This is a genomic window from Flavobacterium sp. FG68, from assembly GCF_057808895.1.
In genome coordinates this window covers 1-57,671 of record NZ_JBMDIY010000021.1, presented here as the reverse complement: position 1 = coordinate 57,671, position 57,671 = coordinate 1, and the positions used below count along the sequence as shown (strand labels likewise).

Sequence of the window (57,671 nt, the reverse complement as noted above, 5' to 3'; positions counted from 1 at the left end):
TACAGGCAGGTAAAACAATTTCTCTTCTTGGTGATGATATTGTAAGCCACATCGTAACTAAAAATCGTGGCGGCTATTGCTATCAGGTTAACGGAATCTTTTCTTTATTACTTCAGGAAATTGGTCTTCCACATTATTATATTGCGGTACGTCCATTGGTTAATCCTATTCCAAATGCTAAAACGCATTTAGCAATTATTGCTGAAATTGAAAATGAAGATTATTTGATTGATTTAGGATTTGGAGGTAATAGTATTAGAGAACCTTTAAAACTGAGTCAAATTGGAACTGAAATTCAGCAGGATTTTGACACTTTTACTTTGGTAAAAACAGAAGATGATGACTATTTACTGCAAATAAAAATTGGAAAAGAATGGTCTGATTTATATTCGTTTGATTTAACTCCTCAACGATGGATCGATTTTAAACCTGCCAATCATTACAATTACTCGCATCCTGATTCATTTTTCACACAAAACTTAATTGTGGTTTTACAGAACCCGTTAGGCAAAAAAATACTATTTAAAAATTCGATAAAATCAGTAACAAACGGAGTTACTGAGCTTATTCCTTTTGAAGATGATCAATTGGATAATATTTTAAAAACCGAATTTAATTTGACGGTATAATAACTCTTGTGTAGAAACTCTTACTAAAAATAAAGAAACCGATTGCGTACAGAAAAGTATTACATATTTAACAATTATTGCTCTTAAAATAATCTTAAATCTTCATCTGCTATTCATAAATCATAACTACCTTTGCAGGGCAAAAAAATAATTTTATGAACTTACAACATATTCCACAAATTAAGCATACTGACAGCGGGAATTTCTTTTTATTGGCGGGACCTTGCGCTATTGAAGGAGAGGAAATGGCTCTTAGAATTGCTGAGAAATTAGTTGGTATTACCGACAATCTTAAGATTCCTTATGTTTTTAAAGGATCATTTAAAAAAGCAAACCGTTCCAGAATTGACAGTTTTTCTGGAATTGGGGACGAAAAAGCTTTAAAAATTTTAAGAAAAGTTTCTGAAACTTTTCACATTCCAACAGTTACAGATATTCATACTAACGAAGATGCTGACATGGCAGCACAATACGTTGATGTTTTACAAATTCCGGCATTTTTAGTGCGTCAGACTGATTTAGTTGTGGCAGCTGCAAATACGGGAAAAGTGGTAAACTTGAAAAAAGGGCAATTTATGAGTCCTGAAAGTATGAAACATGCTGTACAAAAAGTATTAGACTGTAATAACGAAAATGTTGTCGTTACAGATCGCGGTACTATGTTTGGTTACCAAGACATGATTGTTGATTTTAGAGGAATTCCTACTATGCAGCAATATGCAACAACGGTATTAGATGTTACGCATTCTTTACAACAGCCAAACCAAACTGCCGGAGTTACGGGCGGAAGACCTGATATGATCGAAACTGTTGCTAAAGCTGGTATTGCAGTTGGTGTTGACGGAATTTTTATCGAAACACATTTTGACCCTGCAAACGCAAAAAGTGATGGCGCTAACATGCTTCATTTAGACTATTTTGAAGGTTTAATGAATAAGCTTGTTGCTATCAGAAAAACAGTTAACTCATTTTAAATTTAATACATTACGTTCATTGAAAACAAATATTTTAGTTTTCTTCTTATTGTGTTTTTCATTAAACACTTTTGCTCAGGAAGAAATACCTGTACAAAAATATACTGCTCACAACAAAGGTAAATTCTTTGTAATGTGGGGTGGTAACAGAGAAAGTTACTCAAAATCTGATGTAACTTTTACTGGAAAAGATTATAAGTTTAGAGTAGAAGATATGTCTGCTCATGATAAACCAAAAGGATGGCATGTTGATTATATCAACCCTGCTAATATGACAATTCCTCAAACGAATTTGAGATTGGGTTATTTCTTTAGTGATCACTATAGTGTTACAATTGGTGTAGATCATATGAAATATGTAATGGCTCAGAATCAAACAGCAAAAGTTAATGGTTATATTAATTTACCTGCGAATGATCCTGCTGCTGCTCTTTACAATGGAGATTACGTTAATAGACCTGTAGATATGTCTTTAAATGGTGCTATTGAAGGTGGTTATGACATGGGGGTTACTAATCCAAATGGACCTGCTTTTTTAATGTACGAGCATACAGATGGTTTGAATTACATTAATACAGAGGTTTCAAGATTTGATGATATTTCGAAATTGTTCAGTCTTCCAAATATTGACAAAGTACAGATTAACTTGACTGAAGGATTAGGAGCCGGTATTTTATATCCTAAAACCAATACTACTCTTTTAGGAAAAGAACGACATGATGATTTTCATGTTTCTGGTTACGGTATTTCTGCAAAAGCGGGTCTAAATATTACTTTCTTCAAACATTTCTACCTTCAGGGAGAACTAAAAGGCGGTTATATCGATATGCACGATATTAAAACTACTGTAAGTAACGATGATAAGGCTTCACAGCACTTTTATTACTTTCAAAGAATTATTGCTGTTGGAGGAATCTTTAGAATCTAATATTTCTTCAAAAATATATTTTAAAAATAGTTATCATTTATTTGGTAACTATTTTTTTTATTGTTTACTTTGCAACTCAAAGTACTTTATTTACTATTTGAAAACATCATGAAAAAACAAAAATATATTTTCCTTATCATCACATTCGCACTAAGTTTTGGCTTGGCGTTATTTGTGGCTATGAAAGTTTTCCCCAATAATCCGTTTTCAAAAACAAAATCTGAAACAAAGACGGAAAGGAAAATTGAATCGAGTAAAATTCAGGAAGGAGATATTATATTTCAAACTTCACAATCTCCTCAATGCGAAGCGGTACGAATTGCAACTAATTCTAAATTTTCTCATTGTGGAATTATTTACAATGTAAACGGAAATTGGTTTGTTTTTGAAGCTGTTCAGCCTGTAAAACTTACGCCGTTTGATGAATGGATTCAGCACGGAAAAGACAATAAATATGTGGTAAAGCGATTAAAAAATGCTGATAAAGTTTTGACTCCGACTGTTCTTGAAAAAATGAAAGAGTACAGCCAGCAGTTTGATGGAAAAGAATATGACGCTTATTTTGAATGGACAGATACTAGAATTTATTGTTCTGAATTGGTTTGGAAGATATATAAAAACGCCGCTGGAATCGAGCTTTCAAAACTAAGAGAATTGAAGAGTTTTAATTTAGAAGACCCAAGAGTTCAAAAAATATTAAAAGAAAGATATGGCAATGAAATTCCGTTAGAGGAAAAAGTGGTTGCCCCTTCTGACCTGGACGATTCAAATTTGCTTAAAACTATAATTGATAATTATTAAAATTCGACAAAAAAGCTAATTTTAAAACCAATTAGCTTTTTTATTTGATTATTCACTTTGAAACTCAAAGAACTTTTAACTAACCAAGTATGAGAGATTATTTAATTGAAAAATTATACGAAACCACTAAAAAGCCTTATCAGAAGTATTTTAAGAAAAATGATCCGTGGGAAATCAATAAAACCGAATTAATGAATTTCCCAAAAGATAGTTTGGGGTATGGTTTAGGAAATTTTCTCTACAAACATCATTTTGATATTCAGGAAAAACTGGAGGATCATGATATTATTCATGTTTTAACCAATACTGGAATTTCTGTTTATGAAGAAATCGGGATGCAGTATTACCTTCTTGGAAATGGAAAAAGAAGCTTGTATTTGTTTATGGTTATTTTAACTGGGACAATATTTTATCCTAAGAAAATAAAATATTTCATGGAGCAATTTAAAAGAGGAAAACAAGCACATTCGTTCTATTATTTGGATTTTTCAAAAATGCTTTTGATACCTATCGAACCTATTCAACAAACATTTAAAATTTAAAACTTATGAAAACAATCAACCATAAAACATTTGAAGAAAAACAATCTACTGAATTAGCAATTGGGTCTTTCATCATCATTACAATACTATTCATACTTTATATTGTTACAAACCAAAGCCCGAACATTCTTGTAATTGCCTGGCCATTTGCATTTTCAGCCATAATTGTAAATGCTATAATGTTCATTCACTTAACAGACCGGTTTATTCATCTTCCTGAACAAAGAAGAGATATTGCGGTTAAAATTTTAATTCTGCTTTCTAATATTCCAATTACGTTTTTTTACTACTTACTAGTAATGAAAAATTAAAATTTAGAATTTCATCTAATAAAAAAGCTGCGAGTATAAACTCGCAGCTTTTAGATATATCGATTTTAAAAATCTTAGTTTGCAGAAGGAAGAATAATTCCTGTTTGGTCAATTAAATAAAGTAACGAAGTCATTGTTGCTGCTCCAAGTTCTAATTCTCTTTTATTGATGGCATCAAATTTATCGTTTGCTGCATGGTGATAATCAAAATAACGCTGAGAATCTGGTTTTAATCCTGCTTTAACAATTGCTTTAGACGTCAAATGATTAATATCAGAACCTGCATGTCCAATTGTAAAACTATGTACTAAATAAGGCTCAAAAAAGTCTTTAAACCCTTGTATTTTTTTCAAATTTGCATCATCAGCTTCAATAGAAAATCCTCTTGGAGAAAATCCGCCTGAATCACTTTCTAATGCAAAAATATGGTTTTCATTGTTTTGTTTTGAAAGCTCTTCGTACTTAGCACCACCTTTTCCACCATTTTCTTCGTTCATAAATAATACTACACGAATTGTATTTTTTGGTTTGTAATTTAAGTTTTTAAGAATACGGATAGCTTCCATACTTTGTACTACTCCTGCTCCATCATCATGAGAACCATCGGCTAAATCCCAAGAATCTAAGTGTCCGCCCACAACCATAATGTTTGATGGGTTTACAGATCCTGTTAATTCTCCAACTACGTTATGAGATAATACATCTGTCAATGTTTCGCAAGATTGTTTGAAATAAAATTTTACAGCTGGATTTACTTTTAAAGTTTTACTTAATAATTCAGCTCCATTTGTACTAATTGCTGCGGTTGGAATATATTGCTCTTTTGGCAAATCACCATAACTCTGCGCTCCTGTATGAGGGAAATCGTCTAAACGTAAATTCATTGAACGAACAATTGTTCCCACAGCTCCTAGTTTAGCAGCTTCTTTTGCACCGGCATATCTTTGGTCTACACACGCACCATATGAAGTAAAAGTTTCGATATTTTCAGGATTCATTGGTCTGTTATAAAAAACAATTTTTCCTTTTACTTTATCAGCACCTAATTCGTTCAATTCTTTAATTCCCTGCACTTCAATTATTTCTGCTGTAAGTCCAGTTTTTGGAGTAGCAACAGATCCGCCTAATGCACAAATTGGCACAGCAGTTTTTACTTTTCCATCTACGATAAAAGCAGTTTCTTTTTCACCGCGAACCCAGTGAGGAACCATAACTTCCTGCAGATAAACTTTATCAAGTCCAAGAGTTTCTAATTGTCTTTTTGTATACTCAACAGCTTCTGCAGCACCTTTTGATCCAGATAAACGGCTTCCGATATCATTTGAAAGATATTCTAACCAAGAATAACATTTAGCTTCGGTTAAAGCTTTTTTATAAAATAATTTAATGTTTTTTTCATCATTTGACTGAGCAAAAGATGCGGTCAATCCATTTAAAACTAATGCAGTTAAAAGAATCGTTTTTTTCATAATTTTAATAACATTTTGGGGTTATGTTGCTTTTTTGGCTTCTCTTACAAAGAAACAAAATTCTGTAGAACTGTCAGAGTTTTTTCGCAGCCTTTTCTCAAAAAAAAACTCTAATTATAAACCTTTTTTGTTCATAATTAGAGTTTTTCTTATTTTCTTTAAAATAATGTTACTTTACTTCGATAATCTTATTTTTTGTACCGATTCCGTTTTCATTAAAAGGCTCAATTGTAAAATAATACTTTGTTCCTTTGTCTAAACCTCTAAAATCGTACGTGTTATCTCCATAAACCATAATACTGTTGTATAATTTATCCGGAGTAATTCCGTAATAAATATTATATCCTACAGCATCATTTTGTTTTTTCCACGAAATCATAGCGTTTCTTGAATCTGCTTTATTTCTGTCTACTTTAAAAGATGAAATTGCTTTTGGTTTTTCTGATAATCCATTTCCAAAAACCCTGAAATCAGAAATGGCAAACAAGCCAGATGCATTGTGAATGTTAACCATTTTGATGTAACGCGCTTTAAACGATTTTGTTAATTCAACATAATCATGTGGAGCATCTTTATCATTTTTAGATTTATCTACAACCAAAGTCCAGTTTTGTGCATCATCAGACATGAATATTTTATACTGATAATAAATATCCATTGCCTTATTATACTGAGTTGCTTTATGATCTGCATAATTGATCTGCAGCGCCTTAATTTCCATTTGACGGCCTAAATCCATTTGAAGCCATTCGTCCGGATTGCCTGTTTTAGCAGACCAATAGGTTTGGATATTTTCATCGGTTAAATTTTCAGGACCATAACAAAATTTCTCGTAGACTTTTTTTCCGCCATTATCCATTCTGTGTGTTTCAACTTCTAAACATTCCTCAGAAGAAGAAACCGTTACAGGCTTTTTATAAGAAAGCAGCATCCATCCAGATGAAGCTCCTTTTGTCTGGTCACGATTACCAGTTGGAAGAACGATTGGAAAATCTCCATAAGACGTTATCGAATACATGACATCATCTTTATCAAAACCAGCCGGAAACATATCGATACGACGCTCAAAACGATCTTTTATAGATATTTTACATGTTCCTGTGTTCCAATAATTTCCGTAATTATCTGCAAAAGTATTTCCGTGTCCCGCACCAATTACAAATCCGCCCGGTTTATACGACATTGGATTGTGTTTTTGATACGTAAATGGTCCTAACGGATTATCTCCAACATGAACTCCGTTTGCATAACCTTTAAATTCGGTTGCCGGAGCGCCATATTGCATATAATATTTTCCATTGTGTTTTGTCATCCATGCTCCTTCAATAAAATTTCCCCAAGGTGCCGGTTCCATGTCATTATTTGGGCCAAAACGTTCCCAGCCGTGAGCTGCAGGATCTAAAATAGCAACTTCTTTGATCTGTCCATACGGGCGCTGAATATCTTCTACTTCTGTTGCTTTGTATAATTGTGCATAATCTGCCTGATTTCCTTTTGGAAGCCATGTATTGTAATCAACTTCAGTACCTACAAGCGGCAGTTTTCCGCTTGAACCATAATACATATATACTTTCTTATCATCATCCTGAAAAATGGTAGGATCCCAAGTTGGCAGCATAGCTTTGTCTACGTGACGTGTCCATCTTCCCGATTTTGGGTCGGCAGTTTTCCAAATTGGATGATCTCTATTCCATGTTGAACCCACATAAAATAAGGTATCGTTTACAACCCACGCCGCAGGTGCACATTGATCATCGTCGCCGGGTTTTCTTTGAAAACTTCCGTAAACGAAATTCCAATCTGACATGTCTTTACTCCAAAAGAAACCTGCCTGATTGGTAGCAAATAAATAGTATTCGCCTTTATAAGTGATAATTACAGGATCAGCACTTGAACGGCGCGATTCAGGAATTCCGTTATGATTGTGAGTCGTAAAATTATAGCCAATATTAATTGGGTTACAATATGTCGTTGCGGGTTTATTTGGGTCAAACCAATCTGTTTTTCCGGGAATATTAGCTTTTTGCGACCAAATACTTGTTGTACAGGCAGCTAAAAGCAATAGGAATATCTTTTTCATTTGTATTCTTTTTAAGTTTATATAGAATTCAATCTCTTAGTAAAATGATGATGAAAATCTATTTTTTTTCTTTTAATCTTTCGCTTAAAAGTTCAGGTTCGTTTGTGGTAATGTAATTGAATTTATTCGCTATAATCCAATCCATATCAGCGGCTTCGTTAACTGTCCAGGCATTTAGAATAATCTTATTTTCTTTTGCTTCCTTAATCCATTCGGGATGTTTTTTAAACACTGAATAATGATAATCGACACCTGAAATATTATCTGCTTTTACTTCTTTTGGAGATTTATTTCCTTCTAAATACTGTAAAACGGTTTTCTGGTCAACTTGTCTAATTTGTTTTAGAATTTCATAGTCGAAACTTATATAGCAGGTGTTTTTATCTGCTTTTAGCTTTTTAATGATTTCAACAGACATTAACGCCGTTTTTTGTCCTCTTTCTTTACTAATTTCCGAAGGTTTTATTTCGCAGACTAAAAGAGTTTGTTTGTTATTCTTTTTTCCTTCTGAAATGTATTCGTGTAATGTTGGGAGTTTTTCTCCATTAGAAAGTTTAAACTTTATTAAGTCAGCATAATTGGTTTGTTCGATAAGCAATTTGTTATAATGCGCATCGTGATTGATTACAAGCGAATCATCTGCAGTTCTCCAAACGTCAAATTCTGAACCGGGTAATTTTAAATCAATGGCATGTCTTAAAGATGCGATCGAATTTTCAGGAAGGTTATTTTTTTTCCATGCGCCGCGATGTGCCACTATTGCATTCTCCTTTACACAGCATGATTGAAAAACAATTATTACTGCTAAAAAAAGTAGTATTCTGAGTGCTTTAATAGTCTTCATTATTTTAAAATTATGTTTTATAAAAATGTTGTTTTATAAAAAAAGCCCTCCGTCAACCAAACGGAGGGCCTTACTAATCAATAAACCAACTATTTAGTTAACTCAAAACTAACTTTCTTGTCGGCAGTTGAATTTCCTCCAACGAAAATATCGAACTGTCCAGGTTCTGCTGCGAATTGCAAATCAGAATTATAAAATTTTAAATCTTCAACAGTAATATCAAAACTTACTGTTTGTTTTTCACCTTTTTTAAGTGCTATTTTTTGGAAACCTTTCAATTCTCTAACTGGTCTTGTTACTGAACCAACTAAATCTCTAATGTATAATTGAACTGTTTCTTTTCCGTTAAAATTTCCTGTATTTGCTACATCAACCGTTACCTTTAGTTTTCCGCTGAAATTCATTTTATCAGAAGAAATTTTAAGGTTTGAATAATCAAAAGTCGTATAGCTTAAACCAAATCCGAATGGGAATAATGGTTCGTTTCTTTCGTCAATATAGTTTGATCTGAATTTTTCGAATTTTCCTTCTGTATTAGAAAGTGGTCTTCCTGTATTTTTGTGTGCGTAGTAAATTGGTAACTGCCCTACACTTCTTGGGAAAGTTGTTGTTAATTTTCCAGAAGGATTTACATCTCCAAATAAAACATCTGCAATTGCGTAACCCGCTTCCGTACCAGCAAACCAAGCATTTAAAATTGCAGGAACAGTTTTTTCTTCATCAGTAATTACTAACGGACGTCCGTCAAATAAAACTACAACAACTGGTTTTCCAGTTTTTAATAATGCATTTAATAAATCTTTTTGTGCTTGTGGAATTTCTAAATTCGTACGGCTGCTTGATTCTCCGCTCATTTCTGCAGATTCTCCAATAGCAGCAATAATTACATCAGATTGCTGAGCAACTTTTACAGCTTCTGCTAATAATTCTTCTTTTGAACGTGCATCACGGTGTAATGTTTTTCCAAACATTGTTGCTTTAGTTTCAAATTCTTCGTCGTAATCTAAATTACTTCCTTTAGCATATAAAACTTTTGTTGATGATCCTGCAACTTCTTTAATTCCTGCCAATAATGAAACGGCATTTTCCATTCTTGTAGCCACACTCCATGTTCCCGGCATGTTTTCTTTAGCATCTGCCAAAGGTCCGATTAAACCAATAGTTCCTGATTTTTTAAGAGGTAATAATTGGTTTTGATTTTTTAATAAAACCAATGATTGTGCAGCAATTTGACGTGCTTCTTTTCTGCTGTCTGTTGTGAAGATCTCCGTTTTAGCTCTTTTTTCGTCGCAATATTTATATGGATCCTGGAATAATCCTAAGTCATATTTTGCTTCTAAAATTAGTCTAACTGCATTGTCAATTGTTTCGATAGAAACTCTTTTTTCGTCTAATGATTTTTTCAAAGTTCCTAAGAAACCTTCTCCAACCATATCCATTTCTACACCAGCGTTTAATGCCAAAGCAGAAACATCCTGAAGATTACCCATTCCGTGTTCGATCATTTCAGGGATTCCTGTAAAATCTGTTACTACGAAACCTTTAAAACCCCATTGTTTTCTTAAAACATCTGTCATTAACCATTTGTTTCCTGTTGCAGGAATTCCGTCAATTTCATTGAAAGACGCCATAACTGAGCCTACTCCAGCGTCAACAGCTGCTTTGTAAGGTGGAAAATAATCGTTAAACATTCTGATATGACTCATGTCAACTGTGTTGTAATCACGACCTGCTTCTGGTGCACCATATAATGCAAAGTGTTTTACACAAGCTAAAATGGAGTTGTTTTTTGAAAGGTCATGCTGTTGGTATCCGTTTACCATTGCTTTTGCAATCTGGCTTCCTAAGTACGGATCTTCTCCTGAACCTTCAGAAACTCTTCCCCAACGCGGGTCGCGAGAGATATCTACCATTGGCGAAAATGTCCAGTTGATTCCGTCTGCACTTGCTTCTTTTGCTGCAATCTGCGCACTTCTTTCAATTAAAGCCATATCCCAAGTACAAGATAATCCTAACGGAATTGGGAATGTTGTTTCGTAACCGTGAATAACGTCCATACCAAAAAGTAATGGAATTTTTAAACGGCTTTGTTCGACAGCAATTTTTTGTACTTCTTTAATTTTTTGTACTGATTTTATATTGAACAAACCGCCCACTTTTCCTTCTGCGATATTTTTTGCAACATTTGAGCTGTTTGCCTGTCCTGTTGTAATATCACCAGATGTTGGTAAATTTAACTGTCCTAATTTCTCTTCTAATGTCATTTTTGACATTAATTCTGCTACAAACTCTGACTTAGGTTTAATTTTCACTGTACTTTTTGTGCTCTTTTTTTGAGCGTAACCCAAAACAGCACATCCTAAAAAAAGTAAGACTAATTTGTTTTTCATTCTATAATATTTATTTGTTCGTATTCGATTTTTTCTGTTTCAACATCCAGTCATAAATTTCGGGATTGTCGTAAACTCGTGTCCAGCTGTCGTGTCCAGCATCATCAAAAATAGTTAACTGAACGTCTTTTGCATTACATTTTTTTAATTCTTTGTAAACGCTTATGGCATAATCTACTTTTACCACATCATCTAATAATCCGTGGAAAATTCTGGTTGGAATATTGGCTATTTCACAAGTTTTCTCTAACTGAATTAAATCTACAAAACCAGCGACAGGTACGTTTGCGGCAAATAGATCCGGATGTGCAAAAGCCAAATTCCACGAAGCCCAGCCTCCTGAGCTCAAACCAGTAACATATATTCGTTCTGAATCAATTTTGTTTTCCTTCTGAATTTTTAAAATCAGTTCGTAAATTGATTCTGTATCCCAATTCTCCTCTTCTTTGCATTGCGGCGCTAAAATATAAGCGTCTAACTGATGCGTTTTTAAATATTTAAAAGGACCATGAATTTTTACTTTTTCAATGTCTGTCCCTTTTTCTCCATCACCTGAAATAAAAACTATTAATGGCTTTTTATCTTTTGTATTGGCTGGTTTATGCAATATGTAGCCTAATTCATTATTCGTTACAATAACTGTTTTTATTTTTCCGGTGGTTTCACTTTGTGCAAAACTTAATGCAGAAATAAACAGCAGTGCTAAACCTAGTTTGTATTTCATAATAGATTATTTCTTAAATACCGTATTTTCCAGATGTAAATCCAAGTTTTTTTAGACCTTGTTTTACTTCTGGTGCATTCATGAATAACTTCCACAATAAACCAGTTCTGTAGTTTTCTATCATTACTACTTCAGGTCCTTGATCAATAGCTAAATAACGTTTTGCAACCCAATTGTTTCCTAAACTTAGAGCGTCATAAAAACCAGCTTCTCCCCAAGTTTCTTTTTTATGATTGTCATATAAGTTTCGGATTACTGCCATTGATTCTTTTGGTGTGTATACTATAGAACTTATTGCTGCAGTTGGTGAAATAACTTCCTGATCATTACTTGGCATGTGGGCATTATAACCAATAGATCCATCAGGATTTCTTGAATAAGATGCTGTTAATCCCCAATAATCTGCTCCGTAACCTTTTACTTTCTTTGGGTTTTCTATTGCGTATTGGTAATTTATTTTGGTTTGATTTACGTTCAAATCCCAATAATTCGCGTATTTATCTTTCAATTGATTTGGATCTAAACCAACATAAGAATAATGTGCCCAAAATAAAGGACCTCCAAATTCTTCTGCTCCATTGTGTTTTAAAACTAACGGAATGTTATATTTTGTTTTAGAAGAAACAATTCCACCGCTTCTCGCCCATCCTTCGTGATATGCTTTTGCATCTATTGTATGCGTTGGAGATGAAGCTGCCATAACGTAGGTAATCAAACATTCATTATATCCTTGTAGTGGAAAATTCATTTCCCAAGCATAACTTGGCGACCAGTGCCAGTATAAAACATTTTTATTGTTTGTATACCACTGCCAGTCAACGCCTTTCCAAAGTACATCGTATTTTTGCGCTACAGCTTTTTCTTTTTCAGAGCCATCTTTAAGATATTCACGAACTGTAATCATCCCTGCAACCAAGAATGAAGTTTCGACTAAATCGCCGCCATTATCCTTGGTTCCAAAAGGTTTTACTTTTCCTGTATTTCCATCGATCCAATGTGACCATGCGCCATGAAAACGATCTGCTTTGCCTAAAAAATCTGCAATTTTGTTAAGTCTTTCTACTCCTTGTTCTTTTGTGATATAACCTTGAGACATTCCTGAAACCAAGGCCATTAATCCAAAACCTGAACCTCCTGTTGTAACGATATTTGAATCGTTTTCAGGATAAACTCCGTCTGGATGAAAACGTTCTCTGGCTAATCCGGAATTTGGTTCTGCATAATCCCAGAAGTATTTAAAAGTTTGTTTTTGAACAGCATCAAGAAGCTGTTCATCTGTTAATGCAACACCAGAAGTATTTTCTTCTGCATTTCCTTTTGATTTCTCAGCATTGGATCCACAACTAAAAAAAGTAAAAGCTAAAAATAAAACTGAAATTCTAATCATTATAAAAATTTAAATATTGAATAAATAATCACTTCCTTCAAAAGTTTGAAGGAAGTGATTTTAAGATTTTAGTAACCGCCTGGGTTTTGAGATGAATATCCTACTGCTTGTTGAAGGAAACTAGATGGGATTGGATATAATTCGTGTTTTCCGACCACAAATGTTTTACCGTCTGCTGCCATAGCTGCCTCTGCCTGACCAGTTCTAATAATATCAAACCATCTGTCGTGTTCAAAAGCAAGTTCTACTCTTCTTTCTTTGTAGATTGCTTTTCTTACATCTGTTTGAGATACTGCAGGAGTATCACCTAAATTAGCTCTGTGTCTTACCTGATTTAATAAAGGGATAGCAGCTGCTGTCTGTCCTAATTCATTTAAAGCTTCGGCTTTCATTAATAAAACCTCAGCATATCTCAAATATCTAAGATTTGTATCTGTAAATTCCTGATTGTAAAAAGCTGATGAATATGCTTTATAATTATATCTAGGATTGCTAACTGTTGAAGCTACTTCTCTTCCATCATACAAAGTTGTTCCTCTAAAGATAATTGTTGCATTTTTTCTAACGTCACCTGGCTCATACGCATTTGCTAAACCTTCTGTTGGGGTATTGAAGCCCCAGCCCCAGCCTCCAGCTCCTCGAGGTGCTTGAGACACTGAATAATTTCCAATTCCAAATCCTGGAGAAGAAGTTCCCCCAATTCCATTAATTTCAAAAATTGATTCTGAACCAAATTCTCCTTCCTTTTTAAACTGTAAAGAATAATCTGAAACTAAAGTATATCCAGTCACTTTATCACAATTATCAACTACTTTCTGCCAGTTTTTTTGATATAAATTTACTTTAGCCAATAATGCATAAGCAGATCCTTTTGAAACTCTTGCAACATCTTTACCAGTATAAGTAGATTTTAATGGTAATGTTTCAATCGCTCTGTTTAGATCACTTTCAATAAAAGCATAAACTTCTGCCGGAGTTTTACGGGTCAACTGCATAATTTTATCGTCTGCATTTCCTGGAATTGGTAAATGATCAACAATAGGCACTCCTCCAAATCCTTTTACCAAAGTAAAATACATAAATGCTCTTAAAAATTTAGATTCACCTTCTAATCTGTTTTTTAAAGAAGGAGTTACTTTATCTAATTTTGGTAAAATTGCAAGTGCTTGATTAGCTCTATTGATACCTGCATAATTATAATCCCAAATACTTTTAAATGAAGGTGTTGAGGCATTATAAGTTAAATTGTCTAAAACATCTTTATCTGTTCCTGTATCTCCAGGATCAGAACCTTTATCTGCATCATCTGAGATAATACTTGTTGCTCCGTTCCATGCAAATGATGACATATCCCAAGATAAAAATATATTGTAAATCCCATCTATCATTGTTGTTGCGTCCTGATCATTATTAATTAACTCTGGATCAGCAGGCTTATTTTCTGTTGGATTTACATCTAAAAAATCATCTGAACATCCAGATAAAAATAGAGATGCAAGCACAAAAAGTGATATATATATCTTTTTCATAATATTAAAATTTTAAATTAGCCCCAATTACAAACGTTCTTAATGCCGGGTATGCATCCAACTCAATTCCTTGAGTTCCTTTAATCACCTCACCGTCTCCTACAACTTCAGGAGAAAAACCTGAGAATTTTTGGCTAATAAACGGATTCATTGCGTTTACGTAAATTCTGCAATAGTTAATAAATCCATCTTCGTTAAGAGGCAGTTTGTATCCTAATGTAATATTATTGATTCTAAAATAATCCGCAGATTCTAAGTAATAAGTTGATGCAACTGGAACTTGGTTAAATGGTGCAGGGTTTGAAGCATTAGTATTTGTTGGAGTCCAATAATCATTAACAAGAGATGCTTCTACATTTTCTCCATAAAAACGCTGCGATTTTTTACCATTGTAAACTTTAGCTCCCGCAGTACCATAACCATCTACAGAGAAATCAATTCTTTTATAGTTTAACCCTAATGTGATTCCGTAATTAGAACTTGGTAAAACTGTACCTACGTATTTTCTATCACGATTTTGGTCTAATGCACCCTGAGCTACTTTGTCTCCGTTTGCATTATAATAAAGCATTTGTCCATTTGCCGGATCTACACCTGCATATTCATAAATGTAGAAACTTCCAAGTGGTCTTCCTACTGATGTATTATCAAGTACTTTTGTCACCTGGCCATTTCCTAATGAACCTCCGTTAGTCGGTGCAATTTGAACATCTTTAAGTCTAGATAGTTCATTCTTATTATGAGAATAATTTCCTCCTATCCAATAACTTAAATTATCATTTATCTTGTCATCCCAACGCAGCGAAACCTCAATACCTTTATTAGATACTTCACCCACATGAGTTGGAGACTCTTTTGTAATTCCTGAAGGTGAATATGGTAAAACATTTAAGATTGCATTAGTTGTATTCTTATCATAAACATCAAAAGTTCCTTTTAATCTATTTTGAAAAAGTTCAATATCAAAACCTAAAGATGTTTCTTCTACAATTTCCCATCCTAAATTTGGGTCAATTTGTGAATTAATAGTAACACCTGTACCTCCGTTATAATCAACTCCAGAAGTAAATGACTGAACGTTCAATGGTACATCCTGATTTCCTAATTTACCCCAAGAACCTCTCAACTTTAATAAATCCAACCCTTTTATGTCAGACAAGAAACTTTCTTTAGTTACAATCCATCCTAAACCAACTGATGGAAATGTCCCCCAACGATTAGCTTCTGAAAATTGTGATGATCCGTCACGTCTTAAAGTACCTGTAAGTAAATATCTATCCATTAATTTGTATTGGAAACGTCCAAAATAAGATGCTAATCTTCTTTCGTTGATAGCTTCATCCTTATATCCTGTTACATTAGCTGCATATGGCACGCCCCCTAATGACCAATAATTAGAATTTGGATCAACATTTTTTCTATCAATAGATAATTTTTCTCTTGTACCAATTACATTGGCTTCAATACCCGCAGTAACTTCAATATCATGAATTTCACCAAATACTTTGTTATAAGTTAAGTAGTTTGATAAATTCCAATTGAAATATTGATCTCTATTTCTTGTCAATGTATTTTTATTCAAAGTGTTTGAATCATAAGCTGATTCAACTCTTGTAGGGTCTGCCGCTAGCCATAAAGCTAAATTATCAACATAATTATACTGTTTGTAAGTATAATATTCTCCATTAAACTGTGATGTAAACTTTAACGATTTAAGAATATCCCAATCTAATTTTAATCCACCCTGCAAAATGACAGTTTGTTGTTGCTCATTATTATAATCTAAAGCAACTACTGGATTTCCAACTGAATTAAATGAATCACCACTTTCAGATATAACTCCGTTATTTTCAAACGGAACACCATATTTTCCACTTGGGAAACGTACAGGCACAAGTGGAGATTGTCTGTAAGCAGAAGTAAAAGCACTTAAAGGCTTAGGTGTATTTTTTATAGAACTTACACTAAAGTTTTGCGTTAATCTAAGTTTTTCTGAAATTTTGAACTCATTATTACTTCTAAATGTAGTACGCCCATAATCAGTTCCATTCAAAATACCTTTTTCTTCGTAATTACCAGCACTTAAAAAATATTTGATATTTTCTGAAGATCCAGAAAGTGAGATATTATTTTGAGAATAAGTACCTGTTCTTGTTATCTCATCAAACCAATTCGTATTATATGGCTGATTTGTAGAAAATCTTCCGCTTGGATATTGAGCAGAAAAAGCGGCATTACTATATTGAATATATTGATCACTATTGGCCATTTTTACCTTCTTTAAAGGTGTTCTGAATCCCGTATAGCTGTCAACATCAACAACAAGTTTTCCTTTACCAGCTTTAGTTGTAATCATAATTACACCATTTGCTCCTCTTGTTCCATAAATTGCAAGGGCAGAAGCATCTTTTAAAATCTCATAAGAGGTAATATCATTTGTATTGATATTGTTGATATTATCAGTAGGCATACCATCAACAACGTATAAAGGATTTCTTCCTCCTAATGCTGTACCTACACCTCTAATAATGACAGAAGGTTTACTTCCTGGAGCATCCGAAGTTGCTACTTGTACCCCCGCAGCTTTACCCTGAATAGCTTGCGAAGCATTAAGAACCTTCATTTTAGTAATTTCCTCAGATTTGATTGAACTTACTGCTGAAGTATTATCAATCTTTTTTCTAGTACCGTATCCAATTACAACAACTTCTTTTAAAGCAGTGTCAGCTGATTCTTTTAAAGTAATTGTCATTGGTGCGGTAGTTGCCGGTACAGAAACTGGATCAAAACCTAACATAGAGACTTTTAAAATGTCTCCAGGTTTAGCATTGATGGTAAAGTTTCCGTCGAAATCTGCATCAGCAGTTGCTCTGGCATCAGATGAAGCGATAACCGCTCCGGGAATTCCCATTCCGCTGCTGTCAACTACTTTCCCTTTAATTGCTTGTGCTTGTCCAGACATATAGGCTGGCAATAATAAGAGCACAAATAAGCTAAAAATAAAATTTTTCATACAGTTTGTATTCGTTTAAGTTAGTAGAGCCAAATTAAGCAATTACAACGTTGTAGTACATCAAATACCACTACAGCATAGCTACATCATTGTGTTAAAACACAAGTGTATCCTAATGATTATCAGCACCATAAATGTTAAATTAATTTCATTAACATAACCTTATGATGTAGTAATGATGTGTTGTAATTATGTAAATTTTGATGTAGAAAAATATAAATTCTGTAAAAAACAAACTCAAATCTTACAGAGTTAATAAAAACTTGGACAGGTTTTCCTCCTGAGTCAGATTTAATTTCTTTCTGAGGCGATATCTGTGCAGTTCTACGCCTCTAAAAGAGATGTTCATCATAGGCGCAATTTCCTTCGAAGAAAGGTTCATTTTAAGGTAAACACACAGTTTTATATCCTTTGGAGTTAAATGAGGATATTTTTTAGAAAGGTTTATAATAAACTCATTATGGATTTGATTTAAATTGGTTTCAAATATTTCCCATTCGTGTTTATTAACTTCATTTATCTTGATGGCTTTTTTAATTTCGCTTTTAAGTTTATTGAAATCTTTTTCAGAATCTAAAATGCTTTGGATATTTTCAATCATTTCGCTTTGCTTAGCAATCGAAAGTGATTTCCCCGCAACCTCAGAAGATTTTGTCTGAAGTTCCAGCTCTAAAATATGTTTTTCGTATTCCTGAATATTTAATTCGTTTTCTTTTTTTAATTCCATTTCCAGAATTTCACGCTGGTGTTTTAATTCTTCGGCCTGTAATTTTAATTTTTGGGTATAACGAAGTTTATTCCATTTATAATAGAAAAACAATACTGCTCCTATTAATAACAGATAAAGAAGAATCATCCAAAAAGAGAAATACCAAGGTTGTGCAACTTTAAAATCAAAACTGGAAACTTTATCATAATTAGCCCCGTCATGTTTAAAAATTACAATGGAATGCGAACCGCTGCTTAAGTTATTTAAAACTATAGCTCCATTTGAAATTGGGATATAATTTTTGCCTTTATTAATTTGATAAAATAAATTGGGTTTGCTTGCACCGTAAATTCCGGAAATAACATTTATTCGGAGTTCTGTATTGTGTTTTATTTTCCCTTCGTTTTTCAGCAGTTCGTTATCATTGTAAGCTTCAACTTTAACGCCTTTGTTTTGTTCATTTTGATATCCTAACTGAAGTGAAATAAATCCGTCATCAAGATTTAGTAAATAATGATTCTGACTTCTAAAAATTCTCAGGTTTTCGTTAATGAGTTTTCCTTTATAATATTTCTCCTGAATAATATTCCAGATAAACTTATTGTCGTGCGAATAGATATGATATAGAATTCCATCCTGAAGAACCATAAAATGATCCTTGTCGATTGCTACAACGTCAGAAATATTTTTGAAATTGGTATTGAATAATTCATTTTCTTCTAATTTATTCGAAATAGAATTAAACGTATACCAAACGTTATTGATTAGAAAAAGTATTTCGTTTCTAAATTCAAAAATCTTAACACCAAAATCATTTTTGATTTTACTTTGCTGCGTAATATTTTCAACCTTTATAGTTTTAAAATTATCATCGAGAAAAACGCGATATAATCCGCGGTAATTATCGGCTGCCCAAATTTCATTTTTTTTATTTTGGGCTACATATTTAATTGGTTTCGAAAGATCATTTATTCTTATATTTTGTGAAAGTTTTGACGCATCATCATAAACTAAAACTCCGCTGTAAGTAGACTGAAAGTAAGTGTCGTTAATAGTACTTTTTGACAAATTCCATCCGCCGCTCACATTATTTATTTTTGCTAAAGCTCCGTTTTCATAACAAAAAGTTCCGTCATTATGGCCTATAACATATTTACTGCCAATTTTAGTAATATTCCAGCCCTGCCCTTGCGTGTTTGGGAGCATTTTAAAATTACCCGAATCAAATTCAAAAATTCCGTGATTTGAAGCTATTAGATAACCTTTATCAATTGTCGCAACTGAATATACAGATCCCAGAATTCCGGAATTATCATAAAAGAATGAAATAGGAGAATTAACCTCAACATGTGCAAGTCCGTTATCAAGACCCAGCCATAAATCTTCTTCTTTATCAAAACCAATACTTAAAACCGAATTATTCATCAGAACATTATTTCGGTCAATATTTTTAAAAGTATTATTGTTGAAATCGTATATAAAAACGCCTTTGTTTCCTGTGCCGATAACTAGCTTATTATTTTTAATAAACTTGGCTACATTAATTCCGTTAGATTTTAAAGTTTCATTTAATGGATTATTCCAGGGTTTCAAACCTCCATTTTCAACAATGAAAATTCCTTTTTTTTGTGTAAAAATATAGGTTTTGTTTTTATCCTTTTCTATCGCGTGAACAACCGTATTTTTTAAAATATTCCAGCCTTTCGGGTTTGCAATTTTGGAACCTTTCATTTTAAAAAGACCTTTATCTACTGAAGCAACATACAGATCTTTGTCAACAACGAAACAGTAAGAAATTAAAAAAGGAAATTTAATTTTTTTAATGTGTTTTCCATCATAAATAAAAACATCATTGAAAGACTGAAAATACAACGAACCATTAAACCTGAAAATTTTCCAGATTTCTTCATTGTCTTTTTCAGCAAATAAGCGAAGATTTTTGGTGATAGAAACGTAACGCATTTTACCATTTTCTCTGTACCAATATCCAAATTCTTTGTATGAACCGGAGTAAATTCGGTCTCCTTCAATTAAAATTGAGCGAATAATTGTCTTATTGGGCAGAGCATATTTTTCCCAAATAACGCCGTCATAACGCAATAAATAATGGTTATTGGCAAAATACATGGCTTTATCTTTACCCTGAGCAACATTCCAGATTTGATTATCGCCCTGATAGTCTGATTTATTATAATTTTCTACGAAAGGAAGAAGTTCTTGTGCTTGAATTTGAAAAGCAGCGAAAAACAAGAAAATTGATTTTAAAAGTATCGATTTCAAGATATTCGGTTTTAAATTCAAAGATACTGACAAATATTGATTTTTTGGATCAAAAAAAGCCTCTCGATTCGAGAAGCTTTCTTTATAACTAAAACTATTTTTTAATTTTCTAATAACTGATAAACCTGATTTGCGATTTCATATTCTTCATCAGTTGGTACAACCAGAACCTTGGTTTTTGAATTTGTTGTGCTAATTTCTCTGATTTCTTTTGAACGAATTTGATTTTTTTCGGGATCAATTTCAATTCCAAAATAATCCATATCGGTACAAATCAATTTACGCATGTATGAAGAGTTTTCACCAATTCCTGCAGTAAAAATAATAGCGTCTAATCCGTTTAAAGCTGCTGTATATGAACCTATAGTTTTTCTGATTCTGTAGGCATTCATTAATAAAGCCAATTGACAGTCTTTATTTCCTTCTTCGGCTTTAGATTCGATATCACGAAGGTCGCTGTAACCTGTTAAACCAAGCATTCCGCTTTGTTTCAGTAAAATAGAATTTACTTCATCTGGTGTGTAACCTAAATTTTTAACCATATAAAAAATAACCGATTGATCAATATCGCCGGCACGCGTTCCCATAACCAAACCATTTGCCGGGGAAAATCCCATGGTTGTATCGATACTTTTTCCATCTTTTACAGCTGTCATACTGCAGCCGTTTCCTAAATGGATTGTAATTATTTTCGACCCCTTTTCTAAATAGCCAATGGCCTTTTCTGAAACATATTTATGGCTTGTTCCATGAAAACCATATACACGAACTTTATGTTCTGTTAAAAGGAAATTTGGAATGGCGTATTTATAAGCTTCAACCGGAATTGTCTGATGGAAAGCAGTATCAAAAACGGCTACTTGTTTTGCTCCTGAAAAAATTTCTTCGGCAACATTTATCCCCACTAAATGAGCAGGATTATGAAGCGGGGCCAGTTCTGAGAGCTCTTTTATTTTCTCTTTAACTTCTTCGGTAATTATGGTTGTATTGGAGAAATAACTTCCGCCATGCACTACTCTGTGACCAACAGCTGTAATTTCTGAAGTTGTTTTTATAACTCCTTTTTCAGGATCAAGAAGCATATCTGCAACCTTTTGCAAACCAATTTTATGGGTTTGAACAGGCAGTATTTCTTCATAAGAATTTGAAGCTGTTTTAAACGTAATATTTGATGTTTCTAAACCAATTCTATCGATCATTCCGGTACAAATTACTTCGTTTTCCGGCATAACCATTAATTGGTATTTTATGGATGAACTTCCTGAGTTTATAATTAGTATTTTCATTTTTTATGTTTTTGCCACAAAGGCGCTAAGTCACTAAGTTTATTTTAATCTCTAAGACATTTTTTTGTTGAGATTAGCACGCGGATGACGCGGATTTACTTCGTAAAGACGCGGATTAAAACGGATTTTTATTCTATCAAAAATAAAATCTGTGTAAATCTGCGTTTTCGCGGTAGCGAATCAGTCTCATCCGCGTTCTATTTTTTAATTTTTAATTCCAAATTTTTAATTGATTATAATCCCTGCGCTTGTATTGCCGTAATCACAACCGTATTGATTATATCATCGACTGTACAGCCTCGGCTTAAATCATTTACAGGCTTATTTAAACCTTGTAACATTGGACCAATTGCCAAAGCTCCTGTTTCTCTTTGTACGGCTTTATAAGTATTATTTCCGGTATTTAAATCAGGAAAAATAAGTACGCTTGCCTGCCCTGCAACTTCAGAATCCGGCATTTTGCTTTTTCCAACCGCGCGGTCAACAGCTGCATCGTATTGAATTGGTCCTTCAATTTTTAAATCAGGACGTTTTTGTTTTACGATTTCGGTTGCCGTTCTCACTTTATCTACTTCATCTCCTTTTCCTGAAGCTCCCGAAGAATAAGAAAGCATGGCGATTTTTGGCTCAATTCCGAAAGCTGAACTTGATTCTGCTGATGAAATGGCGATTTCTGCCAATTGTTCAGCAGTTGGGTTTGGATTAATGGCACAATCTCCAAAAACAGAAACCCTGTCTTCTAAACACATAAAAAATACAGATGAAACTACAGATGAATTTGGTTTTGTTTTGATGAATTGAAGTGCTGGTAAAATAGTATGCTGTGTTGTATGTGCCGCCCCCGAAACCATTCCGTCTGCGTGGCCTTTGTACACCATCATCGTTCCGAAATACGAAACATCTTCCATTAAATCCCTGGCCATTGTAATACTTACGTTTTTAGCTTTTCTAAGCTCATAATACGTATTGGCGTAATCTTCGTAAAGTTCAGATTCTTTAGGATTTATAATATTTACTTTTGAAAAATCAAGGGTGATTCCTAATTCAGTAACTTTATTTTCAATTTGCTTTTTATCTCCAATAATCGAAATATCAACTACATCCATTGCCAAAAGCCTTGAAGCTGCAATAATAATCCTGTCATCATTTCCTTCCGGAAGAACGATGTGCTTGCGATGCTGTCTGGCTCTTTTAACCATATTGTATTGAAACATTTTTGGCGTCATGCCTTCTGCTTCAAAAGTGATTAATCTTTCGGATAAAGCGTCATTATCAACATATTTCTCGAATGTTGTTATTGAGGTTTCAATCTTGTGCGTATTGTTAGCGTAGATTTCAGATTTAATAGATCCTATTTTGTTTGTAATGTGATACGTTCCGCCATCAACAGCAATAATTGGAACAATGGCCGAAAGCCCTTCTATAAGCTTTAAAATACTTTCTTCCGGAACAATATTTCCGGTTAGAATGATTCCTGAAATAGTTGGGTAATTTGCAGATTCATTTGCCTGTAAAGCTCCCAGAATAATATCAGATCGATCTCCTGGCGTAATTACGAGCGCGTTATTATTTAAATGAACCAAATAGTTATGCAATTGCATAGCTCCCACACTAAAATGGCCAATTTCATTATTCAGGTAATTTTCTCCAAATAACACTTTTGCGTTAAGTTCATTTACAATTTCCTGCATGGTAGGATTGTTTAAACTTGAAACCAGCGGAATTGTATTTACTAAAACATTTGGAGGAAGGCTTTTTTGCAGGCTTTTGGTAACTAATTCAATATTTTCGGGCTGTACTTTATTGGCAAAAACAGATAAAACTTCAACCTCTTTTACTTTAAAAGAATCGTAAACCAGATACAAACTATCAACCAGTTCTTCTAAAGTTTTACCAATTCCTGAACCAATAATTATGGTTGGAATTCCGAGGTTTTTTGCAATTAAAACATTCAAATCTAATTCAATAGAAGTTCCTTCACCGGTAAAACTCGTTCCTTCAACCAAAACAAAATCAAATCGTTCTTCCAGTTTTTTATATTTCTCGATAATCAAATCCAGAACCTCTCCTATTTTACCTTTATTTTTCTTTTTAATCAGTTTGCTTTTTGTGATAGCATACGCATCTTCAAAATGAATATCAAGGTTAAAATAAGACAAAACTGTTTCGATATGATTATCTACTTCACCATCCACAAAATCTTCGATTATAGGCCTGAAATAACCTACTTTAGCCGTTTTACCAATCAAAATACTCATTAAGCCAAGTGTAATTATCGACTTTCCGCTGTTTTGATCGCTTGTGGCTATATATATCGCTTTACTCATAATTATTTATATTATTCTAAATATTAAATCCACACAAAATCATTTTTTTCTAAATTGAAATAAACATTAAAACCAACGTCTTTTCTTGAAATAAATGATTAATCCCAACACTAACAAAAACATAATGCCCATTACTACAAAATAGCCGTTTTCTGTTTTCAGTTCCGGCATATTTTCGAAATTCATTCCATAAACTCCAACTATAAAAGTCAGCGGAATAAATATGGCTGAGATTATAGTTAAAGTTTTCATGATTTCATTCATTTTCCGGCTTTGTTCCGAAAAATAAAAATTAGAGGCACTTTCGAGCGCGCTCATATCTGATTCTATTTGTTCCAAAAGTTCTAAACTTTTTTGATGAAGTCTGATAAAGAAATTAAACGTTTCTTTCTGAATCAGACCGTTATTTTCATCGTCATCTTTAATTGTTTTTAGATAATACAAAGAATCCCGAAGCGGAACTATTGAACGTTTTAGAAAATTAAAATTATCTCTGTGGTTCTCAATTTTTTCTAAAATTACAGGATCAGCTCCTTTTTTAGTCAAATTGATTAATTCTTCGATCTTCTCTTCTTCATCTTCAATTGTAATGTAGAAGTTTTCCATAACGGCATCTAAAAGTAAATACAGCAAATAATCTACTTTTTTAGTCCTTACAATTCCTGCATGTGTACGAAGGCGCTCGCGAATGTGGGTAAAGAAATCACTTCGTTTTTCCTGAAATGAGATTAAAATTCCGTCTTTTAAAATAAAACTAATTTGTTCTACGCTTATATTATCTGAATATTCAGAAGGCAAAAGCGATTTTATATTAAAGAATAAAACATTTTGTTGTTCTTCTAACTTAGTTCTTTTGGTGGTATTTAGAATATCGGCAAGTAAAAAATCATCCAGCTTAAAATGTACACCAATTGTTTTAATAAGATTGATGTCATTTAGTCCATGAATATTCAGCCAGTTATTTTTAGAATAATCAAAACAGGAATTTAAAGCAAGAACTGTAAACTTTTCATATTCAACAACATCGGCATCATCATAAACAAAAAGCTGCATTTCGGCTTCATGTTCTTTATGCGAGCCAGTATATTCTAAAGTAATGTGTTGGAGCTTTCTTCCTTTTTTGTATTTAATCTTTCTCATTCAAAAAAATTTACAATAGTAATATTACGAAAAAGAATCTGAATGGGAAATGACAATTATCATTTTGTAAAAAACCTCGTAAATAGACGCACTGCAGTGCGTCTCTACGATAAATAACGCGCATAAAAAAACAAATAATTGGTTTTAATCCTTATAATCACATACAGATACAGTGTAAGGCAAATTAGTAAATACACCATTTTCTACTTTATAAATATCTGGAGTCACAATTTTATCTTGTCTTATTTCGGTCTTTATATTTTGAAAACTAAAAGTTCCAGAAACTAATCTTTTCTTTGGATCCATAGCTGTAATTATAATTTTTCCAGAACTAGGCTCATGTTCATAATAAGTTTTACCATCAATTAAATATGCATTGATAAATAATGCTTCAATGGGAGTTAATTGAATTTCGTCTTTTGGAATATAATTATATTCTTTTATTGGCATTGCATTAGTTTCTGTTGCTTTGTTTGTACATACCAATGTTAGTATTTGATTATCGTCTTGGATATTAATTTCGAAAATCTGATCCATTCCATTCATTTTAAAAAATGATACGCTATTAATTTTAGTAGGTTTCCAATCTATACCATTTATATTAGCAGAAATAGATTTAGGAGCATTATTTTTGCTATCATTATCATTACTACAACTAGTTAATAGAATAATAAAAAAGACAATTCCAATCTTAATAACTTTTCTCATAATTCATTTTAAATTTAATAACATATTTTTCTTACAAAAATAAACTCTAAAAAGAAATATTACAACTAAAAGTGAACATAATAATGTTAAAAAAATATAACCAAAAAAAACCGAGTCATTTCTAACTCGGTTTGATATCATTTTCGATGTAATTTATTGTTTGTAAACAGTATATGGTAAATTAGTAAATACTCCATTTTTTACTTCAAAAACTTCTGGAGTTACAATTTTAGTTTGCAACACGCCTCCTTTTACAGCTTTAAAACTAAATGTTCCCGAAACTGTCTTTTTGTTTGGATCCATTGCGGTAATTGTTATTTTTCCAGAAACAGGAATGTGTTCTGTATAAGTATTTCCATCGATTAAATAAGAATTAATAAATAATGCATCACTAACCTGTAATTTTTTATCTTCTTCGTCTATCTCTTCGTAAAAATTATATTCTTTTAATGGCATTGCATCTTCAGCAGTAGTAGCGTTTTCACAGGCAAGCATAAGCATTTTAGAATCATCCTGAATGTTTATATCAAAACGCTGGTTCATTCCTGGTACTTTAATTAAAGTCACACTATTGATTTTTGTAGGTTTCCAGTCTGCTCCATTTATAACAGCAGAAACTGAGTTTTCATTGTCAACAGCATTATCATCATTGTCACTGCTGCATCCGGTAAATAGAATAGTCAGGAAGATAAACCCGAGGCTTAAGATTTTTTTCATGGTATTTTTTGTTTTAGGTTATTTTTCTCAAAACTAAGCTAAAACCAGATAATTAAATTGAGGGAAACCTCATTTTGCCAATTTTTTTTCAATTAAATCAATCTTAATTTTTTTAATACTGAAACACAACGATTTAAAAAATATAAATACAAAAAAACCGAGTCATTTCTGACTCGGTTTTCATATTCAATTGTAGAGACGCACCGCAGTGCGTCTTTACGTAGTAAATTATTTTACTTCTTCGAATTCAACGTCTTCAACATTGTCTCCAGATTGCTCTTGTTGTGGAGCAGCTTGTTGACCTTGTTCACCACCTTGAGCGTACATTGCTTCTGTAGCTGTTTTCCAAGCTGCATTTACATTGTCTAATCCTTTTTGGATTGCCTCAAGATCTTGAGATTGGTGAGCAAATCTTAATTCAGTTAAAGCAAATTCGATAGCTGTTTTTTGATCGTCTGTTAATTTATCTCCCAATTCTTTCAATTGACTTTCAGTTTGGAAAATAGTACTATCAGCTTCGTTCAATTTCTCAGCTCTTTCTTTTGCAATTCTGTCAGCATCAGCGTTAGCTTCAGCATCTTTTTTCATTTTTTCGATTTCTTCAGCTGTTAATCCAGAAGAAGCCTCGATACGGATATCGTGAGATTTTCCAGTTCCTTTATCAGTTGCAGATACTTTGATGATACCATTAGCATCGATATCGAAAGTTACTTCGATTTGAGGAACTCCTCTTGGTGCTGGCGGGATACCATCTAAGTGGAAACGACCAATAGTTTTGTTATCAGCAGCCATAGCTCTTTCTCCTTGTAATACGTGGATTTCAACAGATGGTTGAGAATCAGCAGCAGTAGAGAATACTTGAGATTTTTTAGTTGGGATAGTTGTGTTAGACTCGATTAATTTAGTCAATACACCACCCATAGTTTCGATACCTAAAGAAAGAGGTGTTACGTCAAGTAACAATACATCTTTTACATCTCCAGATAAAACTCCACCTTGAATAGCAGCACCAATAGCAACAACCTCATCAGGGTTAACACCTTTAGATGCTTTTTTACCGAAGAATTTCTCCACTTCGTCAGCGATTCTTGGCATACGAGTAGAACCTCCTACAAGGATAACTTCGTCGATATCAGATGTAGATAAACCTGCATCTTTTAATGCTTTAGCAACTGGCTCCATAGAACGTTTTACTAAAGTATCAGATAATTGCTCAAATTTAGCTCTAGATAATTTTTTCACTAAGTGTTTTGGTCCGGAAGCAGTAGCAGTTACGTATGGTAAGTTGATTTCTGTTTCAGCAGAAGATGATAATTCAATCTTAGCTTTCTCAGCAGCTTCTTTTAAACGTTGTAATGACATCGGATCTAAACGTAAATCAATACCTTCTTCAGATTTGAATTCGTCAGCTAACCAGTCAATAATAACCTGGTCAAAATCATCACCACCTAAATGAGTATCACCATTTGTAGATAATACTTCAAATACACCGTCACCTAATTCAAGAACAGAGATATCAAAAGTACCTCCACCTAAATCGTAAACAGCAATTTTTTGATCAGTTCCTTTTTTATCTAATCCGTAAGCAAGTGCAGCAGCAGTTGGCTCGTTGATGATACGCATAACTTTAAGACCAGCAATTTCACCAGCTTCTTTAGTAGCTTGACGTTGTGCATCGTTAAAGTAAGCAGGAACAGTAATAACTGCTTCAGTTACAGTTTGACCTAAATAGTCTTCAGCAGTTTTTTTCATTTTTTGAAGTGTCATTGCAGACAATTCTTGAGCAGTGTATAAACGACCATCAATATCCACACGTGGAGTATTGTTGTCACCTTTTACAACACTGTAAGGAACTCTTTTTGCCTCATCTTGAGTTTCAGCAAAAGTATGTCCCATAAAACGTTTAATAGAAGCAATCGTTTTTGTAGGATTCGTTACTGCTTGTCTTTTTGCAGGATCCCCTACTTTAATTTCGCCACCTTCAACAAAAGCGATGATAGATGGAGTCGTTCTTTTTCCTTCCGCATTAGGGATAACAACTGCTTCGTTACCTTCCATTACAGAAACACAAGAGTTCGTCGTACCTAAGTCAATTCCGATTATTTTACCCATTTTTTATATATTTAATTTTGATTTAATTTTCATAACTCACGTGGCATAAGTCAATCTTTGTGCCAAGATAAAAAACCAAAGTAAATTGTCAGTTTTAATATTGGCACAACAATATTCATCTGACAACATGACATTTTTCAAGACTGACAACCATGGCATAAGCCTATAAATATGTCATAATTAAGGAGCTTATTCCCGCTATCCGCTATATCTTTTATGCTCTCGTTAAAGAAACGAGACCATAAAAGGATGCCGCTTCTATCGGGGCTAGGGCATTCGTTTTTCAAAAGAACTTTTTGTCTTTCTCCAATCAGAATAATTTTTAATTAAATACTGAATTAAGTACATTAGCATTTTTCTAAATCCAAAAAATGGAAAATTACAGTATCATTATATTTATACTTGCCATCGTAATCGGTTTATCTGCCTTTGCTGATAAAGCAAAACTTCCCTACCCTATTCTTCTTGTAATTGTTGGGATCGCCATTGGTTTTATTCCAACCATGACCGAAATCCAGATTAATCCCGAAATTATCTTTTTGATATTTCTGCCGCCATTATTATATGATGCCTCGTTTAATATTTCTCCAAAGGATTTCAAAACCAATCTCAACACTATAAGCACGCTGGCGATAACTTTAGTTTTTCTTACCACATTTTGGATTGCCGTAGTAGCTCATTATATGATCCCAAATATAACATGGCCGCTGGCATTTGTACTCGGAGCAATCCTTTCTGCAACCGACGCCGTTGCTGCTGTAAGCATTACCAAAGGACTCGGAATATCTCATAAAACCATTACAATTCTTGAAGGCGAAAGTTTAATAAATGATGCTTCGGCACTTGTTGCCTATCGTTTTGCTGTTGCCGCCGTAATGGGATCTGCTTTTGTAATCTGGAAAGCAACGCTACAGTTTATTTTTTTATTAGGAGGCGGTTTTTTGGTAGGAATGGTGATAGCAAAAATCCTTGCTTTTATATTAAGTAAAGTACATAAAAATACCAATGTCACGATTAGCTTTATGCTATTAATGCCATTTGTAGCCTACTTAGTTGCAGAACAATTTCATGTTTCAGGCGTAATTGCAGTAGTAGTTTCCGGACTGGCAATTGCTCGTTTCAGCAAAAAAATATTCCCCGAAAATTTAAAAAACAGTTCCCGAAGCCTTTGGGACATTATCATTTTTCTATTAAACGGCTTAATCTTTATTTTAATTGGACTTAACTTCAGGTATTTATTAAAAGATATTGATAACCACATGATTCTGCCTTATATTGGTTATGCTTTTATCATTACAATTGTAGCTTTGCTAATTAGGATGGTTAGAGTATTTCTCCAAAAAATAAATCTTCAAAAAGCATTTCAAAAAAACCGCGGCGGAAAAAGAAAAGTTAGTGAAGATGCCCTTTTAGACTTTAACAACAGTATTATTTTAGGCTGGTCCGGAATGCGTGGTATTGTATCTCTTGCCATTGCTATTGGACTTCCAAAATTCCTTGAAGACGGCACTCCGTTTCCCGAAAGAAATACAATTATTTTTATTTCTGTAGCAGTCGTGCTTTTTACGCTTATTGGCCAAGGACTTACGCTTCCGTGGATTGTTAAACGGTTAAATACTAAAAGCGAAAAAGAACAAAAACTAGAAGAAAATTTAAAATAAAAATAAAATACGGCTTCAAAATACAATACTATTTTACCTACATTAGCTTCGTTAACTTTAACCAAAAACTTCTAATGAAAAAGGTAGTATTACTGGCAATTGCCTTTGTTTTATTTTCCAATTCTTACGCTCAAAAAACCGAATTGAGAGTTTCTTTAGATTCAGGACTTTCTGCTTTTGGCGGAAAAAGCGCAGAATCATCTTCTTTTATTTTAGATTCTGAAACTATAGGTTATGGATATACAAATAATCCTTACGGATCAAAAAATGCACTCTCATATGGAGTTTCACTAAATCTAAAAAGAATAACCAAAGTTAATTTTATATACGGTATAGGAGTTGGTTACGAAGATCTGCGTAGCAAAACTTCGTTAACATCTGTATTTAAATATGAAGAAGCTGTTGCTGTTCCCGTTTCTGGCGAAACTTTTATGAATGTTAACACCATAAACGTTAACCCATTTGCCGGATACCGTTTTAATGCAGACACATTTCCTATTGATTTAGTAGCAGGTCTTGATATTGCAAATATCCTAAGTGCCAAAGAAAAAGGAGATGCAACTGATGTATCAGGAAATAAATATACTACCTCTAGAGACAGAAAAACAATAAGTACAGATTTTCGCCCAAGAATTCAAATCTCAACAGATTATAAAAAATTTGGTGTTTATCTGGGTTATTCTTTCGGATTAAGAAATTATCTGGACGGATATGTTGGCGGTACAAACGAAGCTTATTCAAAAATCTTCAGATTTGGAGTAACTTACCAAGTACTTTAAAAACAATTAAAGATTCTATAAAATGAAAAATAGCATTGCAATTTATGGCGCTTACGGACGCACGGGAAAATTTATTGTTGCTGAACTTTCCAGAAAAGGATATCAATTAATTCTTTCCGGAAGAGATGAAGACAAGCTGCAGCAATTAAAAAAACAATATCCAAATTCGACAATAAAAGCCGCAGATATTAGTGATGCAGTAAGTTTAGACAATGCTTTTTCTGAATCTGAAATTATCATAAACTGTGCAGGTCCGTTTTTAGATACTGCCGAACCTATTATTGAATCTGCTTTAAGATTAGGAATTCATTATATTGATTTGAGTGCCGAACAAAAAGCAGTTTTAGATGTATTTGAAAATTATGCTGAAAAAGCCAAAGGTAAAATTTTAATAATTCCTGCCGTTGCATTTTATGGCGGTTTAGGCGATTTATTGAGTACGGCAGTAACGCACGATTGGGACAAAATTGATGAAATAAACATTTATATTGGTCTCGATTCCTGGTATCCAACAAAAGGAACCAGATTAACGGGCGACAGAAATCATTACACCAGATTAACATTAAAAAACAATCAATTACAAGAACTGGAACCAAGTGTTCCAATTGACTGGGATTTCCAAAACCCAATTGGAATTAAACAAGTTGTGAGTCTTCCGCTTTCTGAAATTATTACCATTTCACGTCATTTAAATGTAAACACAATCAATACTTATTTAAGTCAAAATTCTTTAGAAGATCTTAGAAATAAAGACACTCCTGAACCTGAACCTACTGACGAAAAGAACAGATCGTCACAGCATTTTTCATTAGAAGTTGTTGCCACAAAAGATAATCTCAAAAGAAAAATTACAGCGCAAGGACAAGATATTTATGCTGTAACTTCTCCATTAGTCGTAGAAACCGTAAACAGAATACTATCTGGAAAAACAGCAAAAACAGGTGTTACCGTTATTGGAGAAATTTTTGACGCAGCAGATTTTTTAAAGTCTTTAAATGAAGATGACATAATAATTTCTGCTATAGAAGAATCTCCTTTATAATTTTTCATTAAAAAAGTATCCGTAAAGTTCTGTAAAAACAAGGGTTTTTAATTATTTTCAAATTTATTTCAAAAAAAATATAATATTTTGTCCAATTCCGAAAGTTCGATTGTTATTAGAGTATAACATTAAAACTTTATACAAAATGGAAACAAGAATTAACATTCACGAAAAAGGACAAGACGCTTTAAAAACACTTTACGGAATTGGCGGCTATTTAAAAAAATCAACTTTAGAATCAGCTCTTTTAGAATTAGTTTTATTTAGGGTTTCACAAATCAACAGCTGTGCCTATTGCTTAGATATGCATTATAAAGATGCACGCCATAAAGGAGAAACAGAACAACGTTTATACGGATTAAGTGCATGGAGAGAAACCTCATATTACACAAATCGCGAAAGAGCTGCTTTTGCCTGGGCCGAAGCTGTAACAAAATGCGACGTGCCAGATTTAGTTTATAAAGAAGCTGCAAACGAATTTTCTGAGCAGGAATTAATCGATTTAACCTTGGCAATTACAAACATTAACACCTGGAACCGCATCAACCTTGCATTTCCTAACGAACCGGGAACTTACAAAGTTGGACAATTCGGTTAATCAAAATAATTATCACACAAAAATATTGACATTAAAAAAATAATATCATGAACGAGTTTGTATTAATATTCAGAAGAGATTATATCACTAAAGAAACACAGCCTTCTCCGCAGGAATTGCAGGATTCACTTAAACTTTGGCAGGATTGGCTGGGCGGAATTGCGGCTCAGGATAAGCTTGCAAAACCTTTACAACGCTGGGATGGTGAAGGTAAAATTGTAAAATCGAACAAAAGCGTAATCAACGGGCCATATGCTGAAATTAAAGAAGCAATTGGCGGTTTGATTATGATAAAAGCGGCAGATTATGATGAAGCTGTAAGTATTGCAAACGGATGTCCGATTTTAGAATTGGGCGGAAATGTAGAAATTAGAATGGCCGTAACCGGAGCATAATAATCTTAAAAATAACTTCTTATCCTTTTTAAAAGGAATTTTATAAAATGGAAGAAAGTCAGCTTTTACCCAATTTATTTAGAACAGAGTACCGAAAAATAGTTTCGGTACTCTGTTATTTATTCGGAATTGAAAATATCGAAATCGCCGAAGATATTACCAGCGATACTTTTCTCGCCGCAACAGAATTATGGAGCGTAAAAGGAATTCCGGAGAATCCAACGGCATGGCTTTATACCGTTGCAAAAAACAAAACAAAAAATTATTTAAAACGCGATACGCTTTTTGAACAAAAAATTGCTGTTGAAGTAAAACACAATGCTAATAAGTCTGAAGAAATTGAAATTGATTTATCCAATAAAAACATTTTCGACAGTCAGTTAGCCATGATTTTTACAGTTTGCGATCCCATAAATTCTGCCGAAGCGCAAATTGCATTGGCACTAAATCTGTTATGCGGATTTGGAATTCAGGAAATTGCAGACGGTTTTTTAACCAATAAAGAAGTCATTTACAAAAGAATTAACCGCGCCAAAGAAAAACTGAAAGAAGCCAATGTAAAAATTGAGCAGCCCAGCAATTCTGAAATCAACAACAGACTCGAAAATGTCTTAACAACCCTGTATTTATTATTTTCAGAAGGTTATTATTCGACTTCTCAAAACACAATTTTAAGAAAAGACGTTTGTGCCGAAGCCATGCGTTTAACTTTTTTATTAATCGAAAATCCGGCAACAAACCTGCCACCCGTAAATGCATTACTTTCCTTAATGTGTTTTCATTCTTCAAGATTTGATGCCAGAACAAACAGTGACGGAGAAACGATTCTATATCAAAATCAGGATGAAACACTCTGGAATCAGGAACTTATAGAAAAAGGCACTTATTTTCTTGGTAAAGCATCAACCGGAAACAAACTTACGAAATACCATCTCGAAGCCGGAATCGCATATTGGCATACTCAAAAAGAAGATTCTGCCCAAAAATGGGAAAACATATTACAGCTTTATAACCAATTATTAATTCTCGAATATTCGCCAATTGCAGCGCTCAACCGCACATTTGCTTTAGCAAAAACAAACGGAAAACAAACTGCCATTATTGAAGCAGAGAAATTAAACTTAACTGAGAATCATTTTTATTACTCTTTATTAGGGAACTTATATACCGATATTGACAATAAAAAAGCACTCGAACATTTCGAAAAAGCTTTGCAGCTTGCCAGTTCCGTTTCTGATAAAAACATCATCAAACAAAACATCGGTATACTAAAAATATAGTTTAATCCTCAATTTACTTTCTCAGTTCCATTCAGTTTTTATTTGTAATTTAGATTTCTTAAAATGTATGTTCAAAAAACAATTTCAGTACAGCATTTAAAAAATTATTAAATTACAAATACAAAAATGGCTTCATTTATTAAGGAAATCTCTTTTCGCTGGTCAGATCTTGACCCAAATTTTCATGTTCGTCATAGTGCTTATTACGATTTTGGTGCACAGCATCGTATCGAAATTCTCGAAGAACTTGGCTTGACATTACGAGTAATGCAAACGCAGGGTTTTGGTCCCGTTTTATTTAGGGAAGAATGTGTTTTTAGAAAAGAATTAAAACTTTCAGACAAAATATTTATTCATACCAAAACATCAAAAATGAAAGCCGATGCTTCGCGCTGGTCCATCATTCACGAGTTTAGACGAGAAGATGACACACTTTGCGCCACCATTACAGTCGACGGTGCATGGATGGATACCAAACTTAGAAAACTGGCTTCTCCAACTCCCGAAATTGCAATTCAGGCATTAAGTATTTTCCCAAAAAGTGATGATTTTGTTGGACTTTAAACAAAAGATTATATGAAGTATTTTATCTCTATTTTAGTTATTCTTGCAATTTTAACAAGTTGTGAATCCTATGAAGAAACTTCTCCAAAAGAAACCGTTGAAGCTTATTTAGCGGCAACGAACCGTTTCGATACTAAAACTGCAGAAGAGTTACTAATCCCCACTAAATATAATTTGATGGCTTTGGAAACACTTAAAAAAATGAAGAAAAGTATTCCTGACGATCAAAAAAAGAAATTTCTTGACAAAGAAAAAAATGCTGTTTATGTGGAAAAAGAAAAAACGGATTCCACTGCTCAAATTATTGTGACGCCTAATAAAAATATTACGGTGCCAATAGAGTTCAACTTAAAAAAAACAAATAAAATCTGGCTCATTGAGTCCATGATTGTATTAGAATAGTTAAATCCAAAAACGTAAAATAAATACGTTTTTGGATTTTTTTCAATACTAAATTTTACTAAAATGAATTTCACAGCCGACTTTAGAATAGGTATTTTTATTGCTATTATAGCCATTACAACGATAGTTTTAGGTTCAATAACAGAAAAAGTGCTTCGTTATTTTTTATATCGAAAATTAAGCGATAAAGAATATGACCCTACCGGATTAAAATTCTTAAAACATTTTATTATAACCGTAATTTATATTTTGGGATTTGCTTTTGCCTTAATTCAAATTCCCGAATTTAAAATAATCGGGCATTCCTTTTTAGCAGGTGCCGGCGTAATTTCTCTAGTTGCAGGTTTAGCTTCGCAACAGGCTTTGAGTAATATTGTGAGCGGAATATTTCTAGTGATTTTTAAGCCTTTCAGAATCAACGATAAAATCACCATAAATAATTTTGTCGGCACAGTTGAAGATATCAATTTGAGACAAGTTGTTTTAAAAGATGCCGAAAACAACCGAATTATAATTCCAAATTCCGTCATCAGCAATCAGATTATTGTTAATACCAATATGCACGATACCAAATGCTGTAAAATAATCGAAATAGGAATTGGCTATGAATCGAATGTCGAAAAAGCATTAGAAATCATGCAGGATGAAATTGCCAAACATCCGCTTTTTATTGACACCAGAACCGCCGAAAATAAAAAACAAAAAACGCCTTTAGTTGTAGCAAGAGTTGTAGCTCTGGCCGATTCAAGCGTAACACTAAAAGCCTGGGCTTGGGCAAAAAACTCTACAGACGGTTTTGTAATGTATTGCGATTTACTGCAAAGTATAAAGAAACGTTTTGACGAAGCCGAAATTGATATTCCGTATCCGCAAAGAGTTGTAACACTTAAAAAATAGTTTATAAACGACACTTCTCTCTTTTTTCTGATAATTTTAAGGCTTTAATTTTTGCTTTTCAAAATGCATAGCGGTAAATTTATAATTCTTAATAAAAATGCATCAGAATGAAAATTATAAAACTCTTCATATTAGTCTTACCCATATTTTGTTTTTCGCAAGAAGAAAAAATAAAGGTCTTAGATATCAATTTAAGCAATTATGAATATCCGTTTCCAGTTCAGTTTTTAGAATTGAATAATCAGCGCCAAAATTTAAAAATGGCGTATATGGATATTAAACCAGACAACTACAATAACAAAAACATTGTTTTACTTCACGGAAAAAATTTCAACGGCGCTTATTGGGAAACTACAATAAAAGCTTTGACGGCAGCAGGCTTCCGAGTTATTGTTCCGGATCAGATTGGTTTTGGGAAATCATCAAAACCAGATAATTTTCAGTATACATTTCAACAATTAGCAGAAAATACTAAAAAATTACTGGATCATTTAGGCATTACAAAAACAACTATTTTAGGACATTCTATGGGCGGAATGTTAGCCACGAGATTTACTTTGATGTATCCTGAAACTGCCGAAAAATTAGTTCTGGAAAACCCAATTGGTTTAGAAGACTGGAAACTTGTCGTTCCATACAAACCTGTCGATTGGTGGTATGAATCTGAATTAAAACAAAATTATCAGGCTATCAAAAAATACCAAATGGAAAATTATTATGACGGAAAATGGAATCCCGATTATCAAAAATGGGCCGAACTTTCTGCCGGCTGGACTTCTGCTCCAGATTATAATAAAGTGGCGTGGAACTCTGCTTTAATGTACGATATGATTTTTACACAGCCTGTTTTATACGAATTCAAAAACATCAAAAGTCCAACGCTTTTAATCATCGGGACAAGAGATAAAACCGCAATAGGAAAGCCTTTGGTTTCTGAAGAAATTCGGAAAACAATGGGAAATTATGCTGAATTAGGCAAAAAAACTCAAAAAGCAATTCCGAATTCAAAATTGGTTGAAGTTCCCAATACCGGACATTTACCACATATAGAATCTTTCGATCAATTTATAAAACCATTAATCGTATTTTTGAAATAATAATCTTTTTTTGTTTGCCACGAATTATATTTTTATTCGCCACGAATTACACTAATTTACACTAATTAATTTGAGCGCAGCGTAAATAAAAAATTCGTAAAAATTCGTGTAATTCGTGGCAGACAATAACTATCTAATAATCTAAAAATTAAATAATATGTTTACAATCGACCAAATCAAAGAAGCACACGCTAAAGTAAAAAGCGGCGCCGATTTTCCAAATTATATACAAGACTTAATTATTCTGGGCGTAAAAGGTTACGACACTTTTGTGAATGACGGACACGTTGAATATTATGGTGTAAATGGTTATTCAGTTACATCTGATGAAAAATACAATCCAATTTCGATTGCCGTAAGTGTCAATAAAGAACTTTTTATCGAGTTTTTAGTAAAACACCAGAACGGTGAAACAGATTATCTTACTTTTTGCAATCATGCCGGACAATGCGGAATTGCAAAATGGAGAGTTGATATTATCGAAATGACCTGCACTTATTTTGACAGTGCAGAAAACGAAATATTAATTGAAAAAATCCCTGGTTAATCTAAAAAATCGATGGCAAATTTAAATCCAATTTATTCGCTGACTAAAAAAGCTGTTTTAGTATTGCTTTTTTTAGCAAGTTTTTCAGGTTTTTCTCAGCATAAAAAAGAAAAATCAAAGTTTAAAGTAATTGCTTTTTATACCGCAAAAAATGATCAGGCACACATCAGTTTTGTGCATGAAGCCAATAAATGGTTCCCAAAAGCAGCCGAAGAAAATCATTTTGTTTACGATTCTACAGATAACTGGAACAATCTAAACGCAAAATTTTTAGCCAATTATCAGGTTGTTTTATTTTTAGATACAAGACCGGAAACTCCGGAACAGCGTGAAGCTTTTCAAAAATATATGGAAAATGGCGGCGGTTTCATGGGATTTCATTTTTCGGCCTTTGCTTTAAACAATTCGAGTTATCCGCAAAATTGGGATTGGTATCATAATACCTTTTTAGGTTCCGGAGAATACGGAAGTAATACATGGCGCCCGACATCGGCAGTTTTAAGAGTTGAAAACCAGCATCCGGCAGTCAAAAATCTGCCTAAAACATTTACGTCTGCACCAAACGAATGGTACAGATGGAGCAACGATCTGAGAAAAAATCCGGATATAAAAATCCTTTTGGCAATAGACGAAAGCAGTTTTCCTTTAGGAACGGGGCCAAAAGCGCATGAAATTTGGCACGAAGGTTATTATCCTGTAGTTTGGACAAACAAAAAATATAAAATGCTGTATGTCAATATGGGACATAATGATATTGATTATGAAGGCGGAACCAACAAAACGCTTTCGTACACTTTTGAAAATAAAAACGAAAGCAAATTCATTCTTGATGCATTGCTTTGGTTAGGAACTTCTAAAAAATAAATGGATTAAAAATGTCTAAACTTTCACCCATCATAAACGCTGAAGAATTAGTAAAATTTAATTCCTCAGAAATCATTTTAATCGATGCCAGAGCAGGAATTAATGCCGAAGAAAACTATAAAGCAGAACATTTAAAAGGTGCTCGTTATGTCGATTTAAACAAAGATTTAGCAACAGTCGACTGCAATCCGAAAAATGGCGGAAGACATCCGCTTCCATCTTTAGAAAAATTTTCAGAAGTACTTTCAAAAACAGGAATTTCACCAGAAACTCATGTTGTCATTTATGATGATAAAAATGGCTCAAATGCCGCTGCGAGATTTTGGTGGATGCTAAAAGCCGTAAATCATGAAAAAGTTCAGGTTTTAAATGGAGGTTTACAAGAAGCTGTAAAAGCTGGTTTTCCTGTTAGTTCAGAAATAGAAAATTTTGAAAAAACAGAAAATTATCCAATTTCAGAATGGAATTTAAAAACCGCCAATATTGATGAAGTTGAAAAAGCGCGAAACAACAGCGAAAATATCGTAATCGATGTAAGAGACAAAAATCGTTTTGACGGACTTACAGAGCCTTTAGATTTAATTGCAGGACATATTTCCGGAGCTGTAAATGTTCCGTTTAGTGAAAATCTGGACGAAAATGGGCTTTTCAAATCTCCTCAAGTTTTAGCTGAAAAATATCAAGAAGTTTTAAATAATAAAACCTCAGAAAATGTAATTGTACATTGCGGTTCGGGCGTTACGGCTTGTCATACTTTATTAGCCTTGGATTATGCCGGAATTGAAATTCCAAAACTTTACGTAGGTTCCTGGAGCGAATGGTCAAGAAATGACCGCGAAATGGCAACTAAAAAATTAGAATAAACTATATTTTTTTGCCACAGATTAAAAGGATTAAAAAGATTAATCATTTAAATCTGTGCAATCTGTGGCAAAAAATAATACAATCAATAAACAAAATACCACAATGCAACATTGGGATATACTTTTATCTAATCAGGTAAATAAAAAAGCATTCATAGACAGTTTACTTAATGGAGAAGCAAAAGGAGAATTAGCCGTTTTTAATACTCAAAAAGGGATTTTATTCTCAGACATTGCAATTGAAAAATTCATCGAAAAAGAATACCAATACGACAGCGTAGAAGCATCTCCAGAATCACACAGACAATTACGAACGTTTTCATCTGGCGAACGTAAAAAAGAGTTTTTAAAATACTGCATCAATCAAAAACCGGATTTTATCATTTTCGATAACCCGTTTGATCATTTAGATCAGGCTTCGAGAGTAATTTTGGCAGATTCATTAAAAGATCTGACTAATGAAATTGCTATTATACAACTGCTAAATCGTGTTGTTGATGTTTTGGCATTTGTTCCAAATAAAGCACAGATAAACGATAATACATTTGAATTACATCCCATTTCAAAAACCGAAAGTCATTTTAAAACCTTAAATACAGCAGTAATTCCAAAAGCAATTGAGCCGCATTCCTTCCACGAAAGTGTATTAATAAAACTGGAAAATGTTTCGGTTAGTTATGACGAAAGAAAAATTCTTGACAACATTTCATGGACAATTAAACAAGGCGAATTCTGGCAGTTAATCGGGCCGAACGGTTCTGGAAAAAGCACGATTTTATCTTTAATTACAGGCGATAATCCAAAAGGATTTGGTCAGGATTTATATTTATTCGGAAGAAAAAAAGGAAGCGGAGAAAGCGTTTGGGACATCAAAAAGCAAATCGGAATCTTCGCAACTTCAATGACCGATTTATTTCAAAAAGGACACACTTTGGAAGAAATGATTCTCTCCGGTTTTTTTGATTCTATCGGACTTTATATTGAGCCAACAACGCATCAAAAACAAATTGTTTCGCAATGGCTTGAAGTTATCGAAATGACACATTTAAGAAAAAAACGTTTCATTGATCTTTCCATTGGTCAGCAAAGAGTCGCATTAATTGTTCGTGCCGTTTTAAAACATCCGCCCTTATTAATTTTAGACGAACCTGTAGAAGGTCTGGACGACGAAAATGTAGATTTGGTAATTCAGCTTATCAACACCATAAAACAAGAAACAAACGTTACAATTCTGTACGTTTCGCATAGAATAGAACAAGGCCTCGCTCCTACTTCTGTTTTCGAACTTCTACCAAATCCAACAGGATCAATCGGTAAAATAAAATATCACTCAGAGCTAAATTAAAAAAGATTGCCAATAGCATTATAGCACAAAGTATATCTGTAGAGGCGCACTGCAGTGCGTCTCCGCAACGAATATCCAAAATACGTTAGACGCACTGCAGTGCGCCTCTACAGAAAATTGGAACGATATAAAATTATAGCAAAACAAAAAGCTCCCAAAAGGAGCTTTTTATTTATTTTCGTTAAAGAAATTATCTAATTTTCTAATTGACAAATTATCTAATTAATTCTCTTCATCTTCAATATTATGCGATTTCACGTAATTGCGCCATTTTTCAATACAATCCTGAAAATCCTGCGGTAACTCTGTATCAAAACGCATCATTTCGCCCGTATTTGGGTGAACGAATCCAAGCGTTTTAGCATGCAGCGCCTGACGCGGCAATGCTTTAAAACAATTCTCTATAAACTGTTTGTATTTTGTAAACGTAGTTCCTTTTAAAATCAAATGTCCACCATAACGTTCGTCATTAAATAACGGATGTCCGATATGTTTCATGTGCGCACGAATTTGGTGCGTTCTTCCTGTTTCAAGTTTGCAGGAAATCAAAGTAACATAACCAAAACGCTCTAAAACTTTATAATGTGTAATTGCCGGTTTACCTATTTCAGGATCAGCAAAAACGGCCATTTGCATGCGGTCTTTTAAATGCCTTGCAAGGTTTCCTTCAATTGTTCCGCTTTCTGCCGCAACATTTCCCCACACAAGCGCAATATATTCACGCTCTGTAGTTTTAGCTTCAAATTGTTTCGCCAAATGCGTCATTGCCGCTTCTGTTTTGGCAACAACCAAAAGTCCAGAAGTATCTTTATCAATTCTATGGACTAAACCAGGACGCTCACTGCTGTTCATTGGCAGATTATCAAAATGATGTGCCAAAGCATTTACCAAAGTTCCGGTATAATTTCCGTGACCCGGATGCACCACCATTCCCGGCTCTTTATTGATTAATAAAAAGGCGTCATCTTCATACACAATATTAATCGGAAGATCTTCCGGCAAAATATGGTTTTCATATGGCGGATGCGATAACATAACCGTAATCACATCAAAAGGTTTTACTTTATAGTTTGATTTTACCGGAATATCATTTACAAAAATATTTCCGTCAGATGCTGCGTTCTGAATTTTGTTACGCGTAGCATTCTGAATCAAATTCAGCAAATATTTGTCAATACGTAAAAACGCCTGACCTTTTGGTACTTCAAATCTGTAATGTTCGAATAATTCGTCTTCCAGATCTAAATTTTCTTCAATATTATTGTTCATCTTTTGGGGTTTCTTCAGGCACTGCTGTACTATCTGCTGCCTGACTGTCATCTACATAACTCGCTTTTCCGTCACCTAAAACCAAATCAATTTTAGACGCTTTCAAAACACGGTCTCCTACTTTTAAATTTCTGCCTTTTAAACGCATTTCCAAAACCATATCTTTTCCAAGATTCGGAATATAAGTAATTGTTCCCGGCTCAAGTCCTAAAGCTTTTAAAGTCGGTACCGCTTCACGATATGTTTTTTCAATTAAATCAGGAATTTTCACAGACGAAAATCCCGAAGAATTAATTTTAATATATATTTTTCTTCCTACTTTAACTTTAGTTCCCGGCAGCGGATCCTGCTCTACAACACTATATTTCGGAAATTCACTTCGGTAATCAACACTATCCAAAAGCACATAATCTAAGTCCAGCTCGTCCAGTTTTTCTTCAACTTGTTCTTCAGTCAGCCTGGCTAAATTAGGAACAGCAATTTCGTGTCCGTGATCAGTTGTAAAAGTCAACCAATGCATAAACAAATAAACCAAAACCGCAACAATAGCAGCCGCACTTAATACCTGCAAGAAAAACACTCGGCTAGTTAAATACTTACGTAAACTCATAAATTTATTTTTAGTTGTCGCAAAGATAAAGTATTTCATTTCAAAAAAAATGATAATTTTGTTTAAAACAATAAACTCCTCAATTAGGCAGATAACCCTAGTGAATGCTGGATGTAGTTCGCACACGGATTTTACAGATGTAAACAGATTTGAAAAAAATAATTCATGAAAATTCGTGAAATTCGTGGCAAAAAACCTGAAACCTGAAACAAAGAAAACCTGAAACAAAATATAAAACAAAACATATAAATGAAAAACATTGCCATCATCATGGGCGGATATTCAAGCGAATACAAAATCTCGCTTATCAGCGGAAACGTTGTTTACCAATATCTTGACAAAACAAAATACAACGGATTCCGAGTTCATATTTTTAAAGAAAAATGGGTTTATGTAGACGCAAACGACGCCGAATTCCCAATTGACAGAAATGATTTTTCTGTTACCGTAAATGGAGAAAAAATCACATTTGACTGCGTTTTCAACGCCATTCACGGAACTCCGGGCGAAGATGGATTAATGCAGGCTTATTTTGAATTATTAGGCATTCCGCAATCATCTTGCGATTATTACCAATCGGCATTGACTTTCAATAAAAGAGATTTATTATCTGTTTTAAAACCATACGGAATCAAAACCGCTATTTCTTATTACTTAAACAAAGGTGACGAAATCAATACAGCAGAAATCGTTAAAAAAGTTGGTTTACCATGTTTCGTAAAACCAAACAAAGCGGGTTCTAGTTTCGGAATCTCAAAAGTGAAATCTGAAGCTGAACTTCCAATTGCAATTGAAGTAGCGTATAAAGAAGACAACGAAATTATCATAGAAAGTTTCCTTGACGGAACTGAAGTTTCTGTAGGCGTAATTAATTACAAAGGTGAAGTTATAGTTTTACCAATTACCGAAATTGTATCTGATAATGATTTCTTCGATTACGAAGCTAAATACGAAGGAAAATCACAAGAAATCACACCAGCCAGAATCTCTGACGAGTTGACAAAAAAAGTAGGAGAAACAGCAAAACGTGCTTACGAAGTTTTAAAAATGAAGGGATTCTCAAGAAGTGAATTTATCATTGTAGACAACGAACCATATATGCTGGAAATGAACACGATTCCGGGTTTAACAACCGAAAGTTTGATTCCGCAGCAGGCAAAAGCAGCCGGAATTTCTCTGGAAGAATTATTTACAAATGCGATTGAGTTAGCTTTGGCATAGTTCCTAAGATACTAAGGTGCTAAGTTTCTAAGATCTTAGCACCTTTATTTTTTTTAATTTATACAACTGTCAGACTGAGCGAAGTTGAAGTCCTTCTCAAGAAATCTCCAAAAAACTTAGTAACTTAGAATCTCAGAACCTTAGCACCTAAAAAAATGAAAGAAATCTTCGAATGGAATAGACTATTTTTTAATGAACTGCCACAAGTTTTCCTTTTGGAAGTAATATTTCGTTCAACAGTAATGTTTACTATTTTACTGCTAACGTTAAAACTGGCCGGTAAAAGAGGTGTAAAACAATTATCGATTTTCGAAACCGTAATTATCATTGCATTAGGGTCTGCTGCCGGCGACCCAATGTTTTATGAAGATGTTGGAATTGCACCTGCAGCCATTGTTTTTTTAGTTATTATCATTTTGTATCGTTCTGTAACATGGCTTACCGGAAAAAGCAAAAAATTTGAAGAGTTTATAGAAGGCAAAACCGAATGCTTAATTAACGATGGAAAATTTTCTATAACGAGTTTTAAAAAAGAAACTTTGGCACAAGACGAATTTTTCTCAGAACTTCGCGTAAAATCAATCGAACATTTAGGACAGGTAAAACATGCCTTTATTGAGCCAAGCGGCGAAATAAGTGTATTTTTCTACGAAGAAAAAGATGTAAAATACGGCTTACCTATTTTACCAGCTTTGTTCAATAAAAAAAGTAAAATAATTTCAACAGACGGAATTTACGCCTGTACTTTCTGCGGTCATACACAAGAAGTTAAAAAAGGAACCACAAACTGCGAAATCTGTAAAAAAGACGAATGGGTTTCGGCAATAAAAACACTTAGAATAACGTAAATAAATTCCAATCCCGAAGTTTCGGGATAAATTCCAAATTCCAAAGCAAAGCTTCAACACAATTATTAAAAACTTTGAACCTTTGCAACTTTGAACCTTAGAACCTCAAAAAAATGAGAAAAGCAATATTTCCGGGCTCTTTTGACCCTATAACACTTGGACACGAAGATATTATCAAAAGAGGGATTTCTTTATTTGATGAAATCGTAATTGCCATTGGTGTCAACGCCGAAAAAAAATACATGTTTTCATTAGAAGAAAGAAAACGCTTTATTGAAGAAACCTTCAAAGATGAACCAAAGATTTCGGTTATAACTTATGAAGGATTGACTATTGATTTAGCCAAAAAACTAAAAGCCAATTTCATTTTAAGAGGTTTGCGCAACCCTGCCGATTTCGAATTTGAAAAAGCCATTGCTCACACAAACAGACGCCTTTCTAAAATCGAAACAGTGTTTTTATTAACTGCAGCAAAAACATCTTATATCAGTTCAAGTATCGTTCGTGATGTATTACGAAATGGCGGTGAATATGAATTATTGGTTCCGGATGCGGTTAGGGTAAAAAAATAATTATATCTGCAAAGTCATTGCAAGAAACGAAGCAAACACACTATGGTTTTTACTCTGGTAAAACCTATCAAATGAGATTGCTTCGTTCCTCGCAACAACCAAAATCATAAACTTGCAAGCGAAGCAAATTATAAGTAATTTCGCATTTTTAAAACAAACAATAAATAATGAGCATCGAAAGAGAATTAAGCAAACGAAGCGGATCTAAATGTGAACTTTGCGGCGCCGAAGAAAACCTAAAAGTATATCAAGTATTACCAACTCAAAAAGGCGGTATTGATGAAGCTATATTAGCTTGTAATACCTGTATTGACCAAATTGAAAATCCTGATAATGTTGATTTAAATCACTGGAGATGTCTTAACGACAGCATGTGGAATGAAAACGTTCCGGTTCAGGTTGTTGCCTGGAGAATGTTAAGCCGTTTACGTTCTGCCGGCTGGCCTCAGGAATTACTGGATATGATGTATTTAGACGAAGATACACTGGCTTGGGCACAAGCAACTGGCGAAGGCGAAGATGATGAAAATAAACTCGTTCACCGCGATAGTAATGGCGTTGTTTTACAACACGGAGATTCTGTCGTTTTGATTAAAGATCTAAAAGTAAAAGGATCAAGTATGGTAGCCAAACAAGGAACTGCCGTAAGAAATATTCGTCTAGACCACGAAAACGCCGAATATATCGAAGGAAAAGTCGATGGACAGCAAATTGTTATTATTACACAATACGTGAAAAAGATATAAGTCTTCAGTCGCAGTCGCAGTTTTCAGTCAAGTAAAACTGTAAACTGAGACCGAAAACTGTAAACTAAAAAAGGCCGTTCAAAAACTGAACGGCCTTTTTCAATATATTGTTTTTAACAACAAATTATTTTTGGAATAATTTGCTGATTTGATCTTTAACTAATGGCTCAGAAACGCTGTTTGTTGCTGCATCTCTATCTTTGCTTGAAACCATAAATTGAACTGTAGCTTTGTCTGGAACAACATTTCCTGTGTAGTGTAACCAAATGTAGTTGTTTGGCAACTCTAATTTAATGTCGTATAACGGACTCGCTGTAAAACCGCCAATAATAATGTTATATAGGTTAGTATAATCATTATTAACGTTTTTAAAAGAAAATTTTCTCAACGGAGAAGAATCATCATCGTTTAAGATACTTGTGTAGTATACAGTATACTCGTCTCCAATTTTCTGAATGTAGTTGTTATTTACTTTTCCTAATTTCTCTACAGGAACTGTTTCAATAACTTTAATTTGTGCAAACGAAACAAAACTAAAGAACAAAATGGCAATGGTAATAATCTTTTTCATAGTGGATTTGGGATTTACAATTTTACTGCAACAAAAAAACACAGAAATATTGAAAAAACAGCTATCAATTCATTATTTTTTTAACACAAAATTGTTAATGTTGTTCAATAAACAATAAAAACCTGATATACAGAAGCATAAATACAATTCTAACTTTCTAAAACTATCTCAAAAAGCCTAAAATTTCTTATTTTTCTCCTCTTCTTTCTTTATGACATTTCGGGCAACTTCAATTTTAAACTTCTTGCCCTTCATTTTTTCATCTTTTATATTTTTCAGAAGCTCTTTTACTTTTCCAAATTTTACTGCCGCAAACGAAACAAAATCTTTTACTTCGATAAGTCCCAAATCATCTTTTTCAAGTTTTCCTTTTTGAGAAAAGAAACCTACGATGTCAAATTTATTCAGTTTTGTCTTTTTTCCGCCGCTAATATAGATTGTTTGAAATTCTGGTGGCTTTGGTAATGAAGTCACATTTTTCACATCCAAAACAGACATACCATAATCGATATAATCCAGTTGTTTTTCGCTTTCGTGAACAATAATATACGCCGTTCCCGTTGCCTGCATACGCGCTGTACGCCCGTTACGATGTGTAAATTCGTCTTCTTTTAAAGGCAAATGATAATGAATAACGTGTTTCATTTCCGGAATATCCAATCCACGCGCAGCAAGATCTGTCGTGATGAGGTAACTTATACTTCCGTTTCTAAACTGAATCAAAGCACGCTCACGTTCGTCCTGATCCATTCCGCCGTGATAATACGTTGCGTAAATACCTTTTTCATTTAAAGTGTCGCTAATACGTTCTGCTGCATCACGATGGTTACAAAAAATAATAGCCGACTGTGATTTTAAAGAACAAATTAAATTGAATAAACTTTCTAATTTATCTTTAGAAGGAGAAACAATCATTTTCATCGAAAGATTTGCCTTTTCCTCTTCTTCTACAATAAAATCTAAAACCGTTGGATTTACAACTCGTGTATATTTCGGAATTTCAATATCTGACGTTGCAGACACTAAAACTCTTTTGTTGACTTTCGGTAATCTTGCAATAATAAAAGACATTTGCTCGTGAAACCCAAGCTGAAGCGATTTATCAAACTCATCTAAAATCAGCGTTTGAATTTTATCTGTTCTAAAAGTTTCTCTGTCAATATGATCGGCGATTCTTCCTGGTGTTCCAATTAAAACTGCCGGAGGATTGCTTAAATTCTTAATTTCAGTATCGATTGAATGTCCGCCATAGCAAATATTTACTTTGTACTGCGTTCCCATTTTTTTCCAAACCTGCTCAATCTGCAGTCCAAGTTCGCGTGACGGAACTAAAATTAAACATTGAACCGATAAAATTTCAGGCTGTAATAATTCTAAAACAGGAAGCAAAAAAGCAAGTGTTTTTCCAGATCCGGTTGGAGAAAGTAATAAAACATTGTTGTCGTTCAGGATTACGTCCTGAGCTGTTTCCTGCATTTCGTTTAGGCTTTCAATTCCTAAATTCGAAAGTATATTGTTAGAATGGTGTTTTTTATTCATTTTGCAAAAGTAGAGAAAATAGTTGGCAGTGTACAGTTTTTAGTATTCAGTTTACAGCCGCAGTCACAGTTTTCAGCTACGATTGAATAGTTTTTGCCACGAATTTCACGAATTTCCACAAATTAATTCGTGAAATTCGTGGCTAACTTTAAATCTAAATTTCTCTATATTTGATTTCTATTAAAAACCCAAATCATGAGATTTTTTACCATTATCATTTCACTTTTTACGCTTACCATTTTCGCTCAAAACAGTAAAAAATACGATACTTTTTTTGAAAAAGGAAACGGAAATCAATCGGCTTCATATCAGGAAACTATTGCTTATTTTAAGCTTTTAGCCAATGATTTTCCAACGATTCAAATTAAAGAAATGGGTTTAACAGATTCTGGTGAACCATTACATATGGTAACTTTTAATCCTGACAAGGAATTTGATTTTGATAAAATCCAGAAAACAAAAGCAGTTCTTTTTGTAAATAACGGAATCCACGCCGGAGAACCGGACGGAATCGACGCCACAATGCAATTTTACAGAGATTTAGCAATTGGAAAACTGAAAGCGCCAAAAAACACCGTTTTAGTCTGCATTCCGGTTTATAATATTGGCGGAGCTTTAAATCGAAATTCGACAACGCGCGCGAATCAGGATGGGCCAGAAGTTTATGGTTTTAGAGGAAATGCAAGAAACTACGATTTGAATCGTGATTTAATGAAATCGGATACGAGAAATACAAAAAGTTTTGTCGAGATTTTCCAAAAAATAAATGCCGATGTTTTTATTGACAATCACGTAAGCAACGGATCTGATTATCAATACAAGCTGACTTATATTATGACACAGCATAATAAACTGGGAACTGTTTTGGGCGATTTTATGAACAACGAAATGATGCCGGCTTTGGTAAAAGATTTACAGAAAAAGAAAATCGAAACGACGCCTTATGTAGATTCTTTTAAAGATACTCCAGACAAAGGTTTTGGGCAATTTGTCGATAGTCCGCGATATACAACGGGTTATACTTCCCTATTTAATACGATTGGTTTTGTGGTCGAAACGCACATGCTGAAAAAATATGCCGAGCGTGTAAAAATGACATACGAATACATGAAATCGACTTTGGATTTTACCGATGCCAATTATCAGAAAATCAAAGAACTGAGAGTAAAAAACTTAGAGCAATATCAGCCTAAAAAATCCTATACTTTAAAATGGGAATTAGACAGCACAAGAGCTACAACTTTTTCGTTTTTAGGATATGAAGCAGGCTACAAAAAAAGCGACGCCACAACTGGAAATCGTTTGTATTACGACCGAAGCAAACCGTACAAAAAAGACGTTCCGTATATCAAAGAATTTAAATCGGTTAAGGAAGTTGTGATTCCTACGGCTTATGTTATTCCGAGAGGTTATTGGAATATTATTGATCTTTTGAAAAACAATAATATTTCATTTAAACAAATTAAAAACGATACAATTATAGAAGTAGAAAGTTACAGAATTGCCGATTTTAAAACCGTTCCTTCTGCTTACGAAGGACATTATGCACATCGAAATACAACCGTAACTTCTAAAATCGTTAAAATGGCTTTCGCCAAAGGTGATTACCTAGTTCTAACCAACCAAAAAGGTGTAAAATATCTTGTAGAAGCTTTTGAACCAGAAGGCGTTGATTCGTTTTTTAATTGGAATTTCTTCGATCCAATTCTACAGCAAAAAGAACATTATTCTGAATATATTTTTGAAGATACTGCGGCAAATCTTTTAAAAGAAAATCCTGCTCTAAAAGCGGAACTAGAATCTAAAAAACAAACCGACGTTGAATTTGCTAAAAATTCTGAAGCGCAGCTGGATTGGATTTACAAGCATTCTGTTTATTATGAAAAAGCTCATTTGCAATATCCTGTTTATCGAGTGCTTTAGTTTTTTATTTTGCCGATATTTTTTAACGCAAAGTGCGCTAAGGTTTTTTTATTTTGAGCGTTTTTAAAAACGTTAAGATCACAAAGCTTTGTGCGTAGAACTTTGTCAAAGTTTGAAACTTTGACAAAGTTGAATCCAATATTTTTACATTAAAATTATGTCATACAAACTCTTTCTCGACGATATTAGAGACGTAAATATGGTTTACAAAAAACTAACTAATGATGATTTCATTGTGGTTAGAAATTCTCATGATTTTAAAAAAGTTATTCTTGAAAAAGGACTTCCTGAATTAATTAGTTTTGATAATGATTTAGGTCTTGATGAAAATGATCAGGTTGCTGAAGATGGTTACGCTTGCGCCAAATGGCTGGTTTATGAATCTGGAATAGATTTACTGAATTTAAAATTCAATGTTCATTCTGCAAATCCTGTTGCTAGTCAGCAAATTCAGGGTTTACTTGATAATTATATTAAGCATTTGAGAGGTTAAAACAATTAAACATTTATTTGTATTTTCGTACAAATACTTTAACTAACTAAATTAATATTATGTCATTTCAAGGATATCTAAAAACAATCAAAGAAAAAACAGGAAATGATCCAGCCGAGTTTAAAGCTTTAGCAGAACAAAAAGGATTTACAACTGAGGGAAAATTAAACCCAGAAGTAAAAGCTGGAGATATTGTTAACTGGCTTAAAAATGATTTTGACTTAGGACAAGGTCATTCAATGGCAATTTATGCGTTGCTTAAAGGCATAAAAAATGAGGATAGTGAATGAATATATATTCCGCTACCACGAGCGTCCCGCTCGTGTCTTTTTTAAAATATTGATAAATTCAGATTGTGTTCACAAGCGGGACGTTCGCGCTAGCGAAGGTGCATATGCAATATCCTCTTTATAGAGTGCTTTAGTTTTTTATCGTAAAGTTTTTTTGATTTTGAGTGTTTTAAAAACCCTAAGATCACAAAGCTTTGCTGGATCAATTATGTTTATTTAAAATACAACAAATATGGAAAACTTATTAACTAACATTCTTAGCTATTCAATTGTTCCTACATTGATTTCTTTAATAATCACCAAAATAATTGAAGGAAGAATAAAAAGCTCTTTTGACAAGAAACTTGAAAGCACCAAAAAAGAACATTCTTTACAAATCGCAAAATTTCAAAGTGAATTGAATTCACTAATAGCAAAGGAAAATTTCAAGTTTACCGAATTACATAAAGAACGTTTTAATGTTTTAAAAAAAACTTATGCACTACTAAATAAGAGTAGAAACGATTTGGGTCTTTTCGTTGCAGAAATCAAAATTATCCCAAACAATACAACATTTGAAAAGAACGAGGAAAGATTACATATGAATTTTATATCTTCACACGATGAATTTCTAAGATACGTTGATGATAATTTAATTTTTTTTAGTGAAAATCTTGAATCGATGCTTGCTGAGTTTTTAGAAGAGTCTTTTCAAATCTCTATCGATTATAACCCAAAACATCCTGTTAACAAATTAGTATTTCCTGATAAAGAAGTAAAAAAGAATGCAGTCTCGGCTTACAAAAGACTTAATGCCAATGTTCAACCAATTATGATTGCTATAAAAAAAGAATGCAGAATGATATTAGGAGCTGATTTATAATTTCAAAATTCCCCACGCTAGCGCGAGCGTCTCGCTCGTGAACACAATCAAAATCAATTTAAGATAATTCAAAATAGTCACGAGCGGGACGCTCGCGCTAGCGACAAACATATAAAGTAAAACAACAAAAAAAAGCCTAATAAACATTAAAATTTATTAGGCTTTTTATATTTGTGAAAAGAATAATTATTTATTCTTCAATATTTTTTCTAAATACTCAACTTTATCTTTTTCAGCTTGAATCAAGCGTTCGTAAAGCTGTTTATTTTCTTCAATGGATTCCATTAATTTATCTAATGGATTAAAAGTAAATACTGGTCCATGTGAAAATGCACCATTATTACCGCTATTATCATAAAAATTATTAAAATAATTAATCGCAGCTTCGTCTGAAAAGTTTTTAAGAGCTTCAACATTAACTCCTAAAGCTTTTGCAACAGCATTAAGTTTTTCATCATCAACCTCTTCACTATTTTCAATAACTGAAATTGCTTGCTGGCTCATTCCTAAAGCCTGCGCCAAAGCTTCCTGCTTCATATCTCTAAGTTCACGAATTCGGCTTATTTTTCGCCCTATATGGTTTGATTTTGTAAATGTGCTCATAAGTCAAAGATAATATTAAGGTTCACAACAATCAATATGTAAAAAACATATTTTGCTATGTATGATACAATTTTAAATGATTTGTATCATTTTGTTATCAAAACAAAAGTACGATTTTTGGGACATGAAATAGTTAAAAACTAAAAATTACTAAATATCTAAAAAAATCTTTTAAATGCGATTGTCGCTTGAGATTATGTCAAAGTTGAAACAGATATTTCTGTAATAAAAAAATGTCTTATTCTGATATTTAAATGACTTATATGGCAGTTGAATAGTTTTTCGAAGGGTTAGTTTTAAGAATACTAACCTTATAACTATTTTATTATGAAAAGATTAAAAAAAGTACTAATGCCTTTTTTGGTTTTTGGCACTATTGTTTTAGCTGCTGGCTGTGACAATGAAGAAAATGACACAGGTCAATTAATAAGCCAAAATGCTAAAATTGATCAGGCTAAAAATTGGTTTGAAAACTACAAATCAAACTCCACAACCAATAAATCAGAAGAAGGAGAATTTAATAAAGCATTTAGAAATCTTGATTACTATTGGGAAAATGCCAAAGTAATCCAACTGAGTAATAATTCTACAGGAATCACTGTACCTATTAAGGACAATCCCGAAGATCCAGATTACAAAGGACAGAAAATGTTATATTTGTATGAATCGGGATCAAAGTATCAGGCCTTAATGCAGGAGAGATTTCCAGAGTCGCAAGACAAAATTGATGACAGCCAAAAAAAGCAGGGTTTTGAGGATTTAACTTTTTTTAGCGGTTATATCATTCATTGGGATTTTAAAAAAGGCTTTTTAAAAGGGGCTAAATTTGAAAATGACATCATTACGGGAGAGATAAAAGATGTGACAATGGTATTTGACATAGATGCAAATACAAAAAGAAATGTTACAGGTAAAATGGCTCCCATGTTCGACGAAGGAGATGGCCCCGGAGCAGAAAGAATAGTAACCACAAGAGGAGGGAATGGAGCTATTCCATTAAATAATGTTATTGTTACGCAGAAATCTCCAGCTCCAACTCCCTCTCTAGCTCCTAGGGACTTTAGTATTGCTGGCGCATTTGGTGGAGATGGAGGTTCAAGTGGGAATTCAAGTACTCCTAAAGGAGGAGGTACTGGTGAAAGTAGTGGATCTGACATTAAAGATGTTTATCCTGATTGTGGTAGCTTTAATTTTATAAAATTAAATGGTGTACCTTGGCAAGAAGCTGCTGTGAAAAACATTCGATTTAATATTGTAATAATTCAATCTTTAACCCCATTACGCACTAGTACGGAAACAATCGTATTACCACAAGCAGTATCTTTTCAAATGCCTACAAATACATCAATAGGAAATACAGACATTACTTCTGGAATAGCAGCTAGTATTGCCGCAAAGGCGGTAAACACAGCAATGGAAAAAACAAAAAATTATTATAAAGCTATTCCTGCAACTGAATTAATGGTAGATCAATTTTTTAGAAAAACATTGAAAGATGAATTTGAATTTATGGTTCCCGGAAGTAGATTAGTACTAAATCCTGTCAGCACAGTCCCACCAACTGAATATCGAAATAATTGGCTTTTCCCAAGCAATTGTAATTAAATATATTATGATAATCGAAATTTTAAAAAATATTTCAAATTCAAATTATCCGTCTAATATTTCGGAACTAAGTGAATTGGAAAAATATAACGAAAGTTATGAGCATAAAAATTTATGTAAAACATTAATCTTTTTTGAGAACAAGCATCGAAATGAAGGCTGTTTTACTGAATTAATAGAAGATTTCAAAGCAATAAACTTAAACATGAATTTTCATGATGCAACTTTGTTTAGTTCTTGTGATAGAGCCTTCAATTTACAACTTACCAAAATGAATGATAAAAATCTTCATTCTATTTGTTTAAACATAAGTGTTTTGTGCCCATATTTTACATGTTATGTTCTAGATGCAAAAGTTGATTTAAGTCTTGGAAAATGGATTGAAAAACCATATAAAAATGAAAATCTTGAAGTTTTGTATGCTGATGAAATTCATAAAATTAATGAATTAGTTGAAAAAAAATACCAAATTTCAAAGTTCCCTACAGAATTATTGAACTACAAACTTCCGCAGATTAGCAGAGGATTTATCCCATTTGGAGATTTTACATTTTTTAATGCGTTTTTTTTAGATGAATATTACACTAGATTATGAAATACATTATTTATTTCCTTCTGATTTTAGGAGGAGCATTGCTGATTTATGGTTGTATTTATCCATCTAAATATTGTTTAGATGTTAATATCCACGATACTTATTACGTGCTAACTTATATCCCCGTAGCAACATTTGTCTTTTTGTTTGCTTTTATATTTTATGTTTTACATCTTTTATATCATTACTTAAGAAAATAACATTTTAATACTAGTTTCAGAAGTTTAAATCATACTAATAATAGCCCTAGAATATTCTAGGGCTATTTATTGTAAATAAAAATATTTCTTATGACTAACAATTTTGTAAATATTACTATTGATGATCTTTCTGACAACTTTTCAGAGATAAGTGATTGTATAAAGAAATATTATCCAATAGGTCTAACAAGAGAAGATAAAAATTACTTTTCTTATTCAGGAATAGTCGCATTAAATGAAATAATTAAGAAAAACAGTAAAAAAGATTACTATGAAAAAGAATGGAATATTGGTCTTTTAGAAAAATTAAAATTAGATTTTCATGACGTATCTGGAACAACAGCTGGATTAGTTCCTAATTTTTCGGGAGTTATAAGGTTAAAAAACACCTTTGAGAGTCGAACAGAATTACATTTTTATAAAAGCTTGATTGGTGATTATTTTACTATTGAAGTTTTAGAAAATATCCATCTTAAAGAAATTTCACATCCTGTTGGCAAGCGAAAAACCTGGGCTATTGAAAACATAATTGTTTCACCTGTTGGAGAATATGAGGAAGTTTTTCTTAAAGTATATCGATCAATTACCGAAAAATATAAGGGAGTAAAATTTCTTCCTTATGTTTTTGATTTATATAGGATAAACAATTTAGATGTTCCTTACAAGTCAAATAATGAAGAAGTGACTATTGCTGGAGCATTTTTTCAAAAATTTTCTTCTTATGATAAATCAATCAAAATAATAGGAGATATTAATTATGAAATTGATCGATTGAAAAAAGATGGCAGTAAAGACCCCTAAAATTGTAACTAATTATGAAAAAAAATATTTGTCTCTTAGTATTTCTAACAATTAATTTTATAAATGCACAAACAAAATCAAATGATTATTTTACTCTATACAAAGGAGGAGAAAAATATTTAAAACCCAAAAAATATATACTATTTGATAGAGAAAAAAATAGTGGACTTGAAAAAAAAGAAAATAAAAGTAAAATTTACTTTAACACAAAAGGTGAAAGTTTCATTTTTGATATAAAAAGGCACAAAAAAGACACTTGTTCTGTTGATATTTTAAAAAAACTTAGACTTGAAAACACAACTAATTTGAAAAATGAGGCTTGTGAATTTTTCAAAAAGAAAAAAGAAGAAGTGGAAAGGAAAAAAAATATTAAATTGATTTACCCTCCAAAGGGTTGCCAGTCTTATTTTAAGGTTTATGTATTAGAAGAAATAGGCAATAATAAAGTAATTAGATATGAGGTGGACTGGGAGTATTCAGACTTCTAAAATGAGTACTTGCGCCAGCGAGATATCAATAACGCACCTAAAACAAATAAATCATGTCCATAAACTTACGAGTTGTAAAATTTATCGCAGTGCTGTCTTTTTTATTAATCAGCGGCGTCCAAGAGAATGGGGTTCCAAATTTTGCCCTGTTACTGATCTATTTCTACCAGTTTTTGTACGACCTCTTTAATAACACGTCGTCAATACTTTGGCAAGGATTAATAGCCATTCCTACATCTGGTCTGCTTGTTTTATTTTTAAGAAGCAGAAATTATAAAATTTTGCTGAGCTGTTTTGTAATTTTATTTTTTATAATGTTTTACATCACAGGAATACTGTACAATTACCACAGGATAAACACTGCTTTTGTAATCCCATTAGTTCTATTTATAATAGCTTCGGTTTATGCCATAGTTTTGACAAGAAAAGCAGCAGTTTGATATTATAATAACAATTACAGGTAAAAGACTTTAAACTATATAATTATGAAAGATGTAACAATTAATGACTTCTCAATATCATTGCTAATTTGGCAAATATTTTATATATGTTTTTTGGCAGCAATAGTATACTTATTGTATAAAATTTACAAAAAAGTCAAATAAGCTTTGTGCTCTACTAGCGTAAACATCTCGCTCGTGAACGCAATCTAAAAAAGCCTAATAAACATAAGTTTTATTAGGCTTTTTAATTGGAAAAAGAATATCAGTTTTAAAACCGATAGCGCGGATTTGTAATCCGTGCCCGCAAAGTATATCTTTACGTCTTTTTGTCTTGATAATGCTTCTCTTTACGGGCACGGATTACAAATCCGCGCTATCGTTAAGGTTAATTTTAGCTTAGGTTATTTAAATTGTAAAATCAAACTAAAAAAAAAATCTGCAAGTAAAACGTAAGATTCAAAATAACAATATATCGATTACATTATTCAAACGTTCCTACGGAACGTATAAACACAAATCTTTTTTTGGCTACCAATCAAACATTCCTAACGGAATGAATTCTCACTGGCGCGCTCGCCGGCGAAAAAACTTGAAAACCGATAGCGCGGATTTACAATCCGTGCCCGCAAAGTATATCTTACGTCTTTTTGGCTTGATAATGCTGCTCTTTACGGGTTGATAATGCTTCTCTTTACGGGCACGGTTACAAATCCGCGCTATCGTTAAGGTTAATTTTAGCTTAGGTTATTTAAATTGTA

General features: G+C 33.2%; 52 protein-coding genes (1 of these 52 running past the window's edge). 32 read left to right on the top strand and 20 right to left on the bottom strand.

Annotated features, from left to right (window positions below):
• From ACODSB_RS14475 to ACODSB_RS14450, 6 genes are all read left to right on the top strand, one after another.
• Window positions 1-629, top strand: the 3' portion of a protein-coding gene (locus tag ACODSB_RS14475; protein ID WP_488937573.1) for an arylamine N-acetyltransferase family protein. It extends 160 nt beyond the left edge of the window; 629 of the gene's 789 nt are visible here — the last part of the coding sequence; its start codon lies beyond the left edge, outside the window; the stop codon is at window positions 627-629.
• Window positions 630-784: 155 nt separating this feature from the next.
• Window positions 785-1,603, top strand: a complete 819-nt coding sequence (gene kdsA / locus ACODSB_RS14470) for a 3-deoxy-8-phosphooctulonate synthase (protein ID WP_053473490.1) — start codon at window positions 785-787, stop codon at window positions 1,601-1,603.
• Between the two features lie 19 nt (window positions 1,604-1,622).
• Entirely contained in the window at window positions 1,623-2,531 is a 909-nt protein-coding gene (locus ACODSB_RS14465) for a hypothetical protein (RefSeq protein ID WP_053473757.1), read from the top strand.
• A 108-nt stretch (window positions 2,532-2,639) separates the two neighbouring features.
• A complete protein-coding gene (locus ACODSB_RS14460) occupies window positions 2,640-3,332 on the top strand; it encodes a YiiX family permuted papain-like enzyme (protein ID WP_488937572.1) in 693 nt (230 codons plus the stop codon).
• 89 nt (window positions 3,333-3,421) lie between these two features.
• A complete protein-coding gene (locus tag ACODSB_RS14455; RefSeq protein WP_488937571.1) occupies window positions 3,422-3,874 on the top strand; it encodes a hypothetical protein in 453 nt (150 codons plus the stop codon).
• A gap of 5 nt (window positions 3,875-3,879) precedes the next feature.
• On the top strand, window positions 3,880-4,185 hold the full coding sequence (locus ACODSB_RS14450; protein WP_488937570.1) for a hypothetical protein: 306 nt from the start codon (window positions 3,880-3,882) through the stop codon (window positions 4,183-4,185).
• Between the two features lie 74 nt (window positions 4,186-4,259).
• Here ACODSB_RS14450 and ACODSB_RS14445 read toward each other — a convergent pair whose 3' ends face one another.
• From ACODSB_RS14445 to dnaK, 15 genes are all read right to left on the bottom strand, one after another.
• Window positions 4,260-5,654, bottom strand: coding sequence for a M20/M25/M40 family metallo-hydrolase (locus ACODSB_RS14445; protein ID WP_488937569.1), 1,395 nt, complete (start codon window positions 5,652-5,654; stop codon window positions 4,260-4,262).
• Between the two features lie 169 nt (window positions 5,655-5,823).
• Window positions 5,824-7,734: a discoidin domain-containing protein gene (locus ACODSB_RS14440; RefSeq protein WP_488937568.1), complete on the bottom strand. Its 1,911-nt coding sequence runs from the start codon at window positions 7,732-7,734 to the stop codon at window positions 5,824-5,826.
• A gap of 58 nt (window positions 7,735-7,792) precedes the next feature.
• Window positions 7,793-8,578, bottom strand: coding sequence for a glycerophosphodiester phosphodiesterase family protein (locus ACODSB_RS14435; RefSeq protein WP_488937567.1), 786 nt, complete (start codon window positions 8,576-8,578; stop codon window positions 7,793-7,795).
• Window positions 8,579-8,667: 89 nt separating this feature from the next.
• On the bottom strand, window positions 8,668-10,968 hold the full coding sequence (gene bglX, locus ACODSB_RS14430) for a beta-glucosidase BglX (RefSeq protein ID WP_488937566.1): 2,301 nt from the start codon (window positions 10,966-10,968) through the stop codon (window positions 8,668-8,670).
• A 10-nt stretch (window positions 10,969-10,978) separates the two neighbouring features.
• Entirely contained in the window at window positions 10,979-11,692 is a 714-nt protein-coding gene (locus ACODSB_RS14425) for a carboxylesterase family protein (RefSeq protein WP_488937565.1), read from the bottom strand.
• Between the two features lie 13 nt (window positions 11,693-11,705).
• Window positions 11,706-13,079: a glucoamylase family protein gene (locus ACODSB_RS14420; protein WP_488937564.1), complete on the bottom strand. Its 1,374-nt coding sequence runs from the start codon at window positions 13,077-13,079 to the stop codon at window positions 11,706-11,708.
• Window positions 13,080-13,147: 68 nt separating this feature from the next.
• Complete coding sequence (locus ACODSB_RS14415) at window positions 13,148-14,608, bottom strand: RagB/SusD family nutrient uptake outer membrane protein (RefSeq protein ID WP_180857655.1); 1,461 nt, start codon at window positions 14,606-14,608, stop codon at window positions 13,148-13,150.
• A 4-nt stretch (window positions 14,609-14,612) separates the two neighbouring features.
• Entirely contained in the window at window positions 14,613-17,621 is a 3,009-nt protein-coding gene (locus ACODSB_RS14410; RefSeq protein ID WP_488937563.1) for a SusC/RagA family TonB-linked outer membrane protein, read from the bottom strand.
• A gap of 244 nt (window positions 17,622-17,865) precedes the next feature.
• Window positions 17,866-20,610 carry a helix-turn-helix and ligand-binding sensor domain-containing protein gene (locus tag ACODSB_RS14405; protein ID WP_488937562.1) on the bottom strand — a complete coding sequence of 915 codons (2,745 nt, stop codon included), beginning with the start codon at window positions 20,608-20,610 and terminating at the stop codon, window positions 17,866-17,868.
• Window positions 20,611-20,711: 101 nt separating this feature from the next.
• Window positions 20,712-21,896 carry an acetate/propionate family kinase gene (locus ACODSB_RS14400; RefSeq protein ID WP_488937561.1) on the bottom strand — a complete coding sequence of 395 codons (1,185 nt, stop codon included), beginning with the start codon at window positions 21,894-21,896 and terminating at the stop codon, window positions 20,712-20,714.
• 233 nt (window positions 21,897-22,129) lie between these two features.
• Complete coding sequence (gene pta / locus ACODSB_RS14395; RefSeq protein ID WP_053473504.1) at window positions 22,130-24,223, bottom strand: phosphate acetyltransferase; 2,094 nt, start codon at window positions 24,221-24,223, stop codon at window positions 22,130-22,132.
• A gap of 66 nt (window positions 24,224-24,289) precedes the next feature.
• Window positions 24,290-25,363: a magnesium/cobalt transporter CorA gene (gene corA, locus ACODSB_RS14390; RefSeq protein WP_488937560.1), complete on the bottom strand. Its 1,074-nt coding sequence runs from the start codon at window positions 25,361-25,363 to the stop codon at window positions 24,290-24,292.
• 144 nt (window positions 25,364-25,507) lie between these two features.
• The gene (locus ACODSB_RS14385; protein WP_488937559.1) at window positions 25,508-26,071 is read right to left on the bottom strand and encodes a DUF6252 domain-containing protein; all 564 of its coding nucleotides are present in this window, start codon (window positions 26,069-26,071) and stop codon (window positions 25,508-25,510) included.
• A 153-nt stretch (window positions 26,072-26,224) separates the two neighbouring features.
• Window positions 26,225-26,788, bottom strand: a complete 564-nt coding sequence (locus tag ACODSB_RS14380) for a DUF6252 domain-containing protein (protein ID WP_488937558.1) — start codon at window positions 26,786-26,788, stop codon at window positions 26,225-26,227.
• 228 nt (window positions 26,789-27,016) lie between these two features.
• Window positions 27,017-28,900 (bottom strand): molecular chaperone DnaK, encoded by a 1,884-nt coding sequence (gene dnaK / locus ACODSB_RS14375; RefSeq protein ID WP_053473507.1) that lies wholly within the window; start codon window positions 28,898-28,900, stop codon window positions 27,017-27,019.
• Window positions 28,901-29,271: 371 nt separating this feature from the next.
• Here dnaK and ACODSB_RS14370 point away from each other — a divergent pair, with 371 nt between their 5' ends.
• The 14 genes from ACODSB_RS14370 (at window position 29,272) to ACODSB_RS14305 (ending at window position 41,234) form a co-directional block, all read left to right on the top strand.
• A complete protein-coding gene (locus ACODSB_RS14370; protein ID WP_488937557.1) occupies window positions 29,272-30,561 on the top strand; it encodes a Na+/H+ antiporter in 1,290 nt (429 codons plus the stop codon).
• A 74-nt stretch (window positions 30,562-30,635) separates the two neighbouring features.
• Window positions 30,636-31,340: a hypothetical protein gene (locus tag ACODSB_RS14365; RefSeq protein ID WP_488937556.1), complete on the top strand. Its 705-nt coding sequence runs from the start codon at window positions 30,636-30,638 to the stop codon at window positions 31,338-31,340.
• Window positions 31,341-31,362: 22 nt separating this feature from the next.
• Window positions 31,363-32,382, top strand: a complete 1,020-nt coding sequence (locus tag ACODSB_RS14360; RefSeq protein WP_488937555.1) for a saccharopine dehydrogenase family protein — start codon at window positions 31,363-31,365, stop codon at window positions 32,380-32,382.
• Between the two features lie 145 nt (window positions 32,383-32,527).
• Window positions 32,528-32,980, top strand: coding sequence for a carboxymuconolactone decarboxylase family protein (locus ACODSB_RS14355; RefSeq protein ID WP_488937554.1), 453 nt, complete (start codon window positions 32,528-32,530; stop codon window positions 32,978-32,980).
• Window positions 32,981-33,027: 47 nt separating this feature from the next.
• Window positions 33,028-33,375: a YciI family protein gene (locus ACODSB_RS14350; protein ID WP_180857589.1), complete on the top strand. Its 348-nt coding sequence runs from the start codon at window positions 33,028-33,030 to the stop codon at window positions 33,373-33,375.
• A 47-nt stretch (window positions 33,376-33,422) separates the two neighbouring features.
• Window positions 33,423-34,655, top strand: a complete 1,233-nt coding sequence (locus ACODSB_RS14345; protein WP_488937553.1) for an RNA polymerase sigma factor — start codon at window positions 33,423-33,425, stop codon at window positions 34,653-34,655.
• A 126-nt stretch (window positions 34,656-34,781) separates the two neighbouring features.
• Window positions 34,782-35,219 carry an acyl-CoA thioesterase gene (locus ACODSB_RS14340; RefSeq protein WP_053473514.1) on the top strand — a complete coding sequence of 146 codons (438 nt, stop codon included), beginning with the start codon at window positions 34,782-34,784 and terminating at the stop codon, window positions 35,217-35,219.
• Window positions 35,220-35,231: 12 nt separating this feature from the next.
• On the top strand, window positions 35,232-35,621 hold the full coding sequence (locus tag ACODSB_RS14335) for a hypothetical protein (RefSeq protein ID WP_488937552.1): 390 nt from the start codon (window positions 35,232-35,234) through the stop codon (window positions 35,619-35,621).
• A 63-nt stretch (window positions 35,622-35,684) separates the two neighbouring features.
• Window positions 35,685-36,518 carry a mechanosensitive ion channel family protein gene (locus ACODSB_RS14330; RefSeq protein ID WP_488937551.1) on the top strand — a complete coding sequence of 278 codons (834 nt, stop codon included), beginning with the start codon at window positions 35,685-35,687 and terminating at the stop codon, window positions 36,516-36,518.
• A 107-nt stretch (window positions 36,519-36,625) separates the two neighbouring features.
• The gene (locus ACODSB_RS14325; protein ID WP_488937550.1) at window positions 36,626-37,615 is read left to right on the top strand and encodes an alpha/beta fold hydrolase; all 990 of its coding nucleotides are present in this window, start codon (window positions 36,626-36,628) and stop codon (window positions 37,613-37,615) included.
• A gap of 157 nt (window positions 37,616-37,772) precedes the next feature.
• Window positions 37,773-38,162, top strand: coding sequence for a DUF1398 domain-containing protein (locus tag ACODSB_RS14320; protein WP_053473518.1), 390 nt, complete (start codon window positions 37,773-37,775; stop codon window positions 38,160-38,162).
• A gap of 12 nt (window positions 38,163-38,174) precedes the next feature.
• Window positions 38,175-39,026: a ThuA domain-containing protein gene (locus ACODSB_RS14315; RefSeq protein ID WP_488937549.1), complete on the top strand. Its 852-nt coding sequence runs from the start codon at window positions 38,175-38,177 to the stop codon at window positions 39,024-39,026.
• 11 nt (window positions 39,027-39,037) lie between these two features.
• Window positions 39,038-39,889, top strand: coding sequence for a sulfurtransferase (locus tag ACODSB_RS14310; protein ID WP_488937548.1), 852 nt, complete (start codon window positions 39,038-39,040; stop codon window positions 39,887-39,889).
• A gap of 64 nt (window positions 39,890-39,953) precedes the next feature.
• Window positions 39,954-41,234, top strand: coding sequence for an ATP-binding cassette domain-containing protein (locus ACODSB_RS14305; protein ID WP_488937547.1), 1,281 nt, complete (start codon window positions 39,954-39,956; stop codon window positions 41,232-41,234).
• 222 nt (window positions 41,235-41,456) lie between these two features.
• Here ACODSB_RS14305 and ACODSB_RS14300 read toward each other — a convergent pair whose 3' ends face one another.
• Window positions 41,457-42,503 (bottom strand): RluA family pseudouridine synthase, encoded by a 1,047-nt coding sequence (locus tag ACODSB_RS14300; RefSeq protein ID WP_488937546.1) that lies wholly within the window; start codon window positions 42,501-42,503, stop codon window positions 41,457-41,459.
• Window positions 42,493-43,113, bottom strand: coding sequence for a PASTA domain-containing protein (locus ACODSB_RS14295; RefSeq protein WP_053473522.1), 621 nt, complete (start codon window positions 43,111-43,113; stop codon window positions 42,493-42,495). Before ACODSB_RS14295 ends, ACODSB_RS14300 begins: the two co-directional genes overlap by 11 nt.
• Window positions 43,114-43,362: 249 nt before the next feature.
• Here ACODSB_RS14295 and ACODSB_RS14290 point away from each other — a divergent pair, with 249 nt between their 5' ends.
• From ACODSB_RS14290 to ACODSB_RS14275, 4 genes are all read left to right on the top strand, one after another.
• Window positions 43,363-44,334: a D-alanine--D-alanine ligase gene (locus tag ACODSB_RS14290; protein WP_053473523.1), complete on the top strand. Its 972-nt coding sequence runs from the start codon at window positions 43,363-43,365 to the stop codon at window positions 44,332-44,334.
• Window positions 44,335-44,489: 155 nt separating this feature from the next.
• Complete coding sequence (locus tag ACODSB_RS14285; RefSeq protein WP_053473524.1) at window positions 44,490-45,182, top strand: DUF421 domain-containing protein; 693 nt, start codon at window positions 44,490-44,492, stop codon at window positions 45,180-45,182.
• A 113-nt stretch (window positions 45,183-45,295) separates the two neighbouring features.
• On the top strand, window positions 45,296-45,754 hold the full coding sequence (gene coaD / locus ACODSB_RS14280; protein WP_053473525.1) for a pantetheine-phosphate adenylyltransferase: 459 nt from the start codon (window positions 45,296-45,298) through the stop codon (window positions 45,752-45,754).
• 167 nt (window positions 45,755-45,921) lie between these two features.
• Complete coding sequence (locus ACODSB_RS14275) at window positions 45,922-46,500, top strand: PhnA domain-containing protein (RefSeq protein WP_232682207.1); 579 nt, start codon at window positions 45,922-45,924, stop codon at window positions 46,498-46,500.
• Between the two features lie 124 nt (window positions 46,501-46,624).
• Here the strand turns inward: ACODSB_RS14275 and ACODSB_RS14270 are convergent, their stop codons facing one another.
• Window positions 46,625-47,071: a hypothetical protein gene (locus tag ACODSB_RS14270; RefSeq protein ID WP_053473527.1), complete on the bottom strand. Its 447-nt coding sequence runs from the start codon at window positions 47,069-47,071 to the stop codon at window positions 46,625-46,627.
• 177 nt (window positions 47,072-47,248) lie between these two features.
• On the bottom strand, window positions 47,249-48,610 hold the full coding sequence (locus tag ACODSB_RS14265) for a DEAD/DEAH box helicase (protein ID WP_488937545.1): 1,362 nt from the start codon (window positions 48,608-48,610) through the stop codon (window positions 47,249-47,251).
• Between the two features lie 195 nt (window positions 48,611-48,805).
• Between ACODSB_RS14265 and ACODSB_RS14260 the strand changes: the two genes are divergently transcribed.
• From ACODSB_RS14260 to ACODSB_RS14245, 4 genes are all read left to right on the top strand, one after another.
• Window positions 48,806-50,533: a M14 family metallopeptidase gene (locus tag ACODSB_RS14260; RefSeq protein ID WP_488937544.1), complete on the top strand. Its 1,728-nt coding sequence runs from the start codon at window positions 48,806-48,808 to the stop codon at window positions 50,531-50,533.
• Window positions 50,534-50,690: 157 nt separating this feature from the next.
• Window positions 50,691-51,026 carry a cyclic-phosphate processing receiver domain-containing protein gene (locus ACODSB_RS14255; protein WP_488937543.1) on the top strand — a complete coding sequence of 112 codons (336 nt, stop codon included), beginning with the start codon at window positions 50,691-50,693 and terminating at the stop codon, window positions 51,024-51,026.
• Between the two features lie 59 nt (window positions 51,027-51,085).
• The gene (locus ACODSB_RS14250) at window positions 51,086-51,316 is read left to right on the top strand and encodes a DUF4287 domain-containing protein (RefSeq protein ID WP_488937542.1); all 231 of its coding nucleotides are present in this window, start codon (window positions 51,086-51,088) and stop codon (window positions 51,314-51,316) included.
• 232 nt (window positions 51,317-51,548) lie between these two features.
• On the top strand, window positions 51,549-52,178 hold the full coding sequence (locus ACODSB_RS14245; protein ID WP_488937541.1) for a hypothetical protein: 630 nt from the start codon (window positions 51,549-51,551) through the stop codon (window positions 52,176-52,178).
• Between the two features lie 186 nt (window positions 52,179-52,364).
• On the opposite strand, the gene ACODSB_RS14240 is transcribed toward ACODSB_RS14245, so the two are convergent.
• The gene (locus ACODSB_RS14240; RefSeq protein ID WP_488937540.1) at window positions 52,365-52,781 is read right to left on the bottom strand and encodes a helix-turn-helix domain-containing protein; all 417 of its coding nucleotides are present in this window, start codon (window positions 52,779-52,781) and stop codon (window positions 52,365-52,367) included.
• A gap of 327 nt (window positions 52,782-53,108) precedes the next feature.
• Here ACODSB_RS14240 and ACODSB_RS14235 point away from each other — a divergent pair, with 327 nt between their 5' ends.
• The 4 genes from ACODSB_RS14235 to ACODSB_RS14220 all read left to right on the top strand — a co-directional run bounded on the left by ACODSB_RS14235 (window position 53,109) and on the right by ACODSB_RS14220 (window position 56,470).
• Window positions 53,109-54,386 (top strand): hypothetical protein, encoded by a 1,278-nt coding sequence (locus tag ACODSB_RS14235; RefSeq protein WP_488937539.1) that lies wholly within the window; start codon window positions 53,109-53,111, stop codon window positions 54,384-54,386.
• Between the two features lie 7 nt (window positions 54,387-54,393).
• On the top strand, window positions 54,394-54,981 hold the full coding sequence (locus ACODSB_RS14230; RefSeq protein ID WP_180857567.1) for a hypothetical protein: 588 nt from the start codon (window positions 54,394-54,396) through the stop codon (window positions 54,979-54,981).
• A gap of 290 nt (window positions 54,982-55,271) precedes the next feature.
• The gene (locus ACODSB_RS14225) at window positions 55,272-55,982 is read left to right on the top strand and encodes a hypothetical protein (RefSeq protein ID WP_488937538.1); all 711 of its coding nucleotides are present in this window, start codon (window positions 55,272-55,274) and stop codon (window positions 55,980-55,982) included.
• Window positions 55,983-55,996: 14 nt separating this feature from the next.
• On the top strand, window positions 55,997-56,470 hold the full coding sequence (locus ACODSB_RS14220) for a hypothetical protein (RefSeq protein WP_488937537.1): 474 nt from the start codon (window positions 55,997-55,999) through the stop codon (window positions 56,468-56,470).
• Window positions 56,471-57,671 lie beyond the last annotated feature (1,201 nt).

Bases quoted from the DNA above. Each gene is read 5' to 3' on its own strand.
- kdsA (WP_053473490.1), top strand. From the start codon at position 785: ATGAACTTACAACATATTCCACAAATTAAGCATACTGACAGCGGGAAT.
- ACODSB_RS14460 (WP_488937572.1), top strand. From the start codon at position 2,640: ATGAAAAAACAAAAATATATTTTCCTTATCATCACATTCGCACTAAGT.
- ACODSB_RS14455 (WP_488937571.1), top strand. From the start codon at position 3,422: ATGAGAGATTATTTAATTGAAAAATTATACGAAACCACTAAAAAGCCT.
- ACODSB_RS14450 (WP_488937570.1), top strand. From the start codon at position 3,880: ATGAAAACAATCAACCATAAAACATTTGAAGAAAAACAATCTACTGAA.
- ACODSB_RS14445 (WP_488937569.1), bottom strand. From the start codon at position 5,654: ATGAAAAAAACGATTCTTTTAACTGCATTAGTTTTAAATGGATTGACC.
- ACODSB_RS14440 (WP_488937568.1), bottom strand. From the start codon at position 7,734: ATGAAAAAGATATTCCTATTGCTTTTAGCTGCCTGTACAACAAGTATT.
- ACODSB_RS14435 (WP_488937567.1), bottom strand. From the start codon at position 8,578: ATGAAGACTATTAAAGCACTCAGAATACTACTTTTTTTAGCAGTAATA.
- bglX (WP_488937566.1), bottom strand. From the start codon at position 10,968: ATGAAAAACAAATTAGTCTTACTTTTTTTAGGATGTGCTGTTTTGGGT.
- ACODSB_RS14425 (WP_488937565.1), bottom strand. From the start codon at position 11,692: ATGAAATACAAACTAGGTTTAGCACTGCTGTTTATTTCTGCATTAAGT.
- ACODSB_RS14420 (WP_488937564.1), bottom strand. From the start codon at position 13,079: ATGATTAGAATTTCAGTTTTATTTTTAGCTTTTACTTTTTTTAGTTGT.
- ACODSB_RS14415 (WP_180857655.1), bottom strand. From the start codon at position 14,608: ATGAAAAAGATATATATATCACTTTTTGTGCTTGCATCTCTATTTTTA.
- ACODSB_RS14410 (WP_488937563.1), bottom strand. From the start codon at position 17,621: ATGAAAAATTTTATTTTTAGCTTATTTGTGCTCTTATTATTGCCAGCC.
- ACODSB_RS14400 (WP_488937561.1), bottom strand. From the start codon at position 21,896: ATGAAAATACTAATTATAAACTCAGGAAGTTCATCCATAAAATACCAA.
- pta (WP_053473504.1), bottom strand. From the start codon at position 24,223: ATGAGTAAAGCGATATATATAGCCACAAGCGATCAAAACAGCGGAAAG.
- corA (WP_488937560.1), bottom strand. From the start codon at position 25,363: ATGAGAAAGATTAAATACAAAAAAGGAAGAAAGCTCCAACACATTACT.
- ACODSB_RS14385 (WP_488937559.1), bottom strand. From the start codon at position 26,071: ATGAGAAAAGTTATTAAGATTGGAATTGTCTTTTTTATTATTCTATTA.
- ACODSB_RS14380 (WP_488937558.1), bottom strand. From the start codon at position 26,788: ATGAAAAAAATCTTAAGCCTCGGGTTTATCTTCCTGACTATTCTATTT.
- dnaK (WP_053473507.1), bottom strand. From the start codon at position 28,900: ATGGGTAAAATAATCGGAATTGACTTAGGTACGACGAACTCTTGTGTT.
- ACODSB_RS14370 (WP_488937557.1), top strand. From the start codon at position 29,272: ATGGAAAATTACAGTATCATTATATTTATACTTGCCATCGTAATCGGT.
- ACODSB_RS14365 (WP_488937556.1), top strand. From the start codon at position 30,636: ATGAAAAAGGTAGTATTACTGGCAATTGCCTTTGTTTTATTTTCCAAT.
- ACODSB_RS14360 (WP_488937555.1), top strand. From the start codon at position 31,363: ATGAAAAATAGCATTGCAATTTATGGCGCTTACGGACGCACGGGAAAA.
- ACODSB_RS14355 (WP_488937554.1), top strand. From the start codon at position 32,528: ATGGAAACAAGAATTAACATTCACGAAAAAGGACAAGACGCTTTAAAA.
- ACODSB_RS14350 (WP_180857589.1), top strand. From the start codon at position 33,028: ATGAACGAGTTTGTATTAATATTCAGAAGAGATTATATCACTAAAGAA.
- ACODSB_RS14345 (WP_488937553.1), top strand. From the start codon at position 33,423: ATGGAAGAAAGTCAGCTTTTACCCAATTTATTTAGAACAGAGTACCGA.
- ACODSB_RS14340 (WP_053473514.1), top strand. From the start codon at position 34,782: ATGGCTTCATTTATTAAGGAAATCTCTTTTCGCTGGTCAGATCTTGAC.
- ACODSB_RS14335 (WP_488937552.1), top strand. From the start codon at position 35,232: ATGAAGTATTTTATCTCTATTTTAGTTATTCTTGCAATTTTAACAAGT.
- ACODSB_RS14330 (WP_488937551.1), top strand. From the start codon at position 35,685: ATGAATTTCACAGCCGACTTTAGAATAGGTATTTTTATTGCTATTATA.
- ACODSB_RS14325 (WP_488937550.1), top strand. From the start codon at position 36,626: ATGAAAATTATAAAACTCTTCATATTAGTCTTACCCATATTTTGTTTT.
- ACODSB_RS14320 (WP_053473518.1), top strand. From the start codon at position 37,773: ATGTTTACAATCGACCAAATCAAAGAAGCACACGCTAAAGTAAAAAGC.
- ACODSB_RS14315 (WP_488937549.1), top strand. From the start codon at position 38,175: ATGGCAAATTTAAATCCAATTTATTCGCTGACTAAAAAAGCTGTTTTA.
- ACODSB_RS14310 (WP_488937548.1), top strand. From the start codon at position 39,038: ATGTCTAAACTTTCACCCATCATAAACGCTGAAGAATTAGTAAAATTT.
- ACODSB_RS14300 (WP_488937546.1), bottom strand. From the start codon at position 42,503: ATGAACAATAATATTGAAGAAAATTTAGATCTGGAAGACGAATTATTC.
- ACODSB_RS14295 (WP_053473522.1), bottom strand. From the start codon at position 43,113: ATGAGTTTACGTAAGTATTTAACTAGCCGAGTGTTTTTCTTGCAGGTA.
- ACODSB_RS14290 (WP_053473523.1), top strand. From the start codon at position 43,363: ATGAAAAACATTGCCATCATCATGGGCGGATATTCAAGCGAATACAAA.
- ACODSB_RS14285 (WP_053473524.1), top strand. From the start codon at position 44,490: ATGAAAGAAATCTTCGAATGGAATAGACTATTTTTTAATGAACTGCCA.
- coaD (WP_053473525.1), top strand. From the start codon at position 45,296: ATGAGAAAAGCAATATTTCCGGGCTCTTTTGACCCTATAACACTTGGA.
- ACODSB_RS14275 (WP_232682207.1), top strand. From the start codon at position 45,922: ATGAGCATCGAAAGAGAATTAAGCAAACGAAGCGGATCTAAATGTGAA.
- ACODSB_RS14270 (WP_053473527.1), bottom strand. From the start codon at position 47,071: ATGAAAAAGATTATTACCATTGCCATTTTGTTCTTTAGTTTTGTTTCG.
- ACODSB_RS14265 (WP_488937545.1), bottom strand. From the start codon at position 48,610: ATGAATAAAAAACACCATTCTAACAATATACTTTCGAATTTAGGAATT.
- ACODSB_RS14260 (WP_488937544.1), top strand. From the start codon at position 48,806: ATGAGATTTTTTACCATTATCATTTCACTTTTTACGCTTACCATTTTC.
- ACODSB_RS14255 (WP_488937543.1), top strand. From the start codon at position 50,691: ATGTCATACAAACTCTTTCTCGACGATATTAGAGACGTAAATATGGTT.
- ACODSB_RS14250 (WP_488937542.1), top strand. From the start codon at position 51,086: ATGTCATTTCAAGGATATCTAAAAACAATCAAAGAAAAAACAGGAAAT.
- ACODSB_RS14245 (WP_488937541.1), top strand. From the start codon at position 51,549: ATGGAAAACTTATTAACTAACATTCTTAGCTATTCAATTGTTCCTACA.
- ACODSB_RS14240 (WP_488937540.1), bottom strand. From the start codon at position 52,781: ATGAGCACATTTACAAAATCAAACCATATAGGGCGAAAAATAAGCCGA.
- ACODSB_RS14235 (WP_488937539.1), top strand. From the start codon at position 53,109: ATGAAAAGATTAAAAAAAGTACTAATGCCTTTTTTGGTTTTTGGCACT.
- ACODSB_RS14230 (WP_180857567.1), top strand. From the start codon at position 54,394: ATGATAATCGAAATTTTAAAAAATATTTCAAATTCAAATTATCCGTCT.
- ACODSB_RS14225 (WP_488937538.1), top strand. From the start codon at position 55,272: ATGACTAACAATTTTGTAAATATTACTATTGATGATCTTTCTGACAAC.
- ACODSB_RS14220 (WP_488937537.1), top strand. From the start codon at position 55,997: ATGAAAAAAAATATTTGTCTCTTAGTATTTCTAACAATTAATTTTATA.